The organism is Flavobacterium salilacus subsp. salilacus, assembly GCF_004634195.1.
GTDB lineage: Bacteria > Bacteroidota > Bacteroidia > Flavobacteriales > Flavobacteriaceae > Flavobacterium > Flavobacterium salilacus.
This window is the reverse complement of record NZ_SKBP01000016.1, coordinates 1-40,555: the sequence shown is the minus strand read 5'-3', so window position 1 is coordinate 40,555 and position 40,555 is coordinate 1. Positions and strand designations below refer to the sequence as shown.

Sequence of the window (40,555 nt, the reverse complement as noted above, 5' to 3'; positions counted from 1 at the left end):
TTCGGCAGAGCAGTTTGGCGTTGTGCCTGTTGCTGCGTAGATGAAGATGGTTTGATCGGTAGTGATTGCCTCGCCTTCGTTAAGCATGGTTCCTGTTCCGCCGGCTCCTGTGTAGTAGTTACCTACGGTAAGGGCTGGCAGTACGTAGCTTTCGCAGGCTACTTGGTCACCCGGTGTGGTTACCACAGGGGTATCATTTATAGTTACTGTGAAGCTGCTTTCGTTAGTACAATCCTGATTTTCTTCTGATACTGCATAGATGAAAATAGTTTGCGTGCTGGTTACAGTTTCACCTGCACTTAGCATAATACCTGTTCCGCCTGTTCCTGTATAATAGTTATTATCCGGTGAAAGCGGTTCAAGAACATAGCTGTCACAAGCTGCAACATCAGCTAATACATCTGCTGCCGGTGTTGGTACTATTGTTACATTAACTGTTGCCGTAGCTTCGCAACCTGTATTATTTACGGTTACTTCATATATACCTGCTTCTGTAACGGTTAAAGAATCTGATGTTTCTCCATCAATTACATCGCCATCTTGTGTCCAAACGTAGGTTACTAAGGCAGGGTCATAATTTCCGGCTACAATTTCTATCAGACCTGATGATCCTTCACAAATGAACATATCTTCTGTAATTTCGAATTCCGGTGTAAGATCCTGAATTATAAGTTCGAATTCTTTAACGCCATAACAATCGGTTTCACTATTAGTAATCCTCGCATAAATTGTTTGGGCATATTGTACTTCATTGTCATACGATGGTCCTACGGGATTCAGGTTATTATCTGCATCTTCCTGAGTAGTATGATATGTTATTATATAATCTCCAGGATTTTCAGCCAGGGCAAGAATCGGATCATCATTTACTGAAAGATCGAAGTTACCAAAACCACTGGCATCACATATAGTAAGATCTTGAGGCTCACCTGTAATATCTACTACAGGGTCGTAGTATTCAATAACTACCTCAGTTTCTACAGAACATTCTGTATTTTCATACAGCACATTTACTGTATAAGTTCCGTTTTCTGTAACAATTAAAACCGGTTCTGTTTCTCCTTCCATTTCAATACCATCCTGGAACCATGTAAAATCATATGTGTCAGGATCCATTTCTGTATCGAGTACAATCTCTTCGCCATCACAAGCTGCATTACCTCCTTCTATAGTTAAATCGCTTCCTAAATCGGGAGCACCGATAGCAAAACTACCTCCGTCAAGGAATACAGCAGAGTTTACACCGGCATCCAGATAATCGGCAATTACCAATTTAATATGGTATGTTTCACCGGGGGTTACTGCTGCAGAGGCAACCATAGGGATAGTTTGTCCGTTATAACCTGTTTGCGATGCAGCAGGGTTAGTCTGGTTAAACTGACCGAAATACTCTACGTTAGCAGAAGCACAACCTGTATTATACTGGTTATCTCTAATGTTAACTACTGATACCGGTATGGTTGTACCCGGAATTACGGCAAGGTTATCACCATCTACAGCCGTGGTAGGCCCTGTAAGTATAAAGGCAAAGGCATCGGAGTAGTTACATTGGAATGTACCATACTCATCTGAAGCGAACAGGAAGTTGAAACTTATCTCATCTATAAATGGTACAAAGTCAAACTCAAGTACTGTTGCATTCCACAAGTTACCTGTATTACCGCCTTCAGCAATAATAGCTGACAGATCGGCATCTCCAGGCCATCCTGTGTTATCGAAAGTAGCTGTACCCGGCCATGGACCCGGTGCTTCGGTTATACCACTTGTAGCCAGTACTATACCATTTTGGAACGGGAAGTTAGAACCGTTTTGGTCAAAATATCCAATACTGTTAGACTGACCAAAGTCAGATCCTGAAACAGATGTTACGTTAGAAACTATAGCACAATCAACACCAATAAGTACATCTTGTACCAACTCTTCTACAGTATATTCTGTATCGTTAACTGTAATAGGTGGTTCCGGAGTGTTTACGCAAATATTAAAGCTTGTTAGTGCAGCCGGGTTATTAAAGAAGGTAGTATATACCATCACATAATAGGTATTACCCGGAGTAAGATCTGTTACTGTTTGATTGGTTCCTCCACAAGCTACTTGAGTAAGAGTACCACAATCGTCACCTTCAAAAATTATTTGTTGCAGGAATACTCCTCCGGTAACATCTGTTATCGATACGCTATGCGTATTTGCCTCTGCAACGAATGAATACCATACATCAAAGTTGATTGTTGTCCATGTAACACATGTTTGTGTTACTCCGGAACCTGTTGCACCGGTAATTGTACCTGATTCGAACTCAATACACTCAGCCGCAGGGTTTACAGGAACATCAATAGCTCCGTCACAATCGTCATTAGCCAATGCAGTTACAAACTGTATAGGACCAGACCAGTTACTGTATCCGTCTTCTTCACCGCAGTTAGCTCTTATATAAACTACATAAGGAGTACCGGGTTCAAGGTCTTCTGCAAAATAAGGATTTTCAGTAGTAACAGTGCCCGGCTCTGTTGGCTCAGGAGAGCCTACAGGTAAAATGGCTACTTCCCATGTGTCGGCTGTACCCATTTCTGTCCATTCTATCATAGCAGTAGTAAGTTCTACATCTGATATTACAATATCTTGTGGTTTAGGACATGCTGGTGGGGTACAGTTAGCCGTACCTGTGTATAATAATGTATTTTGAGCACCTGTACCCGGTGCTTTTGTAAATACATCTTCGGCAAACGGTGTATATATTGTAAAGCCTACCTCGCCGGCAAAAGCTCCGCCTGTATTCCAGAAAACTGTAAATTCTTCATCAGGACATAAAGGTACTTCTACCGTTACAGGACCTGTACCGGTTGTAAATGTAGAACCTATGGTTGCTACAGCGACACCGGCTTGCGATATTGTCATAGTATTACCATTCCAACCATCACCAAAAGTATCAGTCAATTCAAATATATAGTTACATTGTTCTTCTGGCTCACAAACAGTAGTGTTGAAGGCAAAAGGACCTGCCCATGGACTTGATTGTGTATCGTTACAAATTACTCTTACATAATATTCATAATTTGTTGCTGCAGTTAGTCCCGTTGCTGTAACAGGATTTGTAGTTGTAAGCTCTCCTACAGTAGTATCTGTCGGAGCAGGTTCGCCTTCTTCAACTACATAATACTCCCAGTTACCTGTAGCAGGACCTGCCCAACTTAATTCGGCAGTAGTAGTGGTTGTACTAATTACCGTAAGGTTTTCCGGTGCAAGACACGCAGGTGTTATACAATCTGCATCTCCGGAATATAATACAGTTCCGGGAACTTCTGTATCAAAAGGCATGTTATAAAGAGTCTGATCGAAAGAGTTGATAACAGACAAACCTACTTGATAGGGGAATGTACCTCCATTTTCCCAGAATATTTCAAAAGGAGTATCATGACATAATGGTACTGTTACACTTTGAGTAGGTCCGGAAGTAAATGTAGAACCAATAGTTGCAACAGTAGCTCCATTTTGACTGATTACCATAGTACCGCCATACCAGCCACCAAAGAAGTTACTGGACATTATAAATGTATAATCACACTGATCTTCAGCCTCACAAACAGCAGTAGCAAAGTCAAACGGACCAGCCCATACACTCGATTCAGTATCAGAACATATTAATCTAACATAATATTGATAGTTAGTAGCTATAGTTAAACCTGTAGCCGTAGTTGGGTTTGTAGTCGTTGCTTCACCCACTGTAGTATCGGTTGGTGCAGGCTCTCCGTCTTCTACAACATAGTATTCCCACTCTCCTGTAGCAGGACCAGCCCAACCAAGTTCTGCGGTTGTAGTAGTCATGTTAGTCGCAGTTAAGCCTTCAGGAGGCAAACAAGCAGGATTATCACAATCAATATCGCCTGTATATAGTAAGCTGTTTTGCGTACCTACACCGGGTGCTTTTGTATATAGTGTTTGTCCAAACGAGTTTTGTACAGAAACACCTACTTCACCCGCAAAGCTACCTCCTGCATTCCAATATAGTTGGAATGGCAGGTCGTCACACATTTGTACAGTTACCGTAACAGGACCTATACCTGTGGTAAATGTTGGTCCTAATGTAGCAACGGTAATACCATTTTGCGATACCGCCATAGTATTACCATTCCAGCCATCACCAAAAGAATCTGTCATTATAAAACTGTAGGTACATTGGTCTTCCACTTCACATATTGTAGTATTGAATGGGTATGGACCTGCCCACGCACTAAAAGTACCATCGCCACAATCGGCTCTTACATAGTACTCATATGGAGTAGCAGCAGTAAGATCATCTGCTAAATAGTTTGTATTTGTACCTGCAGTTTCACCAGCACCGGCAGGGATACCTGAGCCCGGAGCCTGAACAACAACTTCCCACGATGCAGCACCACTTGGGTTTGTCCAAGATAACTGCGCCGAAGTTTGACCTATACCTGTAGTAGGCAACCCAACAGGGGGTGCACAGTTAACTTGTTGTATTGTTAAAGTATAGGGTGTAGTTTGTGGCGAAGCCCACGTAGAAATAACTATATAATAAGTTGTACCTGCTGTAACAGCAAAGTCCGGTATAGAAACATCATCTCCTGCAAAACCGCCAACGCCACCGGCAACACAGCTTACGCCGATATCAGCACAGTCATCATAAACAAACATACCGGAGTATGCGCCGTTCTCGGTCATGTCAATACTAATAACACCATCGGCAGCAGCAGTGTATGAATATACTACATCGTCACCATCAAGGTATCCAAATGTAACACCACAACCAGATGCTCCGGGGCTTCCGCTGTAATCATCGCCATAACCGGATGTATTATCTGTTGTAGAGTAAGGTAATGCCGTAATTTCTATCGGAGCACCACAGGTTTCTCCTAAGGCTACCGTACTAAACAAGAAAGGCCCAACTAATTCGCTGGTTCCTCCATCGGCACAAAGTGCACGAACGTAAAATTTATAATCGGTATTTTCTGTAAGTGGTATGCCATCTACAGTTTGTGTAGCCGTATATGGTGGCTCACCATTATAAATTACACCGTCAACGTTTGGAATACCTGCTGCAGGAAGTACTATTACCTCCCAAGAGGTTGCACCACTTGTGTTAGTCCAGTCAAGGTCTGCAGAGTCAAGACCGGCAAATGCACTAAGGTCAGTAGGGTCAAGACATTGTTCTACTACCTGTACATCATCAACAAGCCAACGGTCGCCATTATCGGCAGCCATTACAAAAGCAATTTTTACATCCTGACCTATATAGGTATCAGGAATGGTTACTACTTTTTCCGTGTAAACCGTTTGTGACGGATTGATTTCAAGTTCCGTCCACTCCTGAATGTTGGTATAATTGGTAGCATCAAACGCATCTGTAACGTTTGTTGTTATCATTATACGGTAAATAGATCCGTCATCTCCACCAAGAGTTAACCTCGACCAAAAGCGAAGCTGTGGGTTATCTGGAACTTCAAAGGCCGGGGTTACCAACCAGTCTTCAGGAATACCCGTTGCCACGTTTTCCCTGTTAAGGTAAGCGGCGTGAGGCTCACTGTAATACGGTTGAGGCCCGGTTCCTGTAGCCTGCACCCAAAAGGCGGCAGGCCCAATACCATTATCATGTACTTCCCATCCTGTTGGAGGAAACACACCCGGAGTGTCAAATCCTTCCAAAGGAAGTCCCTGTGCATAGCCACACAGCGATGATAATAGTATGAAAAACATTAAGGTAATTTTTTTCATAGAAATTTACATTTAGTAGTTTATGTTTAAGAACACGAAAATTAAAGAAAAAAAATCAATCATTCGTAACTAAAATTATACATTATTGATTTTTTTCTTAAAAAAAACAAAATTATCTCGTTTTGTTATGAATATCAATTTATCTTTTGTTTTGTTACAGCTTACCTAAGTATGCTTTATTTAATTAAAATACTCTTCCTATCTTTGAAATCTGATTAATAGTAAATGACCGACATAAAAAAAATATACTTCGCTTCCGATCAGCATTTTGGGGCACCCACGCCCGAAAAAAGCTTTCCGAGAGAACAAAAGTTTGTAGCTTGGCTGAATGAAATTAAAGAAGATGCCGAAGCTCTTTTCCTTTTAGGTGACCTTTTTGACTTTTGGTTTGAATATAAAACGGTAGTGCCAAAAGGTTTTGTAAGGGTATTGGGTAAACTTGCCGAATTGAGAGATGCCGGCATACCTATTTATTTTTTTATTGGCAATCATGACTTGTGGATGAACGACTATTTTGAGAAAGAGCTCAACATACCTGTATATCATCGTCCGCAGGAATTTACTTTTAACAACAAAATTTTCCTTATAGGGCACGGTGATGGTTTAGGACCCGGTGACAAAGGGTATAAGCGAATGAAAAAGGTTTTTACCAATCCTTTTTCGAAATGGCTGTTTAGATGGTTACACCCCGACCTTGGCGTTAAGCTGGGGCAATACCTTTCGGTTAAAAATAAACTGATTTCCGGAGATGAAGATGTGAAGTTTTTAGGTGAAGATAACGAATGGCTGGTACTGTACAGCAAACGCAAGCTAACCCAAAAGCACTACGACTATTTTATATTCGGGCATCGGCACCTGCCTATGACCATACAGGTGGGCGAAAACTCAAAATACATTAATCTGGGCGATTGGATAGGGTACTTTACCTACGGGGTTTTTGACGGTGAAAATTTTGAGTTGAAAGAATACAAAAATTAGTTACTGCACAACTCCTTAATATAATAGCTTAAATTGAGGTTAAACAATGTGCCTTCCATAAGGTCTTTAATGAGGTAAAGTTCCTTTTGGGTAACCGCCAAATCAACTTCGCTAACAGGGGTTTTTAAAAGTACCCGCTGGCAGGCTTGCCTGTAGCAACAATCGTTGCAGTTATACTGTGCGCAGGTGGCATTTACCAGCATCTTAAATTCGTCAAGTTCGTGATGCTCTAAATAAAAACCTGTTTCTTTAAAAATGAGTTGTACCCGCTCGGTTAAAACCGCATCATTTTTTATCCAGTGGAATGCTACGCCAAATTCGTTATGGTATATCTGTTCGATTTCTTTCATTGCAAATGATTTGAAACAAAAATACAATTTTATTTATAATCATTCTAAACAAAGAATTAATTTTCACTCCTTATATCTCTAAGTCGTAATTGTATTGTGGTCTCTCCATTCCAGGTATTTTCATCTATCGAGTACACCGCATCAAAAGGGTTTTCGCTACAGGCTATTTCCATTTTACCTGCCAACCCGAAGCCTATGGCTGCAAACCCTTCAGAATCGCCTTGACGTACAAACAGTCGTAAATGGCTCTCATCGCTGCCTATGGGCTTGCCAAAACCACTATCCTTTATTGTATGTGTTAAAAATACAGGCGTCATATTACCGGGACCAAAAGGCTCGAACTGCTTTAATATCCTGTTGAATTTGGGGGTAATTTGTTCGAAATCTAAATCCATATCCACTTTTATTTCAGGAATACGCATATCGGGGTGAATGGTGGCTGCCACTACTTCTTCAAATTTTTGTTTGAATGATGGATATTGCTCTTCTTTCAGGGTAAGTCCCGCAGCATACATATGCCCGCCAAACTGCTCGATATGTTCGGCACAGGCTTCGAGGGCGTTATATACATCAAACCCTGATACTGAGCGCGCCGAAGCTGCCAGCCTATCACCACTTTTGGTAAATACCAGCGTGGGGCGATAATAGGTTTCTATAAGTCGTGAGGCCACAATGCCTATTACGCCTTTGTGCCACTCCTTATTATATACTACTGTGGTAAATTTGTCTTGCTCGTCGTTGTGTTCTATTTGCTGTAAAGCTTCCTCCGTTATTTGTTTGTCGAGGTCTTTACGGTCGGCATTCAGGATTTCAATCTCCGAAGCAAATCCAGTTGCCTGTTCCAAATTAAACTCCGAAAGCAACTGTACGGCATACTTGCCATGTTTTATGCGCCCCGCAGCATTAATACGCGGGGCAATGATGAACACTACATCACTAATGGTAAGTGTGGCTTTTTTTATATTTTGTATCAATGCCTTTATACCCGGTCTTGGGTTGCTGTTAACAACCTCCAGCCCAAATTTTGCCAAAACGCGGTTCTCCCCCGTTATGGGCACAATATCGGCTGCTATGGCGGTAGCGACCAAGTCGAGGTAAGGTATCAGGTGGTTTATAGTTTGATTTCTGTTTGTGCCCAAAGCCTGTATCAGCTTGAACCCTACCCCGCATCCGCAAAGTTCTTTATAAGGATAGCTGCAATCTTCCCGCTTCGGGTCGAGTACTGCAACAGCATCGGGCAGGGTATCGCCGGGACGGTGGTGGTCGCATATTATAAAGTCGATACCCTTTGTTTGGGCATAGGCTACTTTGTCAATAGCCTTTATACCGCAGTCTAAGGCTATTATTAAGGTGCAACCGTTGTCGTCAGCATAGTCGATACCCTGAAAGGAAACACCATAGCCTTCGGCATAACGGTCGGGGATATACGTATCAATATTAGGATATATACTTTTTAAATAGGACGACACGAGCGATACCGCCGTAGTACCATCTACATCATAATCGCCAAACACAAGTATATTCTCATTATTGGCAATGGCGGTTTCAATACGCTGTACGGCTTTATCCATATCCTGCATCAGGTACGGGTCGTGCAAATCGCTCAGCGACGGACGGAAAAATTGTTTTGCCTCCTCAAAGGTTTCGATACCACGCTGTACTAAAAGTGTAGCAATGGTATCCTCTACATTCAGGGCTTGGGCAAGGTGTTGTATTTTGTGTATTTCGGGTTGTGGTTTTAAAGTCCAGCGCATTTAAAATAATTCTTCTTTCATTAATACTTATGCAGGGCGAAAATACGGCTAATTAAAAAGAATGACTACTTATAGAATTTTTTTACAACTCCAAAAACAGAGGTGAGTACTATTATGCCTAATACTATATAGCGAAAAGCCTTTTCGGAGGTATATTTTAAAATAACCTTCCCCAAATAACTCCCCACTATACTTATACCTATAAGGAACGGTATCAGCAGCATATATTCTTTTTTAAAGTAACCGTAACCTACGTATATAACAGCTCGACTAAAATCTACCCCGAGATCTATTAAAGCGGATGTAGCTATAAAAACCTCTTTTGGCAAACGAAAAGCAGCGAGGGTTATTCCCCGAATGGCGCCTCCTGTACCTACCAGTCCTGCTAAAAAACCGGAAGCCGTACCACCCAAGTAAAGATTGTTATTCGTCTGTTTCAGGGTTTTATTAAAATTGAAAATAAGATAGCCGGCAAGAATTACCAAAACAATATTCATTAACAACTCTATTTTGTCCGATGGCAAAATGGTGGTAAACCAAGCACCTGCAATTACAAATATAACTGCGGGAATACCCAATTTAAAGGCTATGTTCTTATCAATACCTTTCCTGAACAAAGCTATTTTAGAGAGGTTGCTAAAAACATGGAACACCGCCGTAATGCCCAAAACGGTTTTAAAATCGAAAAACATAGAAGCCAACGGCACAAACAGTATGGATGACCCAAACCCCGACACCGTACCGATAACCTCGCACACAAGGGCAAGCGCCACAAAAAGGTAATAGTCTTCTGTCATTTTTTATATATTTCGGATTGTGTCTTAAGTTCGGATTGTGTCTTAAGTATCCAGTCCATTTAAGTAATTTTTCTTTCTTCAATAATTATCGCAAAGTGAAAATACAGATTACTAAAAAACAATACCTACTTAAATATATTTTACGATTCCAAAAACAAAAGTAACCACCATCTCACCTAATACTATATCGCGAAGACTTTCTCCGAAATAAATTTAAAAATGACTTTGATTTAAAATAATCAAAAGAAAATTATATGATAAAAATAAATATATTTTGTAGGCATTAAAAGATTCGAACTTTTATTTCCCACAATCATATTGAAAAATATAATTCAATATGGCTATGGGCGTCTTAACCAGTTAGACCAAATGCCCTTCACAATAAATCCGATATTTCATCAACCAAAACATCTGAATCATTTTCTTTCACATATCCATACTCTGTACGTAAATAACTCTCAATTCTTTGTTTTCTTACTAAAATATCTTGATGTTTTTTTAATTTTCTTAATTCTATAAGTTTCGCAAATCCTTTAGCTTCGGGATAACATAAAGAGCTTATCTTCAAACATAAATCTTTAGCTATTTGAGTAAATAGAAAAAAATCTTCAAAATTTAAATTTTCTATATTATTAGGAGCATTATTTATTCTATATTTCTTCATCAATTCACCATTACTAAAATAGCCCTTAGCTTTTAGCCATTTTTTCTCTATTTCATTTTCTGATGTAGTCTTTTTATGTGAAAAATAAACACGTAATTGATGATAATAAGCAAAGGTATCAATTAAGTATTCAGGAATAAAATCTCGATTACTAAATCTTGATTTATTGTTAAAATAACTTATTACCTGGTCCAGTTTAGTTTTATTTTTATCAAACATCCATCGGCTTTCACTTATAGAATTATATTCACTTTGCATATCGTACAAAAATTCTTCAGACAAATGATAAACCATTGCTATATTTGATAAAGTCAGTTGATTATAATAATTATTTGAAATATCATAAGAAAGCATTATGTCATATTTATTTGAAAGAGTTTTCACTAACTCATCGGGACTTTCAGAAGCCTCTATTTGACTTAATAAATTCCTAATAGCAATTTCAGATATTTCAACAGTATAATCAATTCTACCAAGATTTAAAAGTAAATCATAATAAGCCTTATATTTAAAAACCATAGATTAATCTTACTTAGATTGTTTATACCTAAAAAATCCTTTATTTCTTCAAAAGAAAAAATACTACTTCCCAGACTTCCCTCCCACTACAGCAACAATCTCACCTTTAGGTGGGTGGGTTTCAAAATGTGCCAGTACTTCCTGTGCCGTACCGCGAACGGTTTCTTCGTGTAGTTTACTCAACTCACGCGATACCGAAACAGGGCGGTCTTCGCCAAAGTACTGTACAAACTCGCCCAGTGTTTTTACCAGTTTGTGTGGCGACACATAAAATACCATAGTGCGGGGTTCTTCGGCAAGGGCAAGAAAACGGGTTTGTCGCCCTTTTTTATCGGGCAGGAACCCCTCAAAAACAAATTTATCGTTAGGCAGTCCGCTGTTTACCAATGCGGGTACAAAAGCCGTTGCACCCGGCAGGCACTCCACAGCAATACCGTTCTCTACACAGGCGCGGGTAAGCAAAAAACCGGGGTCGGATATGGCAGGCGTTCCCGCATCCGATATTAACGCTATGGTTTCGCCCACTTGTAACCGTTTTACGATATTTTCTACCGTTTTATGCTCGTTGTGCATGTGGTGGCTCTGCATGTGCGTGCCTATCTCATAATGTTTCATGAGTTTACCGCTCGTGCGGGTATCTTCCGCCAGTATCAGGTCGGCTTCCTTAAGCACCCGTATGGCGCGAAAAGTCATATCCTCAAGGTTGCCTATCGGCGTGGGAACGATGTACAGTTTACCCATTAATCAAATTTTTTGGCTACCAGCTCCATAAAACGCTCCTCATATTCCTCCTTGCCTTTCCATTGGTTATAATCAGGTTTTACGAGGTCTTCTATAAAGTTACGGGCATCGTTGAATTTATCAAATGTATTGAGTTGCGACAGCACACGGTTAAGGTCTTCGCCACTACCGTCAAACAGGTGTTTTTCAAAAGCAATACGGTCGTTAAGCCCTATGTTTATGCTTTTTCCCAGCGTATCGTTCAGCGAGCGGGATACTTTGGCGGTTTCGGTTGCCGGGGCAGCAGGCTGCGGGGGTGCAACAGGCATTTCAGGCTCAGCCTTTTTAGGTTCCCAGTTGCGCCAGTCGTCCTCTGCGGCTTTTATTTCTTGGGGTGCAGGTGCATCGGTATCTTTTTTTACAAATTCCGGCTCTACATAATTATGGAAATCTTCAAACGAAATTTCTTTTTGTTTAACAGGCACTGAAGGCGTTTCTTTCTTTTCCAAGGCAAGGTCATGCTTAAAAACGGGCTCATCTACCGGATTTATATCGGCTTCTTCCTCATTTTCCTGTGGTACTGCAACGCTTTCCTCAGTGGCTTGCGGCTCAGGCTCGGCAATAGGCTCTTCTTTCTTTTCTTCGGTTGTTTCGGCTTCGGCTACAGCCTCTTCGGTCGAAACTTCGTTTATCGGCTCAGGCTGTACTTCGTCAGCTACCTTAGCATCTTGTGTTGGTATTGCCTCCTCCTCTGCTACAGGCTTGGTTTCTTCCAAAGCGGGCGTATTGTATATTTCTTCCAGCTTTTCTTCTGCCATGGCATAGCCTATGGTAGGCTTTACATCTCCAAAGTTATCTTCTACAAATTTTAGTACCGACAGTTTTTCGTACAGCTTTAAGGTTTCCTGCTGTAACTGGTCGAGTTCTGCCCTGTTCTTCAATTTTAATATCCTGTGAGCTATACTAATTAATTCGGCCTCTAACTTTTTCTTCATAACTTTTAGAATTAAACGGAGTCGCGCAATAGTTTTTTAATAAATTTGTTTCTGTACAAAGTAACAGAAAATGTTTCTGTTTTACTGCCTGAAAAATACAAAATGTTTCTCGAAAATACAGTAAATCATAAAGAGCAATTTGGGTGGATTGAGGTAATATGCGGCTCGATGTTTTCGGGTAAAACCGAAGAGTTGATACGACGGCTGAAAAGGGCACAATTTGCCCGCCAAAAGGTCGAAATATTTAAGCCCGCCATAGACACCCGGTACCACGAAGACAGGGTAGTGTCGCACGATGCTAACGAAATTCGCTCTACGCCCGTTCCTGCCGCTGCCAACATTCGCATACTGGCACAGGGGTGCGATGTTATTGGTATAGACGAAGCTCAGTTTTTTGACGATGAGATTATAGCGGTGTGCAATGACCTTGCCAATAGCGGTATTCGCGTTATTGTGGCAGGGCTGGATATGGATTTTAAAGGAAATCCCTTTGGCCCTATGCCGGCGCTTATGGCTACTGCCGAATATGTAACCAAAGTGCATGCCGTATGTACCCGAACAGGCAACCTTGCCAATTACAGCTTTAGAAAAGGGAGTAGTGATAACTTAGTACTTTTGGGCGAAACGGAAGAATATGAACCCCTGAGCCGGGCAGCTTATTACAAAGCCATGCGCGAAGCGCAATCTAAAGAAAAGGATAAAAAACAAGAACCGAAGCCTAAAGAAGACAATCAGAGAAATGACACATAATGCCCGATAAGCATATCGTCAACAAGCATGGCTTCGCCTTCATATACCAGTTTTTCATCCATAAACCATGACAACCTGTACTTTGTATTTCTGTTTTCGGCATGCTCTATAAAAGACACCACCAGTATTGCTGAGTAGCGTTTGTCCGCTATATACCATTGGGAACTGTATTTACCCAAAAAAGGAGCATCTCCCGCTTCTATCAGTTCACAACTTTCTGAGGATACTGTAAATAGTATATTGTTGGTAAACTCGCCCAGCAGTTTATCGCTCGCTACTTTTTTAAGGTAAAAAGAACCTATGATATCAGGCATAACTGTAACATTTAATGTGCTAATACAAATGTATATATTTACTTACAACAGCATTTAACGTAAGTATTAAATTTTTAAACGGAGTAAATCATTAATTTTACCGTTATAAAAAAATAAAACCTTGAGCCTAAAAATACAGGATATAACTTTGGCTATACAGGCGCGCTTTGAGGGTGCACAACCACAGGAAGTTATAGACAATGTTTCGATAGACAGCCGTTCGCTGCAAAACAACGCAGGCACGCTTTTTTTTGCCTTGCAGGGTCAAAACCGCGACGGGCACAGCTACATTCCCGAACTTATTAATAAAGGGGTTGTTAACTTTGTAGTAACCCATATTCCTGATACGGTTGTGGGAAAAGCCAACTTTATCATCGTAAATGACACACTGCAAGCCTTACAGGATTTTGCCATATACTACAGGCAGCAATTTCAGTTTCCTGTAATAGGCGTAACGGGCAGTAACGGTAAAACCATTGTAAAAGAATGGCTCAACTACCTGCTGAGTCCCGAATATAACATCATCCGAAGCCCCAAGAGCTACAACTCGCAGGTGGGTGTGCCGTTATCCATCATCGGGATTAACAAAAAACACAATCTCGGCATTTTTGAAGCGGGTATATCGCTGCCCGGCGAAATGGAAAAGCTGGAACACATTATCCGTCCTGATATAGGGATACTTACTAATATAGGCTCGGCACACGATGAGGGTTTTTCATCAAGAGAAGAAAAGATACAGGAAAAACTAAAGCTGTTCCGTAACGTAAAGCTATTGATAGTACAGAAGAATGAAGCGATAGAAAAGCTGCTTTCGCCTGATATAAAAACCTTTACCTGGAGTTTTGACACCACAGGCGACGTGATTGTAAACAAACATAAACATCAGGAAAAAGCAGGCATAACCTCTTTAGGAATAATTTACCGTGATTATATTTTTTCTTTAGCAATCCCTTTTACCGATGATATTGCGATAGAAAACGCCATTAACTGCCTGATGGTTATGCTGCATTTAGAGTATCCGCAGGAAACAATAATTTCGCGCCTTGCCGGGCTTTACCCTGTTGAATTGCGCCTACAGGTAAAAGACGGTATTAATGGCTGTACTATTATAGACGACAGTTACAGTGCCGACTACCAGTCGCTGAAAATTGCGCTCGATTTCCTTGAACAGCAAAAAACACATAAAAAGAAAACCATTATCCTGTCGGATGTTTTCCAGAGCGGGTTTACCACCAAGCAGTTATACAGCAAGGTAAACGACTTGCTCACGGCTCATAACATCAGTAAAGTTATAGGCATAGGCGAAACCATAACGGGGCAACTTGCCGACCGTGCTAACTTTTACCCTTACAAAACTACGCAGGAGTTTTTGGCACAATACAACAGTAATGCTTTTGAAGACGAAACGATACTGGTAAAAGGCGGGCGCAGTTTCCGTTTTGAAGAAATTGTGGTTTTGCTCGAAGAAAAAACCCACGAAACAGTTTTGGAAATCAACCTCAACGCCATAGTACACAACCTCAACTTTTACCGGGCAAGGCTAAAGCCCGAAACCAAAATCATGGTTATGGTAAAAGCCTTTGGCTATGGTAGTGGCAGTTATGAAATAGCCAAAACGCTGTCGCACCATAAAGTAGATTATTTGGGTGTGGCTTTTGCCGATGAGGGCGTTGCCCTGCGCAATGCAGGCATTACCACCCCCATTATAGTGATGAACCCCGAAAGCAGTACTTTCAGTGCTATGATTGCTTATAATTTAGAGCCCGAAATGTATTCGGTAAGAGAGTTACAGGCTTTTATCGCTTTAGCCAAACAAAAAAACCTATCGAACTACCCGATACACATAAAACTCGATACGGGCATGCACCGACTGGGTTTTGAAGAGCATCAGCTTGATGAATTAACAGCACTGTTGCGCAACAATAACTTCGTTTCGGTACAAAGCATATTTTCGCACCTATCGGCAAGTGACGATTTACAGTTCCGCGATTTTACCATGCAGCAGATAGCCCTGTTCGAAAAATGGTCGGCTCGCCTTATGGATGCCTTACCTATACACCCCATACGGCACATCCTTAATACATCGGGCATATACAACTACCCCCATGCGCAGTACAACATGGTGCGCCTTGGCATAGGGCTGTATGGCGTGGGCAACGACCCCGAAGAGATGAAACAACTGCAAAATGTAGGCACGTTAAAAACCGTTATCTTACAAATAAAGGAAATAGAATCCGGCGAAAGCGTGGGCTACAGCCGTAAGTTTATGGCAACCCACCCCACCCGTACTGCTACGCTGCCAATAGGCTATGCCGACGGCATACCGCGCGCTTGGGGTAATGGTAAAGGTTATGTTTCGATAAACAATCAAAAAGCCCCGATAATAGGCAATATTTGTATGGATATGCTTATGGTAGATATTACCCGCATCCGTTGTAAAGAAGGAGATACTGCCATTGTTTTTGGCAAAGACCCCTCGGTAGTGGCAATAGCCAAAGCCATGAATACTATTGCCTATGAAATTTTAACCGGTATTTCTCATAGGGTAAAAAGGATTTTTTATAAAGAATAGTTTTAATTTTAGTAAATTAGCTCAAAGGGAAAAAATAAACCCTGTTTAAACCAAAACAACTAACTAAAATTTTAGCGTATGGGATTTTTTAAAGACTTTAAGGCTTTTCTTTTAAAAGGTGATATTGTAACCTTAGGAACGGCTGTAATTATAGCTACTGCTTTTGGCAGTATTGTAAAATCGTTTACTGATGATATTTTAATGCCGCCTATAGGCATGGCATTGGGCGGAGTAGATTTTACCGAACTGAAATATGTTATTAAAGAAGGTCAACCCGAAAGCATAGTTAATGGTGAAACCATTGCTGCCGTAGAGGCTGTTACTGTCAACTACGGTAACTTTATACAAGTAGTGCTTAACTTTATTATCATTGGTTTCTTTATTTTCATGGTACTAAAAGCCTATGAAAGAACCAAGAAAAAAGAAGTTGCCGCACCTGCTGCACCACCCGCGCCAAGTGCAGAAGAAAAACTGCTTACCGAAATTCGCGATTTACTGAAAAGTAAACCCTAAAAATAAAGTGTCCGCTACACTATATATTCTAAACCTTTGTATAACTTAAACCGCCCGCAACAGGGCGGTTTTTCTTTACTAATCTCACAAACAATAACATTATTGTGAATTTGTGAAAATTAGTGTCTTTCGTGGCAAAATACACCTCGAGCAGTTGCATGGCAAAACTAATTTCTGCTTACTTTTGCACTCTGAATATAAACCTTTTTATTTATGAAAATTGCTGTTGTGGGCGCTACCGGAATGGTAGGCGAAGTAATGCTTAAAGTATTGGCAGAAAGAAATTTCCCGGTAACCGAATTGATACCCGTTGCCTCCGAAAAATCGGTGGGTAAGGAAATCGAATTTAAAGGAAATAAGTACAAGGTGGTAAACCTTGCCACAGCCGTAAGCATGAAACCGCAAATAGCACTGTTTTCGGCAGGGGGCGATACCTCAAAAGAGTGGGCACCCAAGTTTGCCAAAGCAGGCACAACGGTTATAGACAACTCCAGCGCATGGCGTATGGATGCCGATAAAAAACTGATTATCCCTGAAATTAACGCAAGCGAATTAACCAAAGATGATAAAATTATAGCCAACCCCAACTGCTCTACCATACAAATGCTGATGGCGTTAGCACCATTGCATAAAAAATATACCGTAAAAAGAGTGGTGGTCTCTACCTACCAGTCCATTACAGGAACGGGAGTAAAAGCCGTACAGCAGTTGGAAAACGAATATGCGGGTGTGCAGGGCGAAATGGCGTACCACTACCCCATTCACCGTAACGCGATACCGCAATGCGATGTGTTTGAAGACAACGGCTACACGAAAGAAGAAATGAAACTGGTGCGCGAAACCAAAAAAATATTGCGTGACGATACCGTAAACGTTTCGGCTACGGCAATACGCATACCTGTGGTGGGTGGGCATAGCGAAGCCGTTAATATAGAGTTTGCTAACGACTTTGATATTAACGAGGTACGCCGTATACTGCACGAAACACCGGGCGTAACGGTACAGGATAACACCGACACCAAAACCTACCCCATGCCGATATATGCCGAAGGGAAAGATGATGTTTTTGTAGGGCGCATTCGCCGTGACGAAAGCCAGCCCAATACCCTGAATATGTGGATTGTTGCCGATAACCTGCGCAAAGGGGCTGCTACCAATACCATACAAATTGCGGAGTATTTGGTGGCGAACGGACTGGTATAAAAGAATTTAATTTATATTTATTCTCTCTGTAAAAATCAATTATAGATATCGGGTGTATCCATAGCTATATATACAATTTTAAAATTTTTCGGAATTAAACTTTTATCTTCTGAAAATTTTTTAATCTCTTTTTTTGTGGATTTACCCAATTGAGGAGAGATTAAAAAAATTATTAATTTTTCAGATGAGTCTAATAGTTGATTCTCAATGTTAATAAATTTATATGAAAAAAAATTCGTGCCGACAGTTTGAGTGTTTTCACCAATAGATCTAATACTGTTTAAAACTCTTCCCGAACAAGAATTATTTTCGTTTAGAAAGGAATCAAATATTTTCTCTTTACTATTTAAAGTTATTCCATAAAAATAATCAACATCCTGACTTCCTATGTAGGACAAAAAATTATAATATTCATTCTCAATTGGAAAATAAATATTTTCCTCGGGTAAATTATAGTTTTTATTAAAATATTCTACATATTCATTTTTACTTTTAAACGTTTGATATTGATTTGTAGCTTCAAGCTTACTATATATTGATTTACATGAAGATAGAGAAGCAAAAACTAATATAAAAAATGCTTTTTTCATAAAAAAAACCGGAGATTTCTCTCCGGCATGTATTTAGGTTAATAAATATCTGCAACAATTTTAAAATTATATTCCAGACGAGTAATCTGATATTCTCCAGCCTTAACTGTAATATCTTCGGAAATCTCCCAATCCTCCTCAACAGCAAAAACATCAAAATCTTCTGTTTCAAATCCCTCTGCATTTTCAATTTCTTTAGATATATAAAAATCAATTAATTTATTTTCAATATCTGGTACAGCTACGACTTGAGCAGATTTAGCCTGCCAATCCATATCCAGAGGTGCTTCGGCAACTAAAACAGGGAATCTCTCATCACTCATATCCCAACACTCAATTAACCACATACCATCTGAGCAAACTGAAAATCCACGCATACAATCTGTAGATGGTCGATGTAACCTAATATAATTAAATTTATGAACTAAAACTCCTGATGTTCCAGGAGGGCACGGACCATTCTTCATCTGATAATTATCATCGGCTATAGCTATTTGCTCTACAACTTCAGAGTTATCCTCATTTGAACAAGAAAATAACACAAATGATAAGAAAAATAAATAAAATAGTTTTTTCATTTTAAAAAAATTTAAGATTAATAATTAATTTAATTGGATATCCAATTCAAAAAAACGAAAAAAAATCTAATTATGCTATTATATAAAAATTTTAACATTTATTTTTTATTCGCAACACAGTTGCATTTAAACAAATTCTTTGCTTAGCTTTGCAGCCATGAAAAGAAAGTTTGCTTTATTTAACTTAGCATTAATGGCAGTTGTGTTGCTCACAACCGCCTATCAGTCTTTTCATGCCTTTAGTCACGAGCATAGCGCAATACACCCCGCGCACAGCCACGAACTGAAAAAATCAGCAAAACAGTTTAGTGCTATCGACTTGGAACACGAGCATGAAGACGATTGTTCGGTTTGCGATTTCCATTTCGACTTTTTTGTGGCACCGCCGCAGTTTTGCCTCCGTTTAGACTTTCCGTTTAAACCCATCCCTTACCGCTGCAACAGTGTAGAAGGCTTTGCTTCTTTCACCGGTAGCCTTTTTGCGCTACGCGCCCCGCCCGCATTGGTATAAAAACTCAGCGACATCCCGCTGATTCCTTTTCCCAAACAGGAAAAGAGTACACGTTTTTATAGCAACTTTATACCAAATACATGAAGTTTTACCATCTGCTTCTGCCGTTATTCATGGTAGTAAGCTGGAGCACACAGGCACAATATACCCTTAGCGGTACGGTGCAAACTCCTAAAAACACTCCCCTATCCGGGGCACACATACACAGCAACGCATTACACGCCATCAGCGCACCCGACGGGTATTATGAACTGCATACTATACCCGCAGGCAGGCAGCGTGTGGTTATATCCTATATTGGGTACAAAACCCTCGATACGGTTATTGATTTTCGCGATAACAAAGTACTGGATGTTACCCTGAAACCCCATACCGAGCAGTTACAGGAAGTAGTGCTTACCGAAAACAACGCAGTATCGCAAAACACCATACAGGAAAACCGCTTGAGAACGGAAACCATAGAAAAATATAGCAGTGCGACACTGGGGGATGCCTTAAAGGAACTACCCGGAGTATATGCCCTGAAAACAGGTACTACCATTGTAAAACCTGTCATCAACGGATTGCACAGCAGCCGTGTGCCTGTAATAAGCAACAACGTACGGCTGGAAGACCAACAATGGGGCATAGAACACGCCCCTAACCTCGATATCAATTCCGCAGGACGGATATCAGTCGTAAAAGGAGCGAATGCCCTGCAATACGGTGGCGATGCCGTTGGCGGGCTCATTTTGGTAAAACCAATAGAAGTTTTAAAAGATACTTTGTTCGGTAGAAGCATCCTTAGCATGAACAGCAACGGGCGTGGCGGAAACCTTGCCACCAGCCTGCACAAAGGCAACGAAAAAGGCTGGGCGTGGAATGCGGGCAGTTCGTTTAAATATATGGGCGACCGCGAAGCCCCTGATTATGTAATTTCTAATACGGGCAATCGCGAAGCTAATTTTTCGGGCGATGTAAAGTATATGGGTAACGATTATGACGTAAGCGGATTTTACAGCTTTTACAGTGCCGATATTGGCATTGCCAAAGCAACACACATAGGCAACACCGCCGATTTGGTTAACGCCATCAATAACCAACAGCCCGCCGTTATTGAGCCCTTTACCTACACCATTGATAACCCCAAACAAGAAATGCAGCACCATTTAGCAAAACTGGACTATAATAAAAAACTAAGTAACGATGCTTCGCTGAATTTGCAATATGCTTTTCAGTTGAACCGCCGTAAAGAGTTCGACCTGCGCAGAGGAGAGTATAAAGATGTTCCCGCTCTCGACCTTACTTTAGTTACCCATTCGGCACAAGCCAACTGGAAAAAATATTTAGGCGATGTTACGTTACAATCAGGCGTTAGTTTCTCGCTTCAGGATAATGATGCCAGCCCCGATACCGGCGTATCACCCCTCATCCCCAATTATACCAAAACGGATGTCGGGGCGTATGGCATTGTTTCCTATCGCCTTTCTGATAAATTAAGTGGTGAAGCAGGCTTGCGTTACGATTTTTCGAATATGTCGGCAAGCAAATACTATCAAAAATCCCGTTGGACAAATTTAGGGTACGATGGTGTATATGATAACTTTATTAAGGGCGAACAAGGCTCGCAATGGCTTACCCAACCCGAGTTTACTTTCCATAACATCTCAGCGAGTTTGGGCATACGCTACGGCATTACCAATAACACCGAACTGGTAGGTAATGCAGGACTGGCAATGCGTAACCCCAACCCTTCGGAATTGTTTAGTGACGGGTTGCATCACTCTAACGGAACAATAGAACTGGGCGATTTGGGTTTGGATAAAGAAACGGCAGTAAAAGTATCGGCTACGCTATTGCACAACGGTAAAAACTTTAGTTTGGAAGCAACACCGTTCCTCAACAGTATTGCCAATTTTATGTACCTGCAACCTACAGGTACAGAGGTTACCATACGCGGGGCTTTCCCTGTGTATAATTACAGGCAGGCAAATGCACTGCTGGCAGGTTTCGATTTCAGCACCAAATGGCAACCCGTAAACGGATTGGAGCATAACCTCACTTTTTCGTACGTACACGGCACCAATACCGATACTGATGAACCTTTGATTGATATGCCACCGCTAAACATCAACAATACGATACGCTACACCTGGGCAGACTGGCACAACCTGTTTGTAGAACTGCGCAGCGAAGCAGTATTTACACAAAACCGTTACCCCAACTATAATTTTTATACCGATGTTCCGCAAGACAATCAGTTAGTTTCCAATTTGGTAGATGTAAGCACACCGCCAAAAGGGTATCACCTGTTGCATTTTGGTTCGGGTATGCACTTTGATTTCGGGAAAACATCAACCCATATTAACCTGTCGGTATATAATATTTTCAATACCTCCTACAGGGATTACCTCAACCGCCAACGCCTTTATACTGACGAGGCGGGCAGAAATATACAATTACAAATAAAGTTCAATTATTAATTAAATACCTATTTTAAAATGAAACAGTTAAAATTATCAGCTTTAGCATTACTTACTTTCATCAGTTTAACTTCGTGCAGTAACGATGATGATGCTCCTTTTGTAAATGAAGAGGAAGTAATTACCACAATTACAGCCACCTTTACCCCTGTTGCCGATGGCGAAACGGTTATACTAACCTCGCGCGACCTTGACGGCGACGGGCCTGATGCGCCTGTGCTTACCGTATCGGGCGATTTTATTGCCGGGGCAAATTATACCGGAAGCGTAACTTTTTTAAATGAAACCGAAAGCCCTGCCGAAAACATTACCGAGGAGGTACAGGAAGAGGGCGATGAACACCAGATTTTTTACCAGGCTAACGGATTAGGCACATTTGCCTATACCGACCAGGATGTAAACGGCGACCCTATAGGGCTTGCTTTTACATTTGAAGCGGCAGAAACTGCCACTACAGGCAACCTAACTGTTACCCTAAGGCATGAGCCTAATAAAGATGCAGAGGGCGTGGCAAGCGGCAATATTACCAACGCAGGCGGAAGCACCGATGCTACGGCTACTTTTCAGGTAGCGGTGGTTGTACCATAAGTTTTTATAACTAATGGCTATTAAAATCCCGACCGCCCCCTGTCGGGATTTTTTATTGGTGCAGATTAATGAAGTATTCCCTATTTTTGTTACTCTAACTAACCGGAAACAGTATGAAACAAACCATAATTATAGCAACGGTTATAGCAACCGCTATCAGCATGAATGCACAAAAACTTAATTATCCTGAAACCCGAAAAGGAAATACTGTCGATACGTATTTTGGTACTGCCGTGCCCGACCCGTACCGTTGGCTGGAAGACGACCGATCAGAAGAAACGGCAGCCTGGGTAAAAGCTCAGAACGAGGTTACGTTTAACTACCTCGAACAAATACCCTTTCGCGAAAGCATCAAAAAACGTATGGAACAGCTTTGGAACTACGAAAGAGTTTCCGCTCCGTTTAAGGAAGGCGATTATACCTACTATTATAAAAACGATGGTTTACAAAACCAGTCGGTACTGTACCGTAAAGACAAAAACGGTAAGGAAGAGGTTTTCCTTGACCCTAACACCTTTTCTAAAGACGGTACAACATCATTGGGCGGTGTAAGTTTTACTAAAGACGGCAGCCTGTGTGCCTACTCCATATCCGAAGGAGGGAGCGACTGGCGCAAGGTGTTTGTAATGGATGCCAAAACCAAAAAGCTGACAGGCGAAACATTGGTTGATGTAAAATTCAGTGGTATATCGTGGCTGGGTAACGAAGGTTTTTACTATTCCAGTTATGACAAACCCGAAGGCAGTGAGCTATCGGCAAAAACCGATCAGCACAAACTGTACTATCATAAGCTGGGTACACCGCAATCTCAGGATAAAGTTATATTCGGTACAGAGCAAAAACGCAGGTATGTGGGTGGTTATGTAACCGAAGACCAAAAATACCTGGTTATCTCGGCTGCCAATTCCACTTCGGGAAATGAGTTGTACATTAAAGACCTTAGCAATGCTAACAGTAAAATAATTACTGTGGCAGACAACTTTGACAGCGACAGCAGTATTATAGACAGCGAGGGCACTACTTTATACATTTCTACCAATTACAATGCTCCTAATAATCGGGTGGTAACTGTTGATGCCAAAGCCCCGCAACAGCAAAACTGGAAAGACCTGATTGCGGAAACCGAAAATGTACTTTCAGCATCCACCGGGGCAGGTTACATTTTTGCCGAGTATATGCAGGATGCCGTTTCGGTAGTAAAACAATATGACCACAAAGGCAAGTTGGTACGCGAAGTTACCCTGCCGGGCATTGGTAGTGCAGGCGGTTTCGGCGGTAAAAAAGATGCCGATGTGTTATATTATTCGTTTACCAACTACATCAGCCCAGGTACGATATATTCTTACAACCCGAAAACGGGAAAATCGGAGCTGTACCGCAAACCAAAAGTTGATTTTAATACTGATGATTACGTTTCTAAACAGGTATTTTATACCTCGAAAGACGGTACTAAAGTACCTATGATTATTACCCACAGAAAAGATGTAAAACTAAACGGTAAAAACCCGACCATGCTGTACGGTTATGGCGGTTTCAATATAAGCCTTACGCCTGCTTTCAGCATAGCTAATGCGGTATGGATGGAAGACGGAGGCATTTATGCAGTAGCAAACCTGCGTGGCGGTGGCGAATATGGCAAGAAATGGCACGATGCGGGAACGAAACTGCAAAAACAAAACGTGTTTGACGATTTTATCGCTGCTGCGGAATACCTGATTGATAACAACTATACTTCATCTGACTACTTAGCCATAAGGGGAGGCTCTAACGGCGGTCTGCTGGTTGGTGCTGTCATGACCCAACGCCCCGACCTGATGAAAGTAGCGTTGCCTGCCGTAGGTGTGCTGGATATGCTACGCTACCATACCTTTACCGCAGGTGCAGGGTGGGCGTATGACTATGGTACTGCCGAAGACAACGCAGCAATGTTTGACTACCTGAAAAGCTATTCGCCGGTGCATAATGTAAAGAAAGGTGTGCAATATCCCGCTACGCTGATTACTACGGGCGACCATGACGACCGCGTTGTACCCGCACACAGCTTTAAGTTTGCCGCCACACTACAGGAATACCAAACGGGCAACAACCCTGTTTTGATTCGCATTGGTGTAAAAGCCGGGCATGGCGCAGGAAAATCGGTAGCGCAGACTATTGAAGAGTATTGCGACATACAGGCTTTTACATTTTATAATATGGGAGTAGCTCCTAAGAAATAGTTTACAGTTGACAGCAGCAAAAGGCTCGTTACTCCCCTTTGGGGTTGGGGGCTTAAAGTAAATACCCTATCACAATAGAGCCGTAGTGGTAGCCTGTAATAACACTATTAGAAAGTTCTTTGCCACGATAGTTTACCGAGTAGGATAAATTCCAGTTATTCCTTCCGTACTTAACGCCAAACTCGGCATTAAAACGAACAGGAATAAGCGGGAACGTTACCGGGCTGTCATCATTAAACAAGCTGCCTTGTATGGTAGCATCATAAATTTGATAGTTAATATTGGGGTTCAGGAACAAGAAAAGCTCCCTGCGCCCTTTATAACTTTCTTTATCATGGCTCACAGTGGCATTATGCAGCATTGAATTGTATATGGGCTTTAACACAAGGTTTTTGTGGAGATTAATGCGTGCCATAGCCCCAACGGATGCCCCTGTCCATACCGTACCGGCATTCAGTTCGCCCTGTAGGTGGAAATCTACTTTTTCTTTATAGGTTTCACGGAATATTTTTCGGGAATATACCATATTAGCCTGCAAGCCCAAAAGGGTTGTTATCTGGTGTTGCCACCCCCTTACGGTGGGGTAACCCAGTACTTTATGCAGTCCTTCCTGCACATCTTCGGCAAACGATTCCGGCCCTACTACCCCAACCTGAAAATTGAGTTTTAAAACACTTTCGCTTTTATAATGGGTATTAATGCCTGCTTCAGCAAAAAGGTAGCCCGCAAAAGGTCTGTCGTTTACATTTATTTCTTCCGCTCTTACGGACTGTGGATTATAAATGTATTGCCCTGCACGGAATTCGGTAATTTTTTTGGCTATTTTCTCATTCTTGGCAGTACCCAGATAACGATAAAAAAATTCGATTCCATTGGTATAATACTGGTCGTTTACCACCGAAGAATACAGGTCGTTATCCAGTATAACACCCATCTCGGCGGGTTTTTGTGCCCATACCGGTGCGGTGCATAATACTGCGATGATAATGTGTTTTAAACTCCACATCAATAATCCAGTTTTACATAGCGCATGTGGCTCACAATACGTCCTTTGCGCCTGTTGATATAAGCAGATGAGTTTGTTGCTTTGTATTTCAGCGGGTTGGGCAGTATCGCCGCTATACCTGCCGCTTCATAGCGGGTAAGGTTTTTAGCATCTTTCCTGTACCAGTATTTGGCTGCTCCCTGCGCGCCATATATCCCGTCGCCCATTTCTATACTGTTCAGGTAAACTTCCATAATGCGTTCCTTGCTCCAAAGCAATTCAATCAGCACGGTAAAGTATGCCTCAAGCCCTTTGCGCAGGTAACTCCTGCCCTGCCACAGGAAAACGTTTTTGGCGGTTTGCTGCGATATGGTGCTGCCGCCTTTTATTTTTTTACCTTTTTTATTGTTTTTATAGGCTTTGTACATCGCATCGAAATCAAAACCATGGTGGGTTAAAAAATTACTGTCTTCGCTGGCAATAACGGCTTTTTGCAATTCGGGCGATATTTCTTCAATCGGCACCCAGTCGTGGTTTGCCGTCATTTCTTCACCGCGTTCGCGTTGCTCTAACGCACGGGATACCATGAGTGGGGTAAACGGAACGGGTACAAACCGGAACAGTACTACCGAAAGCACGGATATAACGATAAACCAAAGGAATATTTTAAAGAAAAAGCGGAAAATCTTTCGCAGCATAGCAGACTGAAATTACAGACAACGAAAATACAAATAAGTTGGAAACTTAATACTATTTTCTTTTTTGTTAAGTTCAATTTACAGAACGCCCCTTAATTAATTATTTTTGGGCAAAACGCGTAACCAATGAAAAAAATACTGCTTTTACTTCTGTCAGTTCTTGTTATATGCTGTCAAAAAAAAGACGATTCAATTAAAAACGATTTAGGACTTAAAACATACTCCAAAGAACAGTTAACAGAAGATTTTGACCTGTTAACCAACAGCCTAAAAGAAGCACATACGGGCTTATACTGGTATAGTACCGAACAGCAGTTTGACAGTATAGTAAAAGCACAGCGAAACAAAATTACAGACTCATTAAACAGTCTTGAGTTTTATAACATAACTGCTCCTTTAGTTGCTTTTGCCAAAGAAGACCATTGTGACATCTATTTAGATGAAACGGCTAAAAAAGCACTTTTAAAAAATGGGAAGTTCCTACCACTCAGCGTTATTACGCTACAGGATAAAGTATATGTACTTAACAACCCCGCGCCTGATATTGACATAAAAGGTTATCAACTGCTTGCAATAAACAACAAACCGATAAAGGATATATACACCTCCATTTATAACACCTTTGCTGCCGATGGTTTTGTAAAAAGCTCTAAATACCGATACTTAGACGGGAGAAAATTTGCCATTGAATATGCTAAAACAATTGCACGTCCTGATACTTTTGAAATTACAGTACTAAACCCCGAAACAAATAAGGAAAAAACGTATGAAATAACAGCAGTAGATATTATTACTTTAGTACGTATTAATAAGGCGTTATATAAAGAAGGCGTTTTTAAAAGTGTTGAAGTACCTGCCAAATTAGATATTACAGATAACAGCACTGCCGTACTGACAATTAATACGTTCAGCAATGATGATTATGAGGAAGAAGGTATGAATTTTAAAACATTCATTGAAAATAGTTTCAGCAGATTAAAAACACTGAATATTAAAAACCTTATAATAGATCTTAGAGAAAACGGCGGAGGCACAGAGGGCAACGAAGATTATATATTTTCGTACTTAACCAACAAACCCTACAACAAGTATAAATATGTACAGGCATCCGCTTTTAGCTACTCCTTTTATAAATACTCTGATTATGATGCAGAAGACATAGAAGAGTTAGAAACAGATCTTAAAAAAGAACACTATTTGGCTGACGACGGGAGAATTTTGCGAAAAGCCGATGTAAATATCCCAACTGCAATACAGCCAGATCCGTTTACGGGTAATGTATATCTGCTTACCAGCGGGTGGACCTATTCGGGAGGTGCCGAATTTTGCAGTTTGATGAAAGAACATACCAATGCTGTATTTGTGGGAGAAGAAACAGGCGGTGGCTTTTTGGGCAACACAAGCGGTTACAGCATTGAACTTACACTGCCTAATACCGGAATAGCTGTCGATTTACCTTTGCTTAAATTTGTGCTGGATGTATCTGAAAATAAAGTGCCTTACGGGAGAGGTGTTATACCCGACCACAAAATACAACCTACAATTAATGAGTTTTTAAAAGGGTATGATACCCCATTGGAATATACTAAAAAGCTTATCGCGAAAAGTAATTAGGCTTAAACCAAATCGGCAAGCTCTGCGCCTATGCTGCTGCCTATTGCCACACCCATACCGCCAAGTCGTACGCCACAATATACATGGTCGCTCAGTTGCGTTACAATAGGGTTCTTTTGGCTACCCACACCCATAATACCGCTCCAGCGGTGGGCAATTTTTACCTCGTGGTTGGGTACTATCACTTCATGTAAAAGTTGTTCCAAACGGTTTTGAATAAGGGTGGTTTGTGCCAGTTCGGTAGTAGTTTCGCCTTCAAAGTCAAGGTTTCGCCCACCGCCCAGTAATATCCTGTCTTCATAATTACGGAAATAGTAAAACCCTTTGTCAATATGAAAAGTCCCCCTGATGTCAAGGTTGGGTATCGGTTCGGTAATGAGTACCTGCGCACGTGCGGGTTTTACCGCCCCATCGGTTATGCCCGAAGCAAAACCATTGGTAGCAAAAAGCAGTTTCTTAGTTGTAAAACTAAAATCGTTAAGCGCTACGGTAACGCCATCCGCTTTTTCATGATAACCGGTAACGGTTTGGCAGTTTAGTATCAGTATATTGTTTGCAGCAGCTTCTTTCAGGAGTGCCTGCATCATGTTGCCCGTGTCTATTTGGGCTTCGTAGGGATTAAAAATCAGGTATTCGTGTATGCCTTTAAAATCGAAACGGTCGGTTTCCTTAGCAAATACATCATTGCGAAACATGGGGCGAAGCACCTCGTTTACAAACGGGAGTTTGCGCAGGCAATCCTCATACGTTGAGGCATCGTTTTCTAAGAAAAGTTCATAACCGCCGTAGGGCTTATAGTCGATAACGGCATCGCCCAAGCGTTTGCGCAATAGCTGCAACCCGCCCAGACGTTTTTGTATCAGATTAATAACTTCTTCTTCGGTATGATTATTCAGGTCGTCGGCAATTTCCGAAAGGCTGCCAAAACAGGCAAAGCCTGCATTTTTGGTACTTGCGCCTTGTGGTAAGTGTCCTTTTTCAAGTACGAGAATTTTACTGTCAGGGAAGCGTTCGCGTAGGCGCAACGCAGCATGCAGCCCTACTATACCGCTGCCCACAATAGTATAATCTATCCCGCTAAACCAGTTTTTTATTTCCCACCAACTCAGTTTCATCGGGGGAAGATATCGCTGTCGTGGTCGTCATCGTCCATTGCCTCTTCAATAGCTTCCTGTTCGGTAACTTTTTTACCTTTTATGGCATTGAGTATAAGCGGTACGGTAGTTATAGCCACAATGCCTATAATAATAAGCTCTATGTGGGCTTTCAGGTCAATATTAAGTGTTTTCAGAAAAAGCTCATACAGGTAGTGCCCCGCAAATATCAGGGTTATTGCCCACATAAAAGAGCTGAGGATGTTGTAGAACATAAATTTCTTTTTGTCCATTTTTACTACCCCCGCAATAATAGGTGCAAACGTACGGATGATGGGCAGGAAACGGGCAAATATTATAGCCCTGCCTCCGTGTTTTTCAAAAAACTCGTGCGATTGTATCAGGTATTTTTTCTTGAACAAAAAAGTATCTTCTTTTTTATACAGATAGCTACCGCTCCTGTAGCCAAACCAGTAGCCGAAGGTATTACCCAATATTCCGCTTAGGGCTACCAGTACCGATAGTAAAAGTACATTTATAAAATCGCCCTCAATAGGTATAAGAGTTGTCATTAATTCAGTGCTGTATATTCCGGCAAGAAACAAAAGGCTGTCGCCCGGAAGGAAGAAACCTGCAAAAAGCCCGGTTTCGGCAAAAATTATAAACAATACAACATATATCCCTACAGGAACACCACCCAGTTCTAATGTAATATAAAACTCGGGGTTTATAAGTTGCATCCAGTCAAAATCACTCATGTGCTATAGTTAATTGATGTATAAAACTGCTGTTATTTTAAGTTCGTGAAATTAGTTATATTTTTTCAAACCTCTATTAGCTTAACATTTTATAATCACCTTTTGCACAAAAGTTATTTATTTAACACAAACAACAAGTATAAAACTCAAATTTAATCGATAATAATACAATATAGTCAAATATGGGGTGTTAAAGAAATTTGCTACTTTTAAGGCAATCTTATTTTAATGTAAAACCAATGAAAAAACTACTTATTATAACTTTTAGCCTCATGGGATTATCTGCTGCCGCACAACAACACATGACCCCCGAACTGCTATGGAAACTGGGGCGTATAAGTCCTCTTGGTATTAGCAAAGACGGAAAAAATATTGTTTATAAGGTTTCTACCCCCAACATGGAAGAAAACAAACTGGACAGCAAGTTATACAGCATACCTATAAATGGTGGAAAAGCGAATGAAATAGAAGACTATAAGGAACTGGTTGCCGATAAATATATTTCGCCCGATGGTAAGTATATACTGATGCACAAAGAGGTAAAAACCGAAAATGTATATGGTAAAGATTATTACCCGGAACTGGAAAAATCGACCGTACAGATTTATAACGCGCTCGACTATCGCCACTGGGACACCTGGAACAACGGCACACACAACCATGTAGGCTATGCTCCTGTAAACAATAAATACAACTTTACCGATATTATGAAAGGCGAGCCTTATGATTCGCCTCAAAAACCCTTTGGCGGGGAGGAAGATTACACATGGTCGCCCGATGGTAAAAAAATTATTTATGTATCTAAGAAAAAGGCAGGTACAGCCTATGCCACCAGTACCAACACCGACCTGTATGAATATACGCTTGAAAACGGCACTACGGTAAACCTTACCGAAGAAAATGAGGGTTATGATACCCAGCCTGCCTTTTCGCCTAAAGGCGACCTGACATGGCTGCAAATGAAGCGCAATGGTTATGAAGCCGATAAAAACGATATTATAGTACGCCATAAAGGAATGGACATTAACCTTACCGCCGGGTGGGATGGTACAGTTGATGCCTTTACCTGGAGTGAGGATGGCAAAAAAGTATATTTCCTGGCTGCGGTTGATGGTACAAAACAACTGTTTGAAGTAAACTTCCCGGGGCTTACCAAAATAGCGGTAACAGTACAGCAGCTTACTGATGGCTATTGGGATATAAACAGCATAGTAGGTTTTAGCGGCAACAAAGTAATTGTAACCCGCAGCGACATGAACCACGCTAACGAAATATACAGCTACGACCTGAAAAAGAAAGACTGGAAACAAATAACCACCGTAAACGACAATTTGTATAAAGGCGTAGCGATGAGCAAAACCGAAAAACGCTACGTTACCACTACCGATGGCAAAAAAATGCTGGTCTGGATGATATACCCGCCCAACTTTGATGCTTCTAAAAAATACCCTGCCCTGTTGTACTGTCAGGGAGGGCCGCAAAGCGCACTCACGCAGTTTTACTCATTCCGATGGAATTTTCAGGTTATGGCAGCACAAGGTTATATAGTGGTTGCGCCTAACAGGCGCGGTATGCCGGGGCACGGGGTGGCGTGGAATGAAGCCATCAGTAAAGACTGGGGCGGACAGGTTATGGACGACTACCTATCGGCTATAGACGATGTGGCTAAAGAACCGTATGCAGATAAAGCAAGACTGGGAGCGGTAGGTGCCAGCTATGGCGGTTACTCTGTATTTTACCTGGCGGGCATCCATCAAAAACGCTTCAAGACTTTTATAGCCCACGATGGTGTGTTTAACCTGCAAAGTATGTATGGCACTACCGAGGAGGTATTTTTTACCAACTGGGACAGTGGCGGTGCCTATTGGGAGCAAGGTAATGCTGTGGCACAAAAAACATACGACAAGTTTAACCCTATAAATTATGTAGCCAACTGGGACACCCCGATACTGATATTTCAGGGCGACAAAGATTTTCGTGTGCCTATAGGGCAAGGGCAGGAAGCTTTTCAGGCAGCACAGTTGAGAGGCATCAAGAGTCGTTTTATTGTTTTTCCTGACGAGAACCACTGGGTACTGAAACCACAAAACGGAATGGTATGGCAACGCGAATTTTTTAAATGGCTAAAGGAAACTTTATAGAAATTTTACAAATACATAACCTTTAGTAAATTTTATTTATTTTAGCACCCTCAACTTAAACAAAACAAATAAAATTATGAAGAAATACTCATTAAGACCGTTCTTGGTCGCAGCCCTGCTGTTTGCCGGAGTGCAAATGGTTTCGGCTCAGGACTATCTGGTCAATTCTTTAAAGAATAACAAAAGCGAAAACAGTAAAGATTCTTTCGTTTTTACAGATGTTATCAATATCGAGAATACGCCTGTAAAAAGTCAGGGTTCATCAGGTACCTGCTGGAGCTATGCAGCCAACTCTTTCATAGAATCAGAAATGATTCGTATGGGTAAAGAGCCTGTAGAGATTTCACAAATTTATACGGCACGTAATGCTTACATCGAAAAAGGTAAAAACTATGTAAAAATGCATGGTGCTATCACTCTTGGCGATGGCGGTGCGCTGCACGATGTAATCAATATGTATAAAAAATATGGTGCGTTACCGCAAAGCGAGTACACAGGACTGAACTATGGCACTAAAAACAACAAGTTTGCCGAAATGGCTGCCATGAACGAAGGTTTGCTTGCCGCAGTGGTAAAAAACCCTAATGGGGAATTATCGCCAAGCTGGATAAAGGCTTATACTGCCGTAATAGACAGCTATTTGGGCGAAGTGCCCGAAAATTTTACTTATAAAGGTAAAAAATATACTCCGCAAACTTTTGCAAAAGAGGTAATAGGCATTAATGCCGATGATTATGTGGAAATTTCTTCGTTAAAAGAGCATCCTTACTACAGTAAGTTTGTATTGATGGTTCCTGATAACTGGTCGTTGGACATGGTGTATAACGTAAAAATGAACGACCTTACGGATATTATAGATAATGCCCTTAAAAAAGGATACTCTGTAGGTTGGGCAGGCGATGTGAGCGAGAAAGGCTTTAGCTGGAAAAACGGTGTTGCCTATGTGCCTGCAAAGGAGTATGCCGATATGACTGCCGAGGAGAAAGAAAACATCTTTAAAGGGCCACAAAAAGAAATGGAAATAACCGAAGATATGCGTCAGGAAGCATTTGATAACTACAACACTACCGACGATCATGGAATGCATATTGTAGGGGTTACAAAAGACCAAAACGGTAAAGAGTACTACATGATTAAAAACTCTTGGGGTGCAAGCAATGACTACCAAGGGTATATGTATATGAGCAAAAATTTTGTGAAGTATAAAACTACTGCTATACTGCTGCACAAAGGTGGTTTGCCAAAAGATATTGCCAAAAAACTGAATATTGAACAGTAAGTGGTAAGTTTGCAGTATAAATTGAAATTAAGTCCCGTTAAGTATAACACTTACGGGATTTTTTTATTTTATTTGCCTGTCATACAACTTAAATTACCACTATGAGATTACGTTTAATTACCGTTTTTCTATTGCTGTTTGTTTTACCTGTTACAGCACAAAATGACAGTGTCGAAAAATCCTTATTTAATATACAAGCGGGCTTTTTGGGAACTTGGGCAAGCCACGAGGTTGGTTTATCTAACACGATAAGTGTAAAAGGTGAACTAGGGCTTAATGCGGCTATATTTGGAGATTACAACAACTCTGTTGGTTTTTTGCTGGCTCCTGTTATAGGTGTTGAACCCAGGTGGTATTACAACATACATAAACGATTTAATAAAGGTAAACATACCGCAAATAATAGTGCCAACTTTGTTACTCTTGCTTTTACCTATCACCCTGACCTTTTTGTAATTTCGGGTACTGATAACATTTATGTACCGGATCAAATAACCGTTATCCCCAAGTGGGGTATAAGAAGATCTTTATTTAAAAGTAATTTCCATTATGAAGTGGGTATTGGCATTGGTTACAGGCAGTATTTTTTAAAACAATACGGCTATAAAAAAAATGCCGATGAAACAGCTTTGGATTTGCATTTGCGTATAGGATATACCTTTTAAAGCAAAAGGACTGTCTCAAAAGTGCTTAAACAAGCATTTTTGTCATTTTGACAAAGGAAGAATCTCTTGCTTATCAAACAATTGAGATTCTTCACTCCATTGCACCGCGTTCAGAATGACACTTTTGAAACAGCCCCTTTTTATATTTATTTGTCTTCGTAATATTCCTTAAGCAGTTCTTGGTTTTCAGCCCTGCCCGAAGCATACGTTCTGTACTGCGCATCGGTAAGTACCGATTTTAGTTTTTTCTCTCTGTCGGCACTATAGGTTTTAATTTTCTTTTCTCTAGTTGGGTATGATTTTATTGTTTTTTTAGCCTTTATAATATTGTTCAGGTATTCTTTATTTATCTGCAATACTTTATTATACTGCGACTCGTTAAGCCCAAGCTGTTCTTTCATTTTTGTGGTTACGGCTATTGTACCTTCGTCCGCCTTGTTTTGTGCTGCTGCGGTAGTGGTAAACAGTAATAAAAGTAATAGTACGCCTGCTGTTGCCTTTATGGCAGTTACAATTTTGTTCATTTCTTTAATTTGATTTTTTTGGTTATTATGGCAAAAGCCACATACAAAAATATACGATAATTTTAATTGACCTCCTTAAAAATCATTAAATAACGATTATGAAAACACTTCGTATAAAAAAAGCCCGAGCGGTTGCGCGGGCTTAGTTTTATTATGCAGGATCCTTCATTTTAAAAGTTTCCATAAACTTCGTAGTATAATTACCGGCTACATAGTCCGGCTCGTCCATCAACTGCCTGTGGAAAGGTATAGTGGTTTTAATCCCCTCTATTACAAACTCATCCAGCGCACGGCGCATTTTGCTTATAGCCTCTTCCCTTGTTTGGGCGGTAGTTATCAGCTTGGCAATCATAGAGTCGTAGTTTGGCGGAATGGTATAGCCTGAATACACGTGGGTATCCAGCCTTACCCCATGACCTCCCGGCATGTGCAGGGTAGTGATTTTACCCGGCGACGGGCGAAAATCGTTATAAGGGTCTTCCGCATTAATACGGCACTCTATAGAGTGCATTTGCGGCAGGTAGTTTTTACCCGAAATAGGCACACCTGCTGCCACTAATATCTGCTCACGTATCAGGTCATAATCTATTACCTGCTCGGTAATAGGATGCTCTACCTGAATACGGGTATTCATTTCCATAAAATAGAAATTTCTGTGCTTATCTACAAGAAACTCAACCGTACCTGCACCTTCATATTTAATGAACTCGGCAGCTTTTACGGCAGCCTCTCCCATTTTTTCACGAAGCTCGTCCGTCATAAACGGCGAAGGTGTTTCCTCCGTCAGTTTTTGGTGACGACGCTGTACAGAGCAGTCACGCTCCGAAAGGTGACATGCTTTACCGAAAGAATCTCCTACTACCTGAATTTCGATATGGCGCGGTTCTTCAATAAGCTTTTCCATATACATGCCATCATTACCAAAAGATGCCGCAGCCTCTTGTTTGGCACTATCCCATGCTTTTCTAAGCTCTTCTTTTTTCCATACGGCACGCATTCCTTTACCCCCGCCACCGGCAGTAGCCTTCAGCATTACAGGGTAACCAAATTCATCAGCAAGTTTTTCTGTTTGCTCGTATGATTCCAACAATCCGTCAGAACCCGGCACACAGGGTACTCCGGCTGCTTTCATGGTAGCTTTGGCGCTTGCCTTGTCTCCCATTTTGTCAATCATATCAGGCGAAGCACCAATAAATTTAATATTGTGCTCTTGGCATATCTTCGAGAATTTTGCGTTTTCCGAAAGGAAACCGTAACCCGGGTGTATGGCATCGGCATTAGTAATTTCTGCTGCTGCAATAATATTGGATATCTTTAAGTAAGAAAGGTTGCTTGGCGGCGGACCGATGCATACCGCTTCATCCGCAAAACGCACGTGCAAACTCTCAGCATCGGCTGTAGAATATACTGCTACCGTTTTAATGCCCATCTCTCTGCAGGTTCTTATCACGCGCAACGCGATTTCTCCCCTGTTTGCAATTAGTATTTTTTTAAACATTGCTTGAAATTTTAAATGATGAATTTTAAACTTTAAATTACCTTGAATACTGATAATTCAGCATTCATAATTCATAATTCAAAATCCTTACGATGGGTCTATAAGGAATAAAGGCTGATCGAACTCTACCGGAGAAGCATCGTCAACCAAAACTTTTACAACTTTACCTGATATTTCTGACTCTATTTCATTAAACAGCTTCATCGCCTCGATAACACAAACTACATCGCCTTTAGCAATGGTGCTGCCCACTTCTGCAAAAGGAGCTTTATCCGGAGATGGTTTTCTGTATAATGTACCAATCATTGGCGATTTTATAGTAATGTATTTAGCGTTATCATCAGCAGTCTCTGTTGCTGCAACAGGGGTGGCAGGTGCGGCAGGTTGCGGAGCGGCTGCCTGTGGCAACGGCTGTTGGTTTACCGGCACGTGCTGAACATAGGTAGTGGTCTCGCCTGCACCGCTTTCTGTAGTTTTTATGGTGATCTTAAAATCATCCATTTCCAGCTTTACTTCTGTAGCGCCCGACTTAGCTACGAACTTGATTAGGTTTTGAATTTCTCTGATATCCATAATTTTCCGAATTTTGTTTTGTTTGGTTTATTTTTTATCGTACGCCCATTTCAGGTAGATAGACCCCCATGTAAATCCGCCTCCGAAGGAAGCAAATATAAGGTTATCGCCTTTTTTAAACAGGTGTTCGAAATCGTTTAGGAGTAAGGGTAGGGTGGCAGATGTGGTATTGCCGTATTTTTCGATATTTACAAGTACTTTAGACTCGTCAAGATTCATGCGTGATGATGTGGCATCTATAATTCTTTTATTTGCCTGGTGCGATACCAGCCAGTCCACATCCTCATTAGTAAGGTTATTGCGCAACATTATCTTCTCGCTGATGTCTGCCATGTTAGACACCGCATATTTAAAAACGGTTTTACCGTCCTGAAAAACATAATGTTGTTTATTATCAACTGTTTCATGCGATGGAGGTAAAAGAGAGCCTCCTGCTTCTATTTTAAGAAATTCGCGACCTATACCGTCACTTCTTAAAATTTCATCCTGCAAGCCCAAGCCTTCATGATTAGGCTCAAATAATGCCGCACCTGCACCGTCGCCAAAAATAATACAGGTAGCCCTGTCCGTATAGTCTATAATAGACGACATTTTATCGGCGCCTATAAGCAATATTTTTTTATAACGACCGCTTTGTATATAGGCTGCCGCTGTTGACATACCGTATAAAAAGCTGGAGCATGCTGCCTGCAAGTCATAAGCAAAAGCATTTACTGCTCCTATTTGTGTTGCTACATATACTGCGGTTGCTGCAACAGGCATATCGGGAGTTGTTGTTGCCAACAGTACCATGTCGATATCGGCAGGGTTAGTGCCTGATTTTTTCAACAGGTCTTCGGCTGCCTGAATTGCTAAGTATGATGTACCTTTGTTTTTATCTTTAAGAATGCGCCTTTCTTTTATGCCGGTACGAGTGGTTATCCACTCATCATTTGTATCTACCATAGTTTCTAAAACCTTATTGGAGAGTACAAAATCAGGAACATATGCACCAACGGCTGTAATGGCTGCTGTTATTTTATTCATAGGATAAATTTTTCAATCCAAATCACTCGATTTGAAAAGTGGTGGAAATTACAAAAAATTTACAAAAAGGTTCGTAATTAGTTACCTTAAATTAAAACTAAAAGGTGTTTAACAAAAAAACCCCCACTTTAGTGAGAGTTTTTCCTCAATTCTTTATACTAATTAAGCTACTGCTTCTTGTTTGTCTATAACAACCTGACCTCTGTAGTACATTTTACCCTCATGCCAGTAAGCTCTGTGGTAAAGGTGTGCTTCTCCTGTTACAGGACATGTAGCTATCTGTGGTACAGATGCTTTATAATGTGTTCTTCTCTTATCCCTTCTCGTTTTCGATATTTTTCTCTTAGGATGCGCCATTTTACTATATTATTTATCCGTTAATAATTTTTTTAATTCGTCCCATCTTGGGTCTGTTTCATGCTCTTCTTGTTCTTCTTCCTCTTGTGCTTTTGGGGCAAGTTCTTCCAGTTTTTGCAGTATGGCAGTATCCATAGTGCCGTCTGTAAATCCAGGATGTACTCGTTTTGTAGGAACGGAAAGCACTATCATTTCATAAATATACTGTGCTATATCTACCTGATATTCTCCATGCGGCAGTACAAGTATCTCATCGTTCTCATCATTATACTCGTCGCCAAACTTTACCACAATATCCAAAGTGCCTTTTATAGGCAAATCAAAATCTTCATTGCTAAGGTCGCACGGAACATTTACCGTACCCTTATGCTTAAAATGCAGTTCGAGCATGGTGCTTTGTTTCTCCAAAACCAAATTTACCTTGACATTGACATCATTATACTCGTCAAAATCAAAAGCATCAAAGAACGCTTTATTTATATCAAACTCAAACTGGTGTTTACCTTGTTTTAATCCTACAAAGGGGATTAAAAATTCTTTGTTCACTTTCATTGCGCCAGTTTTTTAAAAATTATCAAAACCGCTTTTCACCATCCAAACAGCCGCATATCATTCCGTTACAACAGTTTTGAGCGTGCAAAGATAAAAAATTATTGCAAATTCAAACGTGTTATCAACATTTTTTTGTTTACAACTGTTTCTCTCTGGTTTTCAACGGGTTTTTAGTTACTTCATTATATTCCTGCCTGTGGTTGTATATATCAATAGCAAGATATACCGCCTCTTTAAAAGAGGTTTCATCAGCCACGCCTTTACCCGCTATCTCATATGCCGTTCCATGATCCGGCGATGTGCGTATTCCTTCAAGCCCTGCCGTATAATTTACCCCTTTGCCAAAAGCAAGTGTTTTAAACGGTATAAGCCCCTGGTCATGATATGCTGCTATAACGGCATCATACTTTTCATATTGCCCGCTGCCAAAAAAACTATCGGCAGAGTACGGACCGAAAACCATAACACCTTCTTCAAACAGTTTTTTAAGCGCAGGTTTTACCACATTGTCATCCTCATGCCCTATTACGCCGTTATCGCCACTATGCGGGTTTACACCCAACACAGCAATTTTAGGTCTGTTTATCCTGAAGTCCTGCTTTAATGATTGGTTAACCGTTATTATTTTCTTCCTTATTAAATCTTCAGTAAGGTGTGACGAAACTTCATTTACCGGAATATGATCTGTAAACAGCCCCACCCTAAGGTCGTCCTGCACCATAAGCATCAACGCATTACCATCAAGCTCTTTATCCAGATAATCAGTATGCCCCGGAAACTTAAAATCTTCTGATTGTATGTTATATTTATTAATAGGCGCAGTAACCAGCACATCAATATGACCTGCCTTAAGCGCGCTCACAGCAGCAGTAAACGATTGTATGGCATACTTGCCTACTACTTCGTCATTTTTGCCAAACTCGATATTAACACTCTCCTTCCAGATATTAAGCACATTCAACTTACCCGGCACTATTTGCTCAAGGCTGTCTATGCCATGTACATTGCTGTTAATATTAAGAATTTTCTTTATGAATGAAAGCACCTTTACATTACCAAAAATAACAGGAGTACAAAAATCAAGCATGCGTGCATCCTGAAATGTTTTCAGTATCACCTCGCTACCCACTCCGTTAAGGTCGCCTATAGATACTCCCACAATTACATTCTCTGCTTTTCTTGTCATGATGCTCTTTTATTGCTACTTTTGATTGCACAAATTTAGTAAAATAAATCAAGGATGTTTACAGGAATCATTGAAACCTCAGGAATCATTAAACAAATATCGAAAGACGGCAGTAATATTAATGTAACTATAACCAGTACAATTACTCATGAGCTTAAAATAGACCAAAGTGTATCGCATAACGGCATCTGCCTGACAGTAGTAGCCATAGACGATAATAGCTATACTGTAAATGCCATTAAAGAAACGGTTGACAAAACCAATTTAGCCTATTGGAAAGTGGGCGAGAGCGTAAACCTGGAAAGAGCCATGAAACTGGGCGACAGGCTGGACGGGCATATAGTGCAAGGGCATATAGACCAAACAGCGGTATGCAAAAGCATAGAGGAAGCGAACGGAAGCTGGTATTTTACCTTTGAATATAATAACGCACAAAATAATATTACTATCGAAAAAGGCTCGATAACCGTAAACGGAGTGAGCCTTACCGTAGTAAATTCAAAAGCTAATGAGTTTAGCGTAGCGATAATACCCTATACCTACAAACATACCAATTTTAAAGACTTTAAAGTGGGCAGTATCGTAAACCTGGAGTTTGACGTAATAGGCAAATATGTAGCAAGGTTACAAGAACTGAGAAGTTAAAAAATTCCTCATTAAACCAAAAAAGTAAGGGCAGCCAATCGGCTGCCCTTACTTTTATATAAGTGAACAGAATAACTTATCGTTTCAGCGAGAAGTGCGCCTTAAATTCTCGAGTAAGCTCTAAGGGTACTTCCACCATAATCGGTTCATTGG

General features: G+C 40.9%; 35 protein-coding genes and 1 tRNA gene. 14 read left to right on the top strand and 22 right to left on the bottom strand.

Translation table 11 applies throughout. The annotated features are described in order from the left end of the window. Positions 1–5,733 (bottom strand): choice-of-anchor L domain-containing protein (locus tag E0W68_RS13640; RefSeq protein WP_135220001.1); only part of this gene is annotated, 5,733 nt, incomplete at its 3' end. A gap of 225 nt (positions 5,734–5,958) precedes the next feature. On the opposite strand from E0W68_RS13640, the gene E0W68_RS13635 reads away from it, so the two are divergent. Beyond that, positions 5,959–6,711: a UDP-2,3-diacylglucosamine diphosphatase gene (locus E0W68_RS13635; RefSeq protein WP_135220000.1), complete on the top strand. Its 753-nt coding sequence runs from the start codon at positions 5,959–5,961 to the stop codon at positions 6,709–6,711. On the opposite strand, the gene E0W68_RS13630 is transcribed toward E0W68_RS13635, so the two are convergent. The 7 genes from E0W68_RS13630 to E0W68_RS13605 form a co-directional block, all read right to left on the bottom strand. Beyond that, a complete protein-coding gene (locus tag E0W68_RS13630; protein WP_135219999.1) occupies positions 6,708–7,061 on the bottom strand; it encodes a hypothetical protein in 354 nt (117 codons plus the stop codon). The genes E0W68_RS13635 and E0W68_RS13630 overlap by 4 nt on opposite strands. A 56-nt stretch (positions 7,062–7,117) precedes the next feature. Then, on the bottom strand, positions 7,118–8,815 hold the full coding sequence (gene recJ, locus E0W68_RS13625; protein ID WP_135219998.1) for a single-stranded-DNA-specific exonuclease RecJ: 1,698 nt from the start codon (positions 8,813–8,815) through the stop codon (positions 7,118–7,120). A 65-nt stretch (positions 8,816–8,880) separates the two neighbouring features. Beyond that, complete coding sequence (locus E0W68_RS13620; protein ID WP_135219997.1) at positions 8,881–9,612, bottom strand: sulfite exporter TauE/SafE family protein; 732 nt, start codon at positions 9,610–9,612, stop codon at positions 8,881–8,883. A 277-nt stretch (positions 9,613–9,889) separates the two neighbouring features. Then, positions 9,890–9,987 (bottom strand) — tRNA-His (locus tag E0W68_RS13880). Position 9,988: 1 nt separating this feature from the next. After that, positions 9,989–10,795: a hypothetical protein gene (locus E0W68_RS13615; RefSeq protein WP_135219996.1), complete on the bottom strand. Its 807-nt coding sequence runs from the start codon at positions 10,793–10,795 to the stop codon at positions 9,989–9,991. Between the two features lie 63 nt (positions 10,796–10,858). Next, positions 10,859–11,536 (bottom strand): 16S rRNA (cytidine(1402)-2'-O)-methyltransferase, encoded by a 678-nt coding sequence (gene rsmI / locus E0W68_RS13610; RefSeq protein WP_135219995.1) that lies wholly within the window; start codon positions 11,534–11,536, stop codon positions 10,859–10,861. Beyond that, positions 11,536–12,510 carry a hypothetical protein gene (locus tag E0W68_RS13605; protein WP_135219994.1) on the bottom strand — a complete coding sequence of 325 codons (975 nt, stop codon included), beginning with the start codon at positions 12,508–12,510 and terminating at the stop codon, positions 11,536–11,538. The genes rsmI and E0W68_RS13605 overlap by 1 nt, the downstream gene beginning before the upstream one ends. 102 nt (positions 12,511–12,612) lie before the next feature. On the opposite strand from E0W68_RS13605, the gene E0W68_RS13600 reads away from it, so the two are divergent. Beyond that, positions 12,613–13,260, top strand: a complete 648-nt coding sequence (locus E0W68_RS13600; RefSeq protein WP_135219993.1) for a thymidine kinase — start codon at positions 12,613–12,615, stop codon at positions 13,258–13,260. Here E0W68_RS13600 and E0W68_RS13595 read toward each other — a convergent pair. Continuing rightward, complete coding sequence (locus E0W68_RS13595; RefSeq protein WP_135219992.1) at positions 13,242–13,574, bottom strand: hypothetical protein; 333 nt, start codon at positions 13,572–13,574, stop codon at positions 13,242–13,244. The genes E0W68_RS13600 and E0W68_RS13595 overlap by 19 nt on opposite strands. A gap of 121 nt (positions 13,575–13,695) precedes the next feature. Between E0W68_RS13595 and E0W68_RS13590 the strand changes: the two genes are divergently transcribed. From E0W68_RS13590 to E0W68_RS13580, 3 genes are all read left to right on the top strand, one after another. Then, complete coding sequence (locus E0W68_RS13590) at positions 13,696–16,146, top strand: bifunctional UDP-N-acetylmuramoyl-tripeptide:D-alanyl-D-alanine ligase/alanine racemase (protein WP_135219991.1); 2,451 nt, start codon at positions 13,696–13,698, stop codon at positions 16,144–16,146. A 78-nt stretch (positions 16,147–16,224) separates the two neighbouring features. Further along, on the top strand, positions 16,225–16,659 hold the full coding sequence (gene mscL, locus E0W68_RS13585) for a large-conductance mechanosensitive channel protein MscL (protein ID WP_135219990.1): 435 nt from the start codon (positions 16,225–16,227) through the stop codon (positions 16,657–16,659). 213 nt (positions 16,660–16,872) lie between these two features. Next, positions 16,873–17,862 (top strand): aspartate-semialdehyde dehydrogenase, encoded by a 990-nt coding sequence (locus tag E0W68_RS13580; RefSeq protein WP_135219989.1) that lies wholly within the window; start codon positions 16,873–16,875, stop codon positions 17,860–17,862. Between the two features lie 35 nt (positions 17,863–17,897). Here E0W68_RS13580 and E0W68_RS13575 read toward each other — a convergent pair whose 3' ends face one another. Together E0W68_RS13575 and E0W68_RS13570 are read right to left on the bottom strand one after the other, a co-directional pair. Continuing rightward, positions 17,898–18,452: a hypothetical protein gene (locus E0W68_RS13575; protein ID WP_135219988.1), complete on the bottom strand. Its 555-nt coding sequence runs from the start codon at positions 18,450–18,452 to the stop codon at positions 17,898–17,900. Positions 18,453–18,490: 38 nt separating this feature from the next. Continuing rightward, positions 18,491–19,030 (bottom strand): hypothetical protein, encoded by a 540-nt coding sequence (locus E0W68_RS13570; RefSeq protein ID WP_135219987.1) that lies wholly within the window; start codon positions 19,028–19,030, stop codon positions 18,491–18,493. A gap of 157 nt (positions 19,031–19,187) precedes the next feature. On the opposite strand from E0W68_RS13570, the gene E0W68_RS13565 reads away from it, so the two are divergent. The 4 genes from E0W68_RS13565 to E0W68_RS13550 all read left to right on the top strand — a co-directional run bounded on the left by E0W68_RS13565 (position 19,188) and on the right by E0W68_RS13550 (position 24,807). After that, entirely contained in the window at positions 19,188–19,541 is a 354-nt protein-coding gene (locus E0W68_RS13565) for a hypothetical protein (RefSeq protein WP_135219986.1), read from the top strand. 80 nt (positions 19,542–19,621) lie between these two features. Beyond that, positions 19,622–22,003, top strand: a complete 2,382-nt coding sequence (locus E0W68_RS13560) for a TonB-dependent receptor (RefSeq protein WP_135219985.1) — start codon at positions 19,622–19,624, stop codon at positions 22,001–22,003. Between the two features lie 18 nt (positions 22,004–22,021). Then, the gene (locus E0W68_RS13555) at positions 22,022–22,591 is read left to right on the top strand and encodes a type 1 periplasmic binding fold superfamily protein (protein WP_135219984.1); all 570 of its coding nucleotides are present in this window, start codon (positions 22,022–22,024) and stop codon (positions 22,589–22,591) included. A 113-nt stretch (positions 22,592–22,704) separates the two neighbouring features. Continuing rightward, entirely contained in the window at positions 22,705–24,807 is a 2,103-nt protein-coding gene (locus E0W68_RS13550; protein WP_135219983.1) for a prolyl oligopeptidase family serine peptidase, read from the top strand. Between the two features lie 52 nt (positions 24,808–24,859). Here the strand turns inward: E0W68_RS13550 and E0W68_RS13545 are convergent, their stop codons facing one another. Both E0W68_RS13545 and mtgA read right to left on the bottom strand, forming a co-directional pair. Further along, on the bottom strand, positions 24,860–25,813 hold the full coding sequence (locus E0W68_RS13545; protein WP_135219982.1) for a lipid A deacylase LpxR family protein: 954 nt from the start codon (positions 25,811–25,813) through the stop codon (positions 24,860–24,862). Then, complete coding sequence (gene mtgA / locus E0W68_RS13540; RefSeq protein ID WP_135219981.1) at positions 25,813–26,490, bottom strand: monofunctional biosynthetic peptidoglycan transglycosylase; 678 nt, start codon at positions 26,488–26,490, stop codon at positions 25,813–25,815. Before mtgA ends, E0W68_RS13545 begins: the two co-directional genes overlap by 1 nt. Before the next feature lie 126 nt (positions 26,491–26,616). On the opposite strand from mtgA, the gene E0W68_RS13535 reads away from it, so the two are divergent. Continuing rightward, on the top strand, positions 26,617–28,104 hold the full coding sequence (locus E0W68_RS13535) for a S41 family peptidase (RefSeq protein ID WP_135219980.1): 1,488 nt from the start codon (positions 26,617–26,619) through the stop codon (positions 28,102–28,104). A gap of 2 nt (positions 28,105–28,106) precedes the next feature. Here E0W68_RS13535 and E0W68_RS13530 read toward each other — a convergent pair whose 3' ends face one another. Continuing rightward, positions 28,107–29,219, bottom strand: a complete 1,113-nt coding sequence (locus E0W68_RS13530) for an NAD(P)/FAD-dependent oxidoreductase (RefSeq protein ID WP_135219979.1) — start codon at positions 29,217–29,219, stop codon at positions 28,107–28,109. Next, positions 29,216–29,956 carry a DedA family protein gene (locus tag E0W68_RS13525; protein WP_135219978.1) on the bottom strand — a complete coding sequence of 247 codons (741 nt, stop codon included), beginning with the start codon at positions 29,954–29,956 and terminating at the stop codon, positions 29,216–29,218. Before E0W68_RS13525 ends, E0W68_RS13530 begins: the two co-directional genes overlap by 4 nt. Positions 29,957–30,195: 239 nt before the next feature. On the opposite strand from E0W68_RS13525, the gene E0W68_RS13520 reads away from it, so the two are divergent. The 3 genes from E0W68_RS13520 (at position 30,196) to E0W68_RS13510 (ending at position 34,041) form a co-directional block, all read left to right on the top strand. After that, positions 30,196–32,097, top strand: coding sequence for a S9 family peptidase (locus E0W68_RS13520; RefSeq protein WP_135219977.1), 1,902 nt, complete (start codon positions 30,196–30,198; stop codon positions 32,095–32,097). 76 nt (positions 32,098–32,173) lie between these two features. Continuing rightward, positions 32,174–33,376, top strand: coding sequence for a C1 family peptidase (locus E0W68_RS13515; RefSeq protein WP_135219976.1), 1,203 nt, complete (start codon positions 32,174–32,176; stop codon positions 33,374–33,376). 101 nt (positions 33,377–33,477) lie between these two features. Continuing rightward, a complete protein-coding gene (locus E0W68_RS13510) occupies positions 33,478–34,041 on the top strand; it encodes a hypothetical protein (protein ID WP_135219975.1) in 564 nt (187 codons plus the stop codon). A 146-nt stretch (positions 34,042–34,187) separates the two neighbouring features. On the opposite strand, the gene E0W68_RS13505 is transcribed toward E0W68_RS13510, so the two are convergent. The 7 genes from E0W68_RS13505 to pdxA form a co-directional block, all read right to left on the bottom strand. Further along, a complete protein-coding gene (locus tag E0W68_RS13505; protein ID WP_135219974.1) occupies positions 34,188–34,565 on the bottom strand; it encodes a hypothetical protein in 378 nt (125 codons plus the stop codon). A gap of 151 nt (positions 34,566–34,716) precedes the next feature. Continuing rightward, complete coding sequence (gene accC / locus E0W68_RS13500; RefSeq protein WP_135219973.1) at positions 34,717–36,063, bottom strand: acetyl-CoA carboxylase biotin carboxylase subunit; 1,347 nt, start codon at positions 36,061–36,063, stop codon at positions 34,717–34,719. An 87-nt stretch (positions 36,064–36,150) separates the two neighbouring features. Continuing rightward, complete coding sequence (gene accB / locus E0W68_RS13495) at positions 36,151–36,636, bottom strand: acetyl-CoA carboxylase biotin carboxyl carrier protein (RefSeq protein WP_135219972.1); 486 nt, start codon at positions 36,634–36,636, stop codon at positions 36,151–36,153. 27 nt (positions 36,637–36,663) lie between these two features. Further along, positions 36,664–37,662 carry a beta-ketoacyl-ACP synthase III gene (locus E0W68_RS13490; protein ID WP_135219971.1) on the bottom strand — a complete coding sequence of 333 codons (999 nt, stop codon included), beginning with the start codon at positions 37,660–37,662 and terminating at the stop codon, positions 36,664–36,666. A gap of 162 nt (positions 37,663–37,824) precedes the next feature. Continuing rightward, entirely contained in the window at positions 37,825–38,019 is a 195-nt protein-coding gene (rpmF, locus tag E0W68_RS13485; RefSeq protein ID WP_035133354.1) for a 50S ribosomal protein L32, read from the bottom strand. 9 nt (positions 38,020–38,028) lie between these two features. Beyond that, positions 38,029–38,571, bottom strand: coding sequence for a YceD family protein (locus tag E0W68_RS13480; protein WP_135219970.1), 543 nt, complete (start codon positions 38,569–38,571; stop codon positions 38,029–38,031). Positions 38,572–38,707: 136 nt separating this feature from the next. Further along, positions 38,708–39,757: a 4-hydroxythreonine-4-phosphate dehydrogenase PdxA gene (pdxA, locus tag E0W68_RS13475; protein ID WP_135219969.1), complete on the bottom strand. Its 1,050-nt coding sequence runs from the start codon at positions 39,755–39,757 to the stop codon at positions 38,708–38,710. 54 nt (positions 39,758–39,811) lie between these two features. On the opposite strand from pdxA, the gene E0W68_RS13470 reads away from it, so the two are divergent. Beyond that, positions 39,812–40,402: a riboflavin synthase gene (locus tag E0W68_RS13470; RefSeq protein ID WP_135219968.1), complete on the top strand. Its 591-nt coding sequence runs from the start codon at positions 39,812–39,814 to the stop codon at positions 40,400–40,402. Positions 40,403–40,555: the final 153 nt, after the last annotated feature.

What these genes read in the sequence shown, in the direction of transcription:
- E0W68_RS13620 (WP_135219997.1), bottom strand. Translation starts at nt 9,612, where the DNA reads ATGACAGAAGACTATTACCTTTTTGTGGCGCTTGCCCTTGTGTGCGAG.
- E0W68_RS13630 (WP_135219999.1), bottom strand. Translation starts at nt 7,061, where the DNA reads ATGAAAGAAATCGAACAGATATACCATAACGAATTTGGCGTAGCATTC.
- E0W68_RS13545 (WP_135219982.1), bottom strand. Translation starts at nt 25,813, where the DNA reads ATGTGGAGTTTAAAACACATTATCATCGCAGTATTATGCACCGCACCG.
- recJ (WP_135219998.1), bottom strand. Translation starts at nt 8,815, where the DNA reads ATGCGCTGGACTTTAAAACCACAACCCGAAATACACAAAATACAACAC.
- accC (WP_135219973.1), bottom strand. Translation starts at nt 36,063, where the DNA reads ATGTTTAAAAAAATACTAATTGCAAACAGGGGAGAAATCGCGTTGCGC.
- E0W68_RS13505 (WP_135219974.1), bottom strand. Translation starts at nt 34,565, where the DNA reads ATGAACAAAATTGTAACTGCCATAAAGGCAACAGCAGGCGTACTATTA.
- mscL (WP_135219990.1), top strand. Translation starts at nt 16,225, where the DNA reads ATGGGATTTTTTAAAGACTTTAAGGCTTTTCTTTTAAAAGGTGATATT.
- E0W68_RS13470 (WP_135219968.1), top strand. Translation starts at nt 39,812, where the DNA reads ATGTTTACAGGAATCATTGAAACCTCAGGAATCATTAAACAAATATCG.
- E0W68_RS13605 (WP_135219994.1), bottom strand. Translation starts at nt 12,510, where the DNA reads ATGAAGAAAAAGTTAGAGGCCGAATTAATTAGTATAGCTCACAGGATA.
- E0W68_RS13565 (WP_135219986.1), top strand. Translation starts at nt 19,188, where the DNA reads ATGAAAAGAAAGTTTGCTTTATTTAACTTAGCATTAATGGCAGTTGTG.
- E0W68_RS13575 (WP_135219988.1), bottom strand. Translation starts at nt 18,452, where the DNA reads ATGAAAAAAGCATTTTTTATATTAGTTTTTGCTTCTCTATCTTCATGT.
- E0W68_RS13615 (WP_135219996.1), bottom strand. Translation starts at nt 10,795, where the DNA reads ATGGTTTTTAAATATAAGGCTTATTATGATTTACTTTTAAATCTTGGT.
- E0W68_RS13530 (WP_135219979.1), bottom strand. Translation starts at nt 29,219, where the DNA reads ATGAAACTGAGTTGGTGGGAAATAAAAAACTGGTTTAGCGGGATAGAT.
- E0W68_RS13550 (WP_135219983.1), top strand. Translation starts at nt 22,705, where the DNA reads ATGAAACAAACCATAATTATAGCAACGGTTATAGCAACCGCTATCAGC.
- pdxA (WP_135219969.1), bottom strand. Translation starts at nt 39,757, where the DNA reads ATGACAAGAAAAGCAGAGAATGTAATTGTGGGAGTATCTATAGGCGAC.
- rsmI (WP_135219995.1), bottom strand. Translation starts at nt 11,536, where the DNA reads ATGGGTAAACTGTACATCGTTCCCACGCCGATAGGCAACCTTGAGGAT.
- E0W68_RS13480 (WP_135219970.1), bottom strand. Translation starts at nt 38,571, where the DNA reads ATGAAAGTGAACAAAGAATTTTTAATCCCCTTTGTAGGATTAAAACAA.
- E0W68_RS13570 (WP_135219987.1), bottom strand. Translation starts at nt 19,030, where the DNA reads ATGAAAAAACTATTTTATTTATTTTTCTTATCATTTGTGTTATTTTCT.
- E0W68_RS13510 (WP_135219975.1), top strand. Translation starts at nt 33,478, where the DNA reads ATGAGATTACGTTTAATTACCGTTTTTCTATTGCTGTTTGTTTTACCT.
- E0W68_RS13515 (WP_135219976.1), top strand. Translation starts at nt 32,174, where the DNA reads ATGAAGAAATACTCATTAAGACCGTTCTTGGTCGCAGCCCTGCTGTTT.
- E0W68_RS13535 (WP_135219980.1), top strand. Translation starts at nt 26,617, where the DNA reads ATGAAAAAAATACTGCTTTTACTTCTGTCAGTTCTTGTTATATGCTGT.
- E0W68_RS13600 (WP_135219993.1), top strand. Translation starts at nt 12,613, where the DNA reads ATGTTTCTCGAAAATACAGTAAATCATAAAGAGCAATTTGGGTGGATT.
- E0W68_RS13555 (WP_135219984.1), top strand. Translation starts at nt 22,022, where the DNA reads ATGAAACAGTTAAAATTATCAGCTTTAGCATTACTTACTTTCATCAGT.
- E0W68_RS13595 (WP_135219992.1), bottom strand. Translation starts at nt 13,574, where the DNA reads ATGCCTGATATCATAGGTTCTTTTTACCTTAAAAAAGTAGCGAGCGAT.
- E0W68_RS13635 (WP_135220000.1), top strand. Translation starts at nt 5,959, where the DNA reads ATGACCGACATAAAAAAAATATACTTCGCTTCCGATCAGCATTTTGGG.
- accB (WP_135219972.1), bottom strand. Translation starts at nt 36,636, where the DNA reads ATGGATATCAGAGAAATTCAAAACCTAATCAAGTTCGTAGCTAAGTCG.
- E0W68_RS13560 (WP_135219985.1), top strand. Translation starts at nt 19,622, where the DNA reads ATGAAGTTTTACCATCTGCTTCTGCCGTTATTCATGGTAGTAAGCTGG.
- E0W68_RS13520 (WP_135219977.1), top strand. Translation starts at nt 30,196, where the DNA reads ATGAAAAAACTACTTATTATAACTTTTAGCCTCATGGGATTATCTGCT.
- E0W68_RS13580 (WP_135219989.1), top strand. Translation starts at nt 16,873, where the DNA reads ATGAAAATTGCTGTTGTGGGCGCTACCGGAATGGTAGGCGAAGTAATG.
- mtgA (WP_135219981.1), bottom strand. Translation starts at nt 26,490, where the DNA reads ATGCTGCGAAAGATTTTCCGCTTTTTCTTTAAAATATTCCTTTGGTTT.
- E0W68_RS13525 (WP_135219978.1), bottom strand. Translation starts at nt 29,956, where the DNA reads ATGAGTGATTTTGACTGGATGCAACTTATAAACCCCGAGTTTTATATT.
- E0W68_RS13490 (WP_135219971.1), bottom strand. Translation starts at nt 37,662, where the DNA reads ATGAATAAAATAACAGCAGCCATTACAGCCGTTGGTGCATATGTTCCT.
- rpmF (WP_035133354.1), bottom strand. Translation starts at nt 38,019, where the DNA reads ATGGCGCATCCTAAGAGAAAAATATCGAAAACGAGAAGGGATAAGAGA.